This is a genomic window from Nocardioides sp. (genome assembly GCF_041393715.1).
Taxonomy (GTDB): Bacteria; Actinomycetota; Actinomycetes; order Propionibacteriales; family Nocardioidaceae; genus Nocardioides.
The window spans coordinates 1-55,362 of the sequence record NZ_JAWKJQ010000013.1 but is presented as its reverse complement, the minus strand read 5'-3'; the positions used below and the strand labels follow the sequence as shown (position 1 = coordinate 55,362).

Below are 55,362 nucleotides of genomic sequence, written 5' to 3'. Positions count from 1 at the left end.
GGCCACGGTGATCGTCTCGCGATGCTCGCTCACAGCTCCTCCTCCACGACGTCCTCGAGTCTCTTGGCCTGCATCAGCACCCCGACCGCGTCCTCCACGTCGACCTGGAACGCGATCCCCCGGCCGGGATGTCGGTCGAAGCCGCCGGCGTCCGCGATCGCCTCGAGGATGCGGCGGCTCAGATGCTGCTCCACCAGCAGCAGGATGACGTCACGACGCGCCTCGAGGTCGAGGCCGAAGAACGTCCGCTGCCGCTCGAGCCCCTCCCCCCGCGCCTGGTTGAGGACGGTCGACCCGGTCGCGCCCTCCCGCCGGGCGACCTGCAGCAGCGCGGTCGTGTCGGCGTCCTCGACGATGACGATGATCAGCTTGAAGTGCACCTAGACCTCCTCATGGTCCGGCTCGTGGTGAGCGTAGGACGCCGGGCGGCGTCCGCGGGAGCGCGCGGAACCGAGTCCGGCGTAGGCCATCACGGTCATCATCGGGACCATGCTGGCGAAGGCGATCAGGCCGAACCCGTCGACGAGGGGGCTGCGGCCCGGGATGGTGCTCGCCAGGCCGAGCCCGAGGGCCGCGACGAGCGGGACCGTCACGGTCGACGTGGTGACCCCGCCGGTGTCGAACGCGAGCGCCAGGATCGGGCGAGGAGCCCGCCAGGCCTGGACCAGCACCAGCAGGTAGCCGACGACGACGTACGCCGCCAGCGGGGTGCCGGTCACGATCCGGAAGCAGCCGAGCGCGATCCCGACGGCGACGCCCACCGCCACCGCGACCCGGAGGCCCCAGGCCCTGATCGTGCCGCCCGACACGTCCTGGGCCTTGAGCGAGACCGCGATCAGGGCAGGTTCGGCGATCGTGGTGGCGAACCCGATGGCGGCGCCGAAGGCGTAGACCCAGCCGTAGTCGGTCCAGCCGGCTCCCCCCTCGCCCGAGACCGAGTCGGTGAGCTGCTCGGCCATCAGCCGGCCGAGCGGGAACAGCGACTTGCCCAGGCCGGCCAGGAAGAGCGTCATGCCCAGCACGACCAGGACCAGCCCCGACGCGAGCTCGCGGGGTCGGGGCAGCGGCCGACGCAGCACCACCCGCGGGAAGAGCCCGAGGAGCACGACGATCGGGACCAGCCCCAGGACGGTGTCGTGGACGGACTCCCACAGCAGGCGGGCCAGGTCGCTCATGCCAGCGTCCCGTAGGCCATCACGAACACCATCGGCGTCAGCGACGCGAAGGCGATCAGCCCGAAGCCGTCGACCAGCGGGTTGCGTCCCTTGACCGCCGACGCCAGACCGACCCCCAGCGCGGTGACCAGCGGCACGGTCACCGTCGAGGTGGTGACGCCGCCGGAGTCGTAGGCGATCCCGACCACGTCGGCCGGCGCCACCAGGGTCATCAGCACCACCCCGACGTAGCCCGCCACGATCAGCCAGAGCACCGACCACCCCTTGATGATCCGGATCACCCCGACCACGATCGCCGTCCCGACCGAGAGGGCCACCGTCAGCCGCAGGCCGAGGGCGTAGCCGTGGCGGGCGGACTCGGTGGCCGCGATCAGGCCGTCGGCTGCGGCGACCGAGGCCGCCTCGTCGGCGATCGCGATCAGCGCCGGCTCCGCCACCGTGGTGCTGAAGCCGAGCGCGAAGGCGAACACGGTCAGCCAGAGCAGGCTTCCACGCCGAGCCAGGCCGGCGGCCATCAGCTCGCCGAGCGGGAACAGCGCGAGCTCCAGCCCGCGCAGGAAGAGCGCCAGACCCAGCACCACCAGCACGCTCCCGACCAGGATCGCGCCGAGCTCGGGCAGCGGTTGACGCAGCACCACCAGCTGGAAGAACGCCACCACCAGCACGATCGGAGCAACGTCGCGGAGTGCTCCGAGCAGGTCGCCGCCGAAGGTCGCGAGGGCACGAGGCACCCTGAGACGCGGCTCGGGACTGACCCCGGTGATCACCGATCCCCACCTCCGCGCCTGTGGGTCCGACGATAGTCACCCGGCAGGGGCTACCGGTCCGCGGCACACTGGTCCCATGACCCTCGCGCACGACCTGCTCACCGACGCCTTCGGACGTGTCCACGACGACCTGCCCACCGTGGTCTCGGGTCTGACCCGCGACCAGCTCCGCTGGCGGCCCGACGACGACGCGAACCCGGTCGGCTGGCTGGTGTGGCACCTCACCCGGGTGCAGGACGACCATCTCGCCGGTGTCGGCCAGGTGGAGCAGGCCTGGACCGGCCTGGGGTACGCCGACCGGTTCGGGCTGCCCTACCCCGTCGAGGCACACGGCTACGGGCACAGCTCGGAGGATGTCGCGGCCTTCGACGTGGCCGGGCCGGACCTGCTCGTCGACTACCACGACGCGGTGCACGGGCTCACCCTGCGCGTGCTCGACGGCCTCGACGACCCGGCGTACGAACGGATCGTCGACGCCCGCTGGGACCCGCCGGTGACCGCGGCCGTGCGGTTGGTCTCGGTCGTCAACGACATCACCCAGCACCTGGGTCAGGCGGCCTACCTGCGCGGGCTGCTCGAGCGTCGCGGCTGACGGAGCTGCGCCGCGCCGCCCATTGCCGGCGCGGGCCCCTGCCGGGCACGATGTGCCGGTGCGGGTCCACGTCAACAACATCACCTTCGACTGCGCCGATGCGAGAGCGCTCGGCCACTTCTGGTCGCACCTGACCGGGTGGAACCTCTACTACGACGACGACCCCGAGGTCGTGGTCGCGCCGTCCTACCCCTACTCCGGCACCGGGCTGCTGTTCATCCCCGTACCCGAGGGCAAGACCGCGAAGAACCGGGTGCACCTGGACCTGCAGCCCGAGGGCGTCACGCGCGACGAGGCCGTCGTCCAGGCGATGGCGCTCGGCGCGACCGTGGTCGCCGACCATCGACGCTCCGACGGCAGCGGGTGGGTGACGCTCGCCGACCCCGAGGGCAACGAGTTCTGCTTCGAGCGCGGCGAGCACGAGGGCGGCCCCCGCAAGCCGCGGGCGTTCCGGATCGGCTGAGGTTCGCGTCGGGTGGGCCGGCGGGGCAGCGGCCGGTCGACTGCTCCTCCGAGGAGCGAAAACGTTCATTCCGAGGCCGAAATCATCGATCTCGCTCCTCGGAGGAGCAGAACCCCCCACCCCCACACCCAGGGCCGGGGGCCGACCTCAGGCCTCCCAGGCGGCGAACTGGTCGAGGAACATCCCGCGGACCCGGGTGACCTGACGGTCGAGGCCCTTCGCGGTCCAGCGGGCGGTCGAGACCGGGGGCAGCACGGCCACCTGGACGACGCCCGGGGAGATCAGCATCGAGTGGGCCGGCATGATCGCGCCGGCGTTGCGGATCACGATCGGCACCATCGGCACCCGGGCCTGCAACGCGAGGTGGAAGGCACCCTTCTTGAAGGGCAGCAGCTTGGGGGTGGGCGAGCGGGTTCCCTCGGGGGCGATCACCAGCGACTTGCCGTCGCGCAGCGCGTCGACGGCCGGCGCGAGGGCGGCCCGGGCCTGGACCGCGTCGGTGCGGTCGATGTAGGCCACATCGGCCAGCCAGCCCATCGCGGCGAAGGCCGGGTCGCGCGACAGCTCCTTCTTGGCGACGCCCGTGAAGTCGCGGCGCAGCAGCGCGGCCAGGATCGCGACGTCCAGCTGGCTCTGGTGGTTGAAGACGAAGACCGCCGGTCGCGCCGCCCAGAGGTGCTCCGCGCCCTCCACCTCGAGCTCCACACCCGCCGCCGCCAGCGACAGCTCCGAGCCCACGGCGGCCGCGACCGTCAGCGCGGTGCCGCGGTCGCGGTTGAGCAGGCCCATGCCGAGGCCGGCCGCGACCCCGACGCCGAGTCCGGCGAACGACGCCGCGGAGCGGACGACGGTCAGCGGCGTGAGCCGCTGCACCCGGGTCAGCCGATGCACCGACCAGCCGCGCTCGGCCGCCGCCGCGGTCAGGCCGCCGTCCGGGTTGAGTGGCCGGGGCCGTCCGACGACCTCGAGATAGGGCACGTCCTCCGCCCCGTTGCCGTAGGCGTACGACGACCCGAGGTCGAGGCCGTGCTCCTCCGCGAACTCGCGCACCGCCTGGGCCTTGCCCGGCCCCCAGAGGATCGGACCGTCGACCCGGCCGGTGAGGATGCCGTCGTCGTCCTCGATCTCGGTGACCAGGATGTGCGGGATGTCGAGGTCGGCCGCGGCCGAGGCCGCCTGGAACCTCGTCGCCGACGACGCGAGCGCCACCGTGTGGCCGGCCTTGAGGTGGGCGGCCACCAACCGCCGGGCGTCGGGATAGACCTTCGGCGCGATCCGGGTGCGCCACATGTCGGCGGCGAACTGCTCCAGCTCGGCGACCTCGCGGCCGGCGAGCGCCTGCAGCGCCACCTCGACCAGCCGGGTGACGTCGTGGCCGCGGCTCTTCATGTTGAAGACCTCGACGAGGGTGCCGAGCAGCTCCGCCGGCCCGATCTGCCCGGTGGTCAGCCGCTCGCGGAAGTAGAGCGTGGCCGAGTAGCCGTCGATCAGGGTCCCGTCGAAGTCGAAGAAGGCCCCGACCTCGGGACCCTGTGGGCCCGACGCGATGTCGGCGAGCAGGTCGTCGATGTCGGCCACTCAGCGCTCCTTCAACGGTAGGTCGCGGGCACCCAGGCCGCCGAGCGCGGTGCGTCGGATGACGGCCACGGCACGCACCACATCGGCCAGCTCCGCGGCGAAGTCGGCCCGCTCCTTGCGCAGCTCGTCGCCGCCCGGGCCGAGCAGGCCGCGGTTGTCGGCGAGCTTGAGGCAGCCGCTCATCACGTCCTTGCTGATCGACTCGGGGCTGTGCAGGCGCTGCTGGAGCATCCGCTGCCGGGCGACGCCGAGGCACTCCGAGATCAGCGCGTCGGCGTCGACGGGGGCCGCCGGCTCCCGGTCCGCGAGCCGGTCGGCCACCACGGCGTAGGCCTCGAGGAACGGACCGATCACCCGGTGCGCGATCAGCACCCGGGAGTCGGCGAGTCCCTCGGTGACGTCGTCGAGGGTGCCCAGGCCCTCCTCCCAGTCGGGCTTGACCATCACCACCTCCGCACCCAGCGACTCGGAGAACTCACGCTTGGTGGGGAAGAAGAACTCGTACTTCAGCAGGTCGCGCAGCGCCAGCGAGTGGGTCCACATCGCCCGGGTCACGTTGGCCGCGCCCTCCTCGGCGGCCCGGACCGCGGCGACCTCGACGATGGCACGGTTGATGAAGTAGTGGGTGACGGTGTTGCGATAGAACGCCGCCTCGTGCTGCCGGTTCGGCGCGATCGCATAGACCGGCTCCAGCCCGCCGGCGTACTCCTCGACGACGCCCTCCCGGACCAGCGTCCGCAGCGCCCGCGACAGGCCGGCCGGGCGGGCCAGGTCGACGTCGGAGGTCAGCGGCAGTCCGCGGCGGCGCACCGACTCGACCAGCGGCTCGATGACGGTCAGCGTCTCGGCGAGCGTGAGCGCCCGACCGTCGTTGTCGAGGAGCCCGAAGGTGACCAGCGCCGACGGGGTGATCGGGGTCGCGTTGTTGATCCGGTGGGCGACCTCGAAGGCCACCCGGGGCACCACCTCGGTGGGGTCCGCCGACTCGGCGCGCTCCTTGGCCTCGTCGACGACCGACCGCAGCGACAACGGCGAGCCGAACCGCAGGTGGGCCCGGCCACGGAGGCGGGACTGGGCACGCGCGAAACTCACGACCCAGCGGAGGCTCTCGGGGGTCTTGGCTCCGCCCGACTCCTCATAGGACAGCGCCTCCACTTCGGCCTGCTGGTCATAGACGATCGCGACCGGCACCAGCAGCACGTCGTCGGCCCGGTCGCCGTTGGCGAGGAACGCGTCGACGAGGTAGCGGAGCACCCCCATCTTCGGAGGTCGCAGCTTGCCGGTGCGGGTGCGCCCGCCCTCGAAGTACCACTCGAGGTTGGCGTGCTGGCGCAGCAGGTAGCCGAAGTAGAGCCGCATCATCGCGGGATAGACGGGGTCGTTGCGGGTGGTGCGGCGGATGAAGATCAGCCCGCTGCGCCGCCCGAGCTCCGACAGCGGCCACATCGCGAGGTTGATGCCGCCCAGGATGTGGTTGGGCTCGAAGCCACGGGGCGCCAGGGCGGTGCGCAGCACCAGCGGGTCGAGGTAGGACCGGTGGTTGGGCAGGAACACCAGCGAGTGTCGCTGGCTGAGCCGGGCCAGCTCGGCGAGGCCCGTGGTGTCGGCATCGACGATGTAGGAGCGAGTGAGCCAGCGCCCCATCCGGTCCCAGGCCTGGGTGGCCTGGGGGCCGACCTCGGCCACCATCTCGTCGAGGCAGCCGCGCGCGTCGCGGCGCAGGTCCTCGGCCGTCCGCCCCGTGTCCTCGGCGAGCTGGGCGATGACCCGCCGGAACTCGCCGCTGGCCAGGATCGCGCGGACGGGGTCGCGTGGCTCGCTGCGCGTGCCGTCATCTCCCCACGGCTTCTTCAGGTCCACGGGCCTCACCCTAGGCAAGGTGGGAGTGGTTGGACAGGGCCGATCGGTCGCGACCCCCGGCGAGTACGTTGGAAGCAGGAGGGCATCATGCGCCGGATCGTGGTCGGGTACGACGGTTCCGAGAGCGCCACCGCCGCGTTGGAGTGGGCGGTCGACGAGGCTCGCAGACGACACGTCCCCGTGGAGGTCGTCACCGTCCATGACGACCTGCCGGCGGGCATGCCTCCCTGGCGGCAGCCCGAGCCGAGTCCAGACGCGGAGCGCCGGGCGGCCGAGATCGCCGACGGGACGCTGCACGACGTGACCCGGGAGCACGGCAGCCCCTCGGAACGGCTGGTGGCCGCGTGCACCACCGACGACCTGCTGGTCGTCGGCAGCCACGGTCACGGCAACCTGGTGGGCACCCTGACCGGTTCGGTGAGCCGGGCCTGCCTGCACGCCGCGCCCTGTCCGGTGGTCGTGGTCCGCCGACCGGCCAGCCCGGCCGGGCCGGTGGTGGTGGGCGTCGACGCCTCGCCGCCCGCGCGGCGGGCACTGAGCTTCGCCGCCGACGTCGCCGAGCGGCGCGGTGTGGCGCTCGAGGCCGTGCACGCCGCGGGCTGGGTGCCGGTCGCCGGCGAGATGGTGATGCCGACGCCCGAGGAGCTCACCGAGTGGGGTCAGCACCTGCTCCGTGCCGAGCTCGAGCGCGCCGGTGTCACCGCCGACGCGGTGGTCGATCCGGGGCACCCGAACGACGCCCTCGTGCGGGCCTCCGAGCACGCCGGTCTCCTCGTGGTGGGCTCGCGGGGTCGCAACCCGCTGACCGGGCTGCTGCTCGGCTCCACCAGCGGCCACTGCGCCGGCCGGGCGCACTGCCCGGTGGCGGTGGTCCGCTGAGCCTCGGGCGTCGGCGCGCTCAGCGCTCCGGCGGCTCGACGCCGAGCTCGGCCTCGTAGGACCTGGGGTCCTCGATCGGCTCGATGTGCACGGCCACCTCGCAGTGCTCGACGGCCTCGCACAGCGCGTGCTCGATGTCCTCGGACAGGTCGTGTCCCCGCTGGACCGACCACGCCCCCGGCACCAGGAGGTGCAGGGTGACGAAGCTGCGGTGCCCCGCCTCGCGGGTCCGGATGGCGTGGAAGCGGACCTCCTGGCCGGCGTACCTCTCGAGGACACCGTCGATGCGCTGCTGGGTGTCGGCGTCGAGCGCGCGGTCGAGCAGGCCGCTCACGGAGGAGGAGATCAGCTGCCAGCCGGTGCGCACGATGTTGAGGCCGACCAGCAGCGCGATGACCGGGTCGAGCCGCAGCCAGCCGGTCAGCGCGACCAGGAGGACCCCGACCAGGACCCCGCCGGAGGTCCAGACGTCGGTCATCAGGTGCTTGCCGTCGGCCTCGAGCGTGATCGAGCGCTCACGCCGGCCGACCCGGAGCAGCACCATTGCGACCGCCCCGTTGACGAGCGAGGCGACCACCGAGATGCCCAGCCCGATGCCGACGTTGTCCAGCTCCACCGGGGTGATCAGCCGTTGCACCGCGGTGACCACGATGTAGACGGCCGCCACGAAGATCATCACGCCCTCGACGACGGCCGAGAGGTACTCCGCCTTGGTGTGCCCGAAGTGGTGCCCGTCGTCGGGGGGCCGCGCGGCGACGGTGAGGGCCAGCAGCGCGACCACCGCGGCGACCAGGTTGACCACCGACTCCGCGGCGTCGGACAGCAGTCCGACCGAGTCGGTGACGAGGTACGCCGTGACCTTGAGCGTGATGGTGACGACAGCGGCCGCGATCGACAGCCACGCGAACCGCGTCAGGCTGTCACGGCGACCGTGGTCCGCACCCATGGAGCCACTGTGTCACGCGGCGGCGGCGCCCCGCGGGCCGCCTCAGCGCTCGACGTCCCCGCCCGGAGCCCCGAACATCTCCGGTGGCACCGCCTCCAGTCCCTTCACCCCGACGAGCAGCTCACGATCCAGGCGGGTGCCGGCGCGGATGACGGTCATGTGCCCACGGGGCTCCAGGATCACCAGCCCGATCTCGGCGAGCCGCGCGATCCCGCGCTGCCGGAGCTGGGACCAGAGATGGTCGGGCGTGATGCTGTACTGCCGCAGCGCCCGGTCGTCGACCTGCTCCCCCACCATCAGCACCACCGGCGAGCGGCCCCAGCGGCTGGTCCGCCGCAGCGCGAGCGCCCCGGCCCACTGGCCGAAGATCTGCTCGAGGACCAACAGCGTGCCGATCGCCACCAGCCCACCCATCAGCGTCGGCGAGTCACCGAGGGTGGCGCGGGCCGCGATGGCGCCGATCAGCGTCACCAGCGCCACGCCGACGGTGGAGGCGCCTGACCGCCAGCCGTCGGCCCCAGAACTTCAGTACGACGGCCAGGGCGGCGTAGAGCACGGCCGCGGAGATCATCACGCTGAAGACGCCGATCACAGTGATGCCGAGGTGGGCTTGCAGATCGTCCATGCCCCCGATGATGCCGCGTCCCGTCGCGGGCCTTGACCTCACGTGGGCTCGAGGAGGCACAGTGGGTGCCGTGGAAGCCGCCGACGTGGACGCCTACCTCGCGCGGATCTCCGCCTCGCGACCCGCGAGCCCCGACCTCGACGCGCTCACCGCGCTGATGGCCGCGCACCTGCGGTCGGTGCCGTTCGAGAACCTCGACATCCACCTGGGCCGACCGATCGAGCTGACCGAGGCGGCTGTCATCGACAAGCTGGTCGGGCAGCGCCGCGGCGGCTTCTGCTACGAGCTCAACGGCGGGTTCGCGGCGCTGCTGCGCGGCCTCGGCTACCCCGTGACCCTGCTGCAGGCGCGGGTGTACGGCGAGGCGTTGGGGCCGCCGTACGACCATCTGGCGCTGCGCGTCGACCTGGAGCGGCCCTACCTCGTCGACGTGGGGTTCGGCACCTTCGTCGAGGCACCGGTGCCGTTGGCGCCCGGCACCTGGGCCGATCCGGCGGGTGAGGTCGAGATCCTGTCGCGCGACCACGACGACCTCGAGGTGCGCCTCGACGGCCGACCGCAGTACCTCCTCGACCAGCGGCCGCGTGCGCTCGACGAGTTCCGGGCCACCAGCTGGTGGCAGCAGACCTGGCCGGGCTCGCACTTCCGGCAGGGCCCGGTGTGCTCGCTGCTCACCGACGACGGCCGGGTCACGCTGGCCGGTCGCACCCTGGTGCGTCATGTCGGCGGCGAGCGCGTGGAGACCGAGCTCGCCGACGCCGCCGCCGCACTGCTGACCTATCGGGAGGTCTTCGGGGTGGAGCTGGACGAGGAGCCTCGGCTCGCGGACACCTAGCGGGCCGCGCGCTGGGCGGGAGGCACCGCCTCGGCCAGGCGCGCGCGGATCGTCTCGGCGTCGGCGGCCCTGGCGGTCGCAGCGGCGAGCAGACCCGCGCCGCTGTGGTAGGGCTCGGTGTAGGCGGGGGTGTCGCGCTCGAAACGCCAGCCCTCGCCGAGCGGGCCGGCGTCGACGGCGTCGTAGCCCAACGCGTCGAGCAGCTCGGTCACCTGCTGCTTGGCTGTCGCGTCGTCGCCGGCGATCGGGAGGGCGCTCCGCTCGCCGTCACCGTGGGGCCGGGCGAGCACACCCAGGTGGCCCCAGAAGATGTTGTTGAAGGCGCGCACCACATGGGCGCCGCGGAGCTGGCGGGCGAGCATCTCGCTGGTGATCGCCGAGCCGTTGTCGAGCTCGTCGATGTCACCGTCGCGCTGGGGGTAGTAGTTGCCGGTGTCGACCACCGTCTTGCCGGCGAGCTCGGCCTTCGGGAGGTTGGTGATCGAGCGGAGCGGGATGCTGACGACGACCAGGTCGGCGTCGCGCGCGGCCTCGGCGGCGTAGGCCGCGCGGGCGTGCTCGCCGAGCTCGGCCACCAGCTCCTGCAGCGTGTCGGGCCCGCGGCTGTTGGCGACCACGACCTCGATCCCGGCGGCGGTGGCCAGCCTGGCGAGGGTGCCGCCGATGTGGCCGGCGCCGATGAGTCCGAGAGTGGTCATGCGCCTCACCGTAGTACGGCGACGCCAACCCGGTCAGGGTCGGTCGCGGAGGAACTGCCCGAAGTGGGGCACGGTGAAGGCCACGCTGCCACGCTCGGCGGCATAGACCAGGCCCTTCTTGATCAGCCCGTCGCGCGCGGGCGAGAGCGACTGCGGACGACGGCCGAGGTGGCGCGCGACCTCGGCGGTGGGGACCGGACCGTCGTCGCGCTCGCCGGCGAGGTCGGCCATGGCGGTCATGTAGTCGCGCTCGGCCGGCGTGGCCCGCTCGAAGCGGGCGCCGAAGAAGCCGACGGCCAGCTCGGCCTCGGCCGCCGGCGCCGCCTCGCGGACATCGGCGACCGTGATGGGCGAGGCCAGGGCGGCGTCCCAGGCGACCTTGCCGTAGGCCTGCACGAAGTAGGGGTAGCCGTCGGTCAGCCGGTAGAGCTCGTCGAGCGCCGCGGGCTCGAAGTCGACGCCCTCCTCGGCCGCCGGGACCCGCCAGGCGCGGTCGGCCATCTCCCGGGGCAGTCGGTCGACGGAGACGTAGCGGAACAGCCGCTCGGCATAGGACTTGGCGGACGCGAGGGCGGCCGGGAGGTGCGGCAGCCCGGCGCCCACGACGAGCACCGGCGTCGCCTGCTGGCTGAGCTCGTGGACGGCGCCGCAGACGGCGGCCAGCTCCGGAGCGCCGATGTCCTGCATCTCGTCGACATAGAGCGCGACGCCGACCCCGAGGTCGCCGGCCAGCGCGCCGACGTCGGTGAACAGCTCGACCAGATCCAGCTCGAGGTCGCCGGAGTCGGCGCGGCCCCTGGCAGCGGTGACGTCGACCGGTGGCGTCCATCGGATGCCCTTGCGGTCGGCCGGCCCGGCGCGCAGCGCGAACGCCTTGAGGACGCCGGCCACCTCGTCGACGCGGTCGGGGTCGCGGTGCCGATGGGCGACCTCGCGGACGGCCGCGTGCACGGCCTGGGCCACCGGCACCCGGATCGACTGGTCGGGCCGGGCCTCGATCTTGCCGGTGCCCCAGGCCCGGTGGACGGCCTGGGACCGCAGCGCGTTGAGCAGCACCGTCTTGCCGACCCCGCGCAGGCCGCTCAGGACCATGCTGCGCTCGGGCCGCCCCGCCGCCACCCGCTCCAGGGTCACCTCGAACTGGTCGAGCTCCCGATCGCGCCCCGCCAGCTCGGGCGGGCGCTGCCCCGCCCCGGGCGCGTAGGGGTTGCGGATCGGGTCCATGCTCGGACCGTATCCCGCTGTCTAGCGGATTTCTTAGATGAGGCGCGGCGGGTCGGCTCGGGGCGGAGACCGCGTGGGCCGGGGTCAGACGGAGGAGATCCGTCGGCGCCGGCTGGCGGCGTCGTACGCCGCGTCGAGGCCCTCGCGGAGCAGCTCGATGAAGTCGGGCACCTCGTCGACGGCGAGCCGGAACGACCCGACGCAGACGTTCTCACGCCACAGCGACAGCACCACGATGTCGGACTCGGCGTGCCAGGAGACCCGGAGCGCGCGACCGTCACCGCGGGCGTCGAAGAAGACCGACCCCGCCGCCGGAAGCGGACGCACGGGCTGCATCTGTCCATTCTGCGCCGTCGATGGTCGCCGTGTCACTGCTTCACCATGCTGAGTGGATGAGTGCGCACCTGGCACGACGAGCTCACCGTGCCAGGTGCGGCGTCGCCTACCCAGCATGGTGAAGCAACAACCCCGCAGCCCACCTACACTGACCCACGTGCCCGAGCTGCCCGAGGTGGAGGCGCTGGCCCTCGACCTCAAGACCCGCCTCGACGGCCGCGCGATCGTGCGCGTCGACGTGGCGGCGTTCAGCGCGCTGAAGACGTTCGACCCGCCGCTCTCGGCCCTGGAGGGCACCCTCGTCGAGGACGTCGGCCGGCACGGCAAGTTCCTCGACATCACCGCGTCCGGCCTGCACGTCGTGCTCCACCTGGCCCGCGCCGGCTGGGTCCGGTGGCGCGACGAGGTGCCGAGCCTGCCGGCCCGCCCCAACACCAAGTCGCCGCTGGCCGTGCGGGTGGTCCTCGACGACGGCAGCGGCCTCGACATCACCGAGGCCGGCACCAAGAAGAGCCTCGCCCTGTACGTCGTCCGCGACCCCGCCGACGTCGAGGGCATCGCCCGGCTCGGCCCCGACCCGCTGGACGAGTCGTTCACCCTCGAGACGCTGCGCCAGATCCTGACCGACGCCGGTCGCGCCCAGATCAAGGGCGTGCTGCGCCAGCAGAGCATCGTGGCGGGCATCGGCAACGCCTACTCCGACGAGATCCTGCACGCGGCGCGGATGTCGCCGTTCAAGCCGGCCAGCTCCCTCGACGACGCGGAGCTGCAGACGCTCCTCGACGCGATCCGGACCACCCTGGGCGACGCGGTCGAGCGCTCTCGCGGGCTGCACGCGGCCGACCTCAAGGCGGAGAAGAAGTCCCACCTCGCCGTCCACGCGCAGACCGGCAAGCCGTGCCCGGTCTGCGGCGACACGGTCCGCGAGGTGTCCTTCGCCGACTCCAGCCTGCAGTACTGCCCGACCTGTCAGACCGGCGGCAAGCCGCTCGCCGACCGCCGGATGAGCCGCCTGCTCAAGTGAGCCGGGGCGCGCGTCAGTGCGCCAGACCGCCCGGCACCACCGGCGGCTGCGACGACCAGGGGAAGTCGATCCACGCCTCGGTGCGCCGCCAGACATAGTCGGGCTTGATGACCGACTGCGGCTTCTCGTAGACCACCGCGACCCGCGCCTCCGACACGTGATCGGCGCAGAAGGCGCGCACCGCCTCCAACGTCCGCCCGGTGTCGGCGACGTCGTCGGCGATCAGCACCCGGAGGCCGGACAGGTCGACGGCAGCCGGGGTCGGCGGCAGCATGATCGGCATCTCGAGACGCTGGTCGACGCCGGTGTAGTACTCCACGTTGATCACCGACAGGTTCTTCACCGCCAGCGCGTAGCCCAGGCCCATCCCGAGACCCAGTCCGCCGCGGGCGATCGCGAGGATCATGTCGGGCGCGAAGCCGGAGTCGACGACCTGCTGCGCGAGGTCGCGGCAGGCGACGCCGAAGTCGTCGTAGGTCAGCACCTCTCGGTCGGCCACGCGCACCATCCTGCCGTACGCCGGCCGGCCCGGCCGCCCCCGCTCACTCCTCGGTGAACGCCCCCGGCAACGGCAGCGCCAGCAGCCCGGGCAGGGCGGCGAGGTAGTCGTCACGCGACATCTCGCTGACGCCGAGCGACGTCAGGTGCGGCGTCGCCCACTGCACGTCGACGAGCCGCCGGTCGGCGTACTCGTCGCGGAGCAGGTCGACCAGCGCCACCAGGGCGACCTTCGACGCGTCGCGCTCGCGGTGGAACATCGACTCCCCGGCGAACAGGCCACCGACCGCGACGCCGTACAGCCCCCCGACCAGCTCGCCGTTGACCCAGGTCTCCACCGAGTGCGCCCAGCCGAGGTGGTAGAGCCGACGGTAGGCCGCCCGCACGTCGTCGTCGATCCAGCCGCCGGGCCGGGTCGGGTCGCCACACGCCTCCAGCACCTGGTCGAAGGCGGTGTCGACGCGCACCAGGAACCGCCCGGTCGAGCGTCGCAGCGAGCGGCTGACCTTCAGGTCGGCGACCCGCAGCACCCCGCGTCGCACCGGACAGAACCAGTACGGCGGCTCGCCGGGGCCACCCGCCGGCATCGGGAACAGTCCCTGCCGATAGGCGGCCAGCAGGGTCCCGGGCTCGAGATCGGCGCCGACGGCGACCAGGTCGTCGGACTCGTCCCAGCGAGCCGGCGAGCCGAAGTCCCACGGGGTCGGCGACGGGAGAACGGGCACGGTCGTCAACCTAACCCGGCGCCCCACACCGCCGGGATCGGCCGATCGGGCAGCCCTCGGCGCCGCCCGACGCAGGGTGCCGGCTGGGCCACCGATCGTAGGATTCGCGCATGAGTGTCAAGAGCTCGGTGGCGAAGACCCTGGCGCCGTGGGCCACCGTGGCCGCGCCCCAGCTCACCCACTCCTTCGTCCGCGAGGCGCTGCACCGCGCCATCCACGGCGTCGGCCCGCTCCCGCCCGCGGCGGAGGCCGCCGAGAAGCAGCTCGCCGAGCAGCACGGCAACGTCGACGACGGCATCCACGAGGTGATCGAGAACCACGTCCGCTACGCCGGCGCCCAGGGCTTCGTCACCAACATCGGCGGGCTGGTCACCGCGACCGTGGCGATCCCGACCAACATCACCGGGCTGGCGCTGATCCAGTCGCGGATGGTGGCCGGCATCGCCCACCTGCGGGGCTACGACCTCGCCGACCCCCGGGTCAGGAACGCCGTCCTGGTCTGCATCCTCGGCGAGGACCGCGTCGACGACCTGGTCCGCGCGGCCAAGCTGCCCGCGCCGCCGATGGCGCTGGCCACGGCGCCCGCCCACGACCCCGACCTCGACAAGGTGATCTCCGCCGAGGTGGCCTCGGAGCTGATCACCAAGATCGCCGGCAAGCGGCTGGCGACCACCGCGGCCGCTCGCCGGATCCCGTTCGTGGGCGGCTTCGTCGGCATGGGCGCCGACGGGTTCTCGACCTGGCGGATCGGCCGCTACGCCGACCGCGAGCTGCTGCCCCGCGCGCGACGATAGAGCCTCAGCGCCCGGCGCCCCGCCCCGCTGGTCTCCAGCCGGTTGACGACCTTGCCGCGCAGGCCGACCCGGCTGCGGGCGTCGTGGAGCTCCCCCTCGAGCCGGTCCCGGTCCCGCCGCAGCGTGGCGTTCTCCACCAACAGCGCTCGGATCGCCTCGACGGCGGCGGCCGAGACCTGTCGCTCGCGCGGCTTGTCGGGGTCGGCGTACGACGCCGCCGGGGGGCCGACCAGCAGGTCGTCCAGGTCTCCGACGACGGCGTAGCCCCGCTCCCGGAGCTCGGCGACCCACGACTGCGCCAGCTCGGCGACCCAGTCGTGGATGTCCGGCGGCAGCGCGAGCCGGGGCGAGGAGGTGCGCTGGGCCAGGGTCTGGTGGGCCAACAGCTCGCGCACCAGGGGGCGGTAGTCGGCCGGCGGCACCACCTGGTTGGCGGACCGGTTGATCCGCCGGATCAGCGCGGTCTCGGGCACCCCCAGCGAGGGGTTGACCCGCTCGGTGCCGACGTCGAGGTCGAGGCCCGTCAGCCCGAACGCCTCGGCGAACCGGCGCCACAGCAGGTCGGCCTCGGACCCCGAGGGCGGCACGGTCACCAGGTGCACCCGCTCGGGCGGCAGGTCGGGCGCCCAGCGGGCGATGATGTCGGGGATCTCCTGGACGCTCCAGAACCAGCTGGGAATCCGGCCGCGGCGCTGCGGGTCGCGGATCATGTCGAGGAAGCGGGCGTAGGAGACGACGCTGCGGTGCTTGACGTTCTCCTGCCACTCGGCAGGGATCTGCCGGCCCAGGTCGCGCACCGACAGCACCAGGTGGAGCTCGATGTCACCGAAGGACTCGATCGCGCGGGCGGCCTGCGACCGCGAGGCGGCAGCCAGGATCTCGTGGCTGACGATGGTGGTGCCCGGCGTGCGGCGTACCCGCTCGGCGAGGGCGTCCCAGGCGCCCACCGCCTCGTGCTCCAGCCCTCCCCACGGCAGACGCATCAGGTCGAGCGCCGCCAGGAAGTGGGCATCGAAGCGGTGGGCCGGGTAGTGCAGGCCGTGCAGCACCAGGCGCCGCCGGTTGCGGAAGAGCACGTCCTGGAGGTGGGAGGTGCCGGTCTTGGGGGTGCCGACATGGAGCAGGACCCGCTTGCTCATCGGTCCGCCTCTCCGGTCGCCTTCCCCGTCGCGGCCCCCGTCTCGCCCAGCGCCCGGATCGCGAGGGCCAGCGCGCCGCTGCCCGTCGGGGCGACGCCGGGCAGCTCGGCCGGCAGCACCGCGTGCGGGTCTCCGGCGACAGCGTAGTCACCGCGGGTCAGTGCCTCGGCCATCCGCCGCGCGCGCCGGGTCACCCACTCGTCCCGTTCCTCGGGTACGCCGAGGCCGTCGCGGCCGTCGTCGAGGCCGCCGGGGAGGCGCACCAACCGCGGACGCAGCACGTCGCCGAGCAGTCGGGCCCGCCGGGCGGGGGTGACCATCAGGCCGAGCACCGGGGCCACCCGTCGGGCCAGCTCGGCGGCGTCGGCCGAGGGGCGCTCCGGCTCCCCGCCGCGCGGTCGCGGCTCCAGCTCCACGGTCACCCGCTCGACCCCGGACCGGCGGGCCCAGGTGTCGGCGACCCGGGCCAGGTCGACCCGAGGCGGCACCCGGCGGCGCTGCTCCAGACCGAGCAGCCAAGGCTCCCACCTCGGTGCACCCCCGGCGAAGCACCGGTCCACCCAGACGTCGGCGAGCAGTCGGCGCAGCGGACCCCCGGCGACCACCACCGGCGAGCGATGACCGACCGCGACACCGCGGGCCGACTGCGCGCGTTGCGCCACCTGGGCGGCGGCCGGGTCGCCGACGACGCGCACGCCGCGCCGCCAGGGGCGCGTCCGCGCCGTGGGCGGCGCGCCCGGCTCCACGCCGGCGAGGTCCTCGGCCAGCAGCGCGGTGGCCACGCGGAGCAGCTCGCCCGTGGGCAACCGGGCAGGGTCGACCGGTCGCGGACCGAACGCCGACTCGGTGGCCGCGCCGACCAGCTCCAGGTCGGGGCTCCCGCGGCCGGCCGCGCTCGCCTCGAGCACCCGATCGACCAGCCTCGCACTCGGCCGGCCGGTCTCGTTGAGCCGCCGGAGCAGCTCGAGCTGCTGGGCGCCGGGCAGCGCCCGCCCGGAGGCGACGTCGGCCCCGGCGTCGCCGCGCTCCCGCCAGACCTGCCACGGAGTGGAGCCTCCCGAGCGCAGGTGCGCCACCCAGCCCCAGGCGCGGCGGCGTCCGTCGTCGTCGTTCACGGTCGGTGGCCCGTCCCCACGCTCACGTCCTGCCCGCGCTCACGTCTTGCCCACGCTCACTTCTTGCGCAGCCGGTCGGCACCCTGCCGGACCAGGTTGCCGAGCTGTCGGTCGGGGTCGGGGCGTCGCGCCGCCTCCCGCGTCATCGCCTCCAGCGCGTCGAGCGCCGCCTCGAGCACCGGCTTGGCCCGGGCCCGGTCGGGGTTGCGCCACTTCTCGTCCTCCGGCGGGCGCACCGGTCGCAGGTCGTCGGGGTCGCCGATCACGTGCACGCCGCTGCCGGCGAGCCAGTCGATCCAGAGCTCGGCCTGCTCCTCGGCCCAGGCGAAGCGGCTCGGGGGCAGCCGCACCGGCACCGACTCGCGGTTGACCAGCTCGCGCTGCGCCAGCAGGTCGCGGATCAGCCGGTCGTAGGTCGCCTCGCGCCGGACCGCCCGGTCGAGCCGGGCGTTGAGCTGCCGGATCAGCTGGGTCTCCGCCACCCCCAGCGAGGGGTTGGCGCGCTCGCTGTCGAGCGGCGCCCACGACGGGTCGATGCCGAAGGCCTCGCAGAACCGCAGCCAGAGCAGCTCGCCGCGACCGCTGGACTGCCGCTTCGGCGGGACCGTCACCACATGGATCCGCTCGGGCGGCAGATGGTCGCCCCAGGTGCTGAGCACGCTGGGCAGGTCGAGCGCCCGGAAGAACCAGGGCTTGCCGGTCTCGACCTTGTTGAGGAACCTCCGGAACGACCACTTGCGGCCCTGCTTGATGCTCTCCTGCCAGGCGGCGGGCAGCTGCCGGGCGAGATCACGGGCGGAGTAGACGATGTGGACCTCGCTGCCCTCGAGGTCGTTCATCGCCTTGGCGACCTTGCTGGCGGGCGCGGGGGCGAGGATCTCGTGGCTGACGATGACGGTCCCGTCGAGCCGGCGTACCTTGCGGGTCAGCTGGGCCCAGGCCCCGGCCGCGTGCCCCTGGTCGCCGCCCCAGTCCTGGCCGAGCAGGTCGAGCGCGGCCCGGAAGTGGAACAGCGCCGGCTCGGTGAACCGCGAGCTGGTCGGCACGTGCACCCGATGGTCGGCCAGCCGGGCGGCGTTGAGGGACAGCCGGTCCTGCAGATAGGTGGTGCCGGTCTTGGGGGCACCGACGTGCAGGTGGACGACCCGGGTCATGCCTCGGATTGTGCCGTACGCCGACCGGCCGCCCTCTCGCCCCCGGGCCTCAGCCCGGCGCCGGTCCGCTGCTCTCGCGGACCACCAGCTCGGTGGGGAGCACGACCTCGACCGGCTCGACGGGTCGGTCGGCCTTGGCCGCGCGAAGCGAGGCGGTGAGGGCGCGGGCGGCTGAGGTGCCCTTGGCGTAGGCGTCCTGGCGCACGGTCGTCAGCTCCGGTCGCACCCGCGTGGCCAGCGGGTTGTCGTCGAACCCGACGACGGAGAGGTCGCCGGGCACGGTGAGACCGAGCTCCTCGGCGGCCCGCAGGCCACCGGCCGCGAGCACGTCGGAGTAGGCCAGGATGGCGGTCGGCCGGGCGTCGGACCCGAGCATCAGGCGGGCCTGCTCGGCCGCCACGCGGTCGCCGTACTGGTCGACGTGATGGACGACCACCGTGGCGCCGGCGGGCTCGAGCACATCGAGGAAGCCGGCCAGCCGGCGCCGGGAGACGTACTTCCACCCCTCGGCGTCGCGTCGAGGGTCGGCGAGCCGTCCGACCGTGCCGGGAGAGCCGCCCGAGATGAGGATGCCGACCCGCCGGTGCCCGAGGTCGACCACGTGCTGGGCGGCCAGCCGCGCGCCGTGGTAGTCGTCGATCCGGACGCTCGGGAAGGCCGGGTCGGGCTCCTGGTCGACCAGGACGAGCGGCAGACCGCGCTTGACGAGCCAGTCGCGGGCAGTGGAGTCGAGCGAGCACGAGAAGACCAGCACCCCGTCGACGGCCACGTCCCGCGCCGGGACGACTCCGTCGCGACCCTCGCTCGACAGCAGGGTCAGGGAGAGGCCCGTGGGCCTGAGCTCGTCGGCCACCGCCGCGAGGAAGTCGGTGGCCACCGCGTCGCGGAAGCCATAGGCCAGGTCGTCGGTCAGCAGCACGCCGACGGCACCCGTCGAGCCACGGACCAGGGCCCGCGCCGTGGGGTCGGGGCCGGTGTAGCCCAGCCGGTCGGCCGTGGCCAGGATCTTCTCCCGCATCGGGGCCGACAGCTGGTCGGGCCTGTTGAAGGCGTTGGAGACCGTCATCCGGCTGACCCCGACCTCGTCGGCGATCGTCTGCAGGGTCACCCGGGCCACGCTGGCGATGGTAGCGACGTGCGCCGCGGGACGTCGTACGCCGGTTGCCACGGCCACCGCCGCGAGCGGGTCGGGCTCAGGCATGCCGATGGTCGCCGCGCGGCTGTGGCGCGATGCCGTCGGCGGCCCGGTGGAGCGCGGCCGCCAGACCGGCGCGGAGCGGGCCGACCCGCGCGGGACGAGCCGACCCGTCGGCCTGCTCCGCCCGACGGGCGGGACGGTCCGGCATGGTCGGGTCGGTCCCGTGCGCGCCGACCAGGTGCTGGGTCATCAGCTGCTGGACGTTGAGGGCGGGGAGGTTCATGGTGGCTCCTTTCGGTGATCTGTATCGGTACAGTGCCGGAGGTTTCTGTATCGGTCAAGTTACCGATACAGAAGGGCGTGCTCCTTGCTCGGGACTGCCCTGGTGCGGCGCCCGGAGGCAAGCCCGCGCGGGACACGCCCCGGCTTGTCTCCTGGTGCGTACGACGCGCCTGGTGCGTCGTCCGCACCAGGAGACACGGGCGCCCGCAGCCACCCCCGCGACAGCAGGCGCGGCGTCAGACCGCCGACCCGCTCCGGGCGCGGACCACCGCCGACGGGCTGGGCCGGCCGAGCTGCTCGGCCATCCAGGCGCTGGTGGCCACCAACGCGTCGAGGTCGACCCCGTGCTCGATGCCCAGGCCGGTGAGCATCCAGACCAGGTCCTCGGTCGCGAGGTTGCCGGTGGCCGACTTGGCGTAGGGACAGCCGCCGAGGCCACCGGCGCTGGAGTCGAAGGTCGTGATGCCGCTCTGCAGCGCGGCGAGGGTGTTGGCCAGGGCCTGGCCGTAGGTGTCGTGGAAGTGCATCGCGAGCCGGTCGACGCCGACGCCGCGATCGCCGAAGGCGGAGACCAGGGCCTGCACGTGCCCGGCGGTGCCGACGCCGATGGTGTCGCCGATGCTGAGCTGGGCGGCGCCCAGGTCGAGCAGGCGGGTGCCGACGTCGACGACCTGGGCGAGCGGGACCTCGCCCTCCCAGGGGTCGCCGAAGCACATGGAGACGTAGGCCCGGACGTCGAGGCCGGCCTCGCGTGCCCGGCGGACGACCGGCTCGAACATCGCGAACTGCTCGTCGAGGCTCCGGTTGAGGTTGCGCTGCGCGAAGGTCTCGGTGGCGCTGCCGAAGATGGCGACGTGCCGACAGCCCAGCTCCAGCGCCCGGTCGAGGCCACGCTCGTTGGGCACCAGCACCGGCAGCTCGCGTGCCCGCTCGCCGAGGTCGTCGACCAGCCGGGTCATCAGGTCGGCCGCATCGGCCAGCTGCGGCACCCACCGAGGGTGCACGAACGACGTCGCCTCCACGACCGGCAGGCCGGCCGCGAGGAGTCGGCGGCAGAACCTGGCCTTGGTGTCTGTCGGGATCACCCCCGGCTCGTTCTGCAGCCCGTCGCGTGGGCCGACCTCATAGAGGGTGACCCGCTCCGGCAGCCCCGGGACGTCATACGAACCGGTGGTCATGGCGCTCCCTTCGGATGACGTTCCCGGGTCGAGCCGGGGACGTCATACGGTCCGGTCGTCCCGACGCGCGCTTCGTATGACGCCACGGCCGGCGTCACGGCTCGACCTCGAAGAGCACGACACCGAGCGCCACCTGGTCGCCGGCGGCCGCGCCGACGTGGGTCACGGTGCCGGCGAACGGCGCCCGCAGGGTGAGCTCCATCTTCATCGCCTCCATCATGCCCAGCGCAGCGCCCTCCTCGACCTGCTCACCCTCCGCGACGGTCACCGCGAGCACGGTGCCGGGCATCGGCGCCGCCACGCTCCCGTCGCCGGCGTGCGCAGCATGGTCGCCGAACGCGTCGGGGAGCTCGAAGACCCAGCGCTGTCCGCGGTGCACCAGCTCGACGGCCGGCACACCGACGGACCCCACGACGCGGTGCCGCTCCTCGTCGAGCGTGACGACGGCGTCGATGACGCCGTTCGGTCCGTCGTCGCGCTCCAGGACCCGCAGCGGGTGGCCGTCCACCGAGTCGGGTCCGACGAGCACCTCCGGGTCGAGACCGGCGACGATCGGCGCCGGCGGGCCCGCCGAGCGCCAGCCGTCGTGGCGGAACGGGCCGTCCCCTCGACCGCGGGCGTCGGCCGCGACCAGCCAGCCCGCGAGCAGGCGGGCGGCGGCGGGGTCCGGTGCGGCGGGTGGGTTGCGGTCCAGCCACGCGGTGTCGATGGTGGCCTCCGCGAAGGCGCTGCTCGCCACCAGCTCGCGCAGGAAGCCGACGTTGGTGGTCAGTCCGAGGACGGCCGTCTCGTCGAGCGCGGCGACCATGGCCCGCCGCGCGGACTCCCGGTCGGCGCCATGGACGACGACCTTGGCGAGCATCGGGTCGTACGCCGTGCTGACGACCTGGCCGCTCTCCAGCGCATGGTCGACCCGGACGCCGTCCGCCCAGCGCACCAGGCGGGCGGTGCCGGCCTGCGGGAGGAAGCCGGCGTAGGAGTCCTCGGCATAGACCCGCACCTCGATCGCGTGTCCACGGATCGTGAGGTCGTCCTGCGCGAACGACAGCGGCTCGCCCGTGGCGATCCGCAGCTGCTCGGCCACCAGGTCGATCCCACCCGCGATCGCCTCGGTCACGGGGTGCTCCACCTGCAGCCGGGTGTTCATCTCGAGGAAGTAGAAGTCGCCCGTCTCGTTGTCGAGCAGGAACTCCACGGTGCCGGCGTTGACGTAGCCCACCTGCCGCGCCAGCGCGACGGCCGCGTCGGTCATCCGGCGTCGCAGGTCGGGGGTGACGGTCGGGCCGGGGGCCTCCTCGACGACCTTCTGGTGTCGACGCTGGACCGAGCAGTCGCGCTCGAACAGGTGGACGGCTCCGCCCTGGGTGTCCGCCAGCACCTGGACCTCGAGGTGACGTCCGCGCTCGACGTACCGCTCGATGAGCAGGGTGTCGTCGCCGAAGGCGCTCCGGGCCTCGCGGCCCGCGGCCGCCATCGCGTCGGCGAGCTCGTCGGGTGCGCGCACGATCCGCATGCCCTTGCCGCCCCCGCCGGCCGCGGCCTTGACCAGGACGGGGAAGGCCATCTCGTCACCGACGGCGTACGCCGGCACGACGGGCACGCCGGCCGCGACCGCCACCTCGCGGGCCCGCGCCTTGTCGCCCATCTGCTCCATCACGGCGGCGCTCGGCCCGACCAGGGTGAGCCCGGCCTCCTCGACCGCGCGCGCGAAGGCGGCCCGCTCGGAGAGGAAGCCGTAGCCCGGGTGCACGTGCGTCGCGCCGGCCTCGACACCGGCGGCGACGACGGCCGCGATGTCGAGATAGCTCGGGACCGGGCGCGCCGCGTCGGCGAGCCGCACGTGCGGCGCCGCCGCGTCGAGGTCGGTGAACAGCGCGACGGTCCGCCAGCCCTCGCGACGGGCGGTGCGGATCACCCGGACCGCGATCTCGCCACGGTTGGCGACCAGCAGCGTTGGGGGGCGCTCGGCGGGGGCCACCGCGCTCACATCCGGAAGACGCCGTAGGACGGCGCCGGGGTCGGGGTGGTGGCGGCGACGGCGAGGCCCATGCCGAGCACCCGGCGGGTGTCGGCGGGGTCGATGATGCCGTCGTCCCAGAGGCGGGCGGTGGAGTAGTAGGGCGAGCCCTGCTGCTCGTACTGCTCGCGGATCGGCGCCTTGAACGCCTCCTCCTCGTCTGCCGACCACTGCTCACCACTTGCCTCGAGGCCGTCGCGGCGCACGGTCGCCAGCACCGAGGCGGCCTGCTCCCCGCCCATCACCGAGATCCGCGCGTTGGGCCACATCCAGAGGAAGCGCGGATCGTAGGCGCGCCCGCACATGCCGTAGTTGCCGGCGCCGAAGGAGCCGCCGATGACCACGGTGAACTTCGGTACCACCGAGCAGGCGACCGCGGTGACCAGCTTGGCTCCGTCGCGGGCGATGCCGCGGTTCTCGTACTCCTTGCCGACCATGAAGCCGGTGATGTTCTGCAGGAAGACCAGCGGGATGCCGCGCTGGTTGCAGAGCTCGATGAAGTGGGCACCCTTGAGGGCCGACTCGCTGAAGAGGATCCCGTTGTTGGCGACGATGCCGACCTCGTGCCCCCAGATCCGGGCGAACCCGCAGACCAGCGTCTCGCCGTAGAGCTTCTTGAACTCGTGCATCCGGCTGCCGTCGACGATCCGGCGGATCACGTCGCGGACGTCGTAGGGCGTTCGGGTGTCCGTCGGCACCACGTCGTAGAGGCTCTCGGGCGGCTCGTGGGGGGCGTCGATGGGTGCCGTTTGTGCACAAACGTCGCCATCTGGCGCCGAAACACTGCCGTTTGTGCTCAAACGTGGGGGTCCGGGCAGCGTCTCCACCACCGACCGCAGGATCCGCAGCGCGTGGGCGTCGTCGTCGGCGAGGTGGTCGACCACGCCGGAGGTGCGGGCGTGCACGTCGCCACCGCCGAGCTCCTCGGCCGTCACCACCTCACCGGTGGCCGCCTTCACCAGCGGCGGTCCACCCAGGAAGATGGTGCCCTGGTTGCGCACGATCACGCTCTCGTCGGACATCGCCGGGACGTAGGCCCCGCCGGCCGTGCACGAGCCCATCACGGCCGCCAGCTGCGGGATCTGCCGCGCCGACATGGTCGCCTGGTTGAAGAAGATCCGGCCGAAGTGCTCGCGATCGGGGAAGACCTCGTCCTGCATCGGCAGGAAGGCCCCGCCCGAGTCGACGAGGTAGAGACACGGCAGGGCGTTGTCGAGGGCGACCTGCTGGGCACGGAGGTGCTTCTTCACCGTCATCGGGTAGTAGGTCCCGCCCTTGACGGTGGCGTCGTTGGCGACCACCATCACCGGCCGGCCGGCCACCTGCCCGATCCCGGTCACGATGCCGGCCGACGGGACGGCGTACTCCCCGCCGTACAGGTCGTACGCCGCCAGGGCGCCGAGCTCGAGGAACGGGCTGCCGGGGTCCAGCAGCCGGTCGACGCGATCGCGCACCAGCAGCTTGCCGCGGCCGGTGTGCTTGGCGCGGGCGCTCGCGGAGCCACCTTGGCGGGCGACCGCCAGCCGGTCGCGCAGCTGCCCGACCAGGTCGTGCATCTCGCTCACCGCCACCTCCTCGCCAAGTTAATGATCGTTAACCTACCGGAACTCCACGCCCACCGCCACGTCGCCGACTAGTCCGTTCGGGCCATCCGCTCTCGGCCGTCAGGACTGTTCTGGACCATTCCACGGTGCCACCCCCATCCCGGTTGGCACCATCGGGAAGCGTGCGGCCACCTCCCCGAGGCCGCGAAGGGATCGGGACCGATGACGCGCCTCACCAGCATGATGCTCGCGGCCGTGGTGGCCTGCGGGCTGCTGCTCGGGCTGCCCGGAACCGCGCACGCGGCGATCCAGAAGCGCGGCAACCTCAAGGTCATGGTCACCCACGTGCAGCGCGGCGAGCTGGTCACGGTGCGCGGCTGGGTGCCACCGCGACACAGCCGGACCGTGGTGCTGCAGCGCAAGGTCAGCTGGGGCTGGGCCACCGTCGCGCGCGGCAAGACCACCGACCGGCGCGGGGCGTTCAAGCTCCAGTGGACCCCGGACCTCGCACCGCAGAAGGTGAAGCTGCGGGTGCTGGCGCCGCGCCGCAAGATCGGCGGCAAGGTCTACCACATGCTCAAGACGCCGACCCGTCGGCTGGTCGTGGACCCGGGCCCGCAGCCGGCGGTCGGCGACATGAGCCAGGTGACGATGGGCAACAACACCTCCGACCGGATCTCGCTGTCGGGCGACGGCAGGTGGGCGACGTTCGACTCCCTGGCCAAGGACCTGGTCGCCACCACGACCGAGGACGACCCCTACCAGGACGTCTACCTCGAGGATCGCAGCACCGGGGACACGCTGCGCATCACCAACGGTCGGGGCACCTCGACGGCGGCGGACATCAGCGCCGACGGACGATACGTGCTGTTCGACTCCTTCGCCTCCTCGCTCGTGCTCGGTGACACCAACCAGAACAGCGACGTCTTCGTCTACGACGCCGACACCCACGAGCTGGAGCGGCTCACCGACGGTGACCGCGGCTCCTACGCCGCCGGCATCTCCGACGACGGCCGCTACGTCGTGCTCTACTCCTTCGCCACCAACCTGGTGCCCGACGACACCAACGGGTCCCGCGACGTCTTCCTCTACGACCGCGACACCGACACCATCAAGCGCCTCACCAACGGCAGCTCCTCGGCGTTCGACCCGGCGATCTCCGCGGACGGGCAGTGGGTGTCGTTCTACTCCGGTGCGAGCAACCTGGTCGCCGGCGACACCAACCGCAACCGCGACGTGTTCCTCTACGAGGTCGCCACCGGCACCACCACCCGGATCACCGACGGCAACGGCGCGTCCTCGTCGTCGAGGAAGGCGCTGTCGGCCGACGGTCGCTACCTGACCTTCTGGTCGGAGGCCTCCAACCTGGTGGGCAACGACACCAACGCCGTGCAGGACGTGTTCGTCTATGACCGCGTGGCCGGCACCACCACCCGGATCACCGACGGCAACAACCACTCCTCGTTGCCCGCGATCTCCGACGACGGACAGCACGTGGCCTTCGAGTCCTACGCGACCAACCTCGCTCCGGGCACCGATAAGAACGACCAGCTGGACGCGTTCGTGTACGACGTCGCGACCGGCATCACGACCCGGCTCGGTGGCGCCACCGGCGCGACCTTCCACGCCAGCCTCTCGGCCGACGGCGGGGTCGTCGGGTTCACCTCGTCGGCCTCCGACCTGGCCGCGGGCGACACCAACGACCTGGCCGACGTCTTCGTCTGGGTCCGGCGCCCGGTCGCCGGCTGACCGGACTAGAGGTCCAGCTCGAGCCGTTCGCTGGTCGGCCGTGAGCAGCAGATCATCATCTGGTCCATCGCGGCCTGCTCCTTCTTGGTGAGCACCAGGTCGCGGTGGTCGACGGTGCCGGCGATCACCCTCGTCACGCACGAGCCACAGATGCCGTCGCGGCAGTCGTTCTCGATCTCGATGCCCAACGCCAGCGCGGTGTCGAGGATGTTGGTGTCGGGCTTGAGCCGCAGCGTGTGGCCCGACTTCGCCAGCACCAGCTCGAAGGTGTCGCCCTCCAGCGGCGACGGCGCCTCCTGGATCTCGACCCCGGCGCGCGAGAAGAGCTCGAAGCGCACCATGTCCTGCTCGGGACCGTAGGCCGCCTCCGCTGCCGCCTCGACGGCACGCAGCAGCGGTAGCGGACCACACACGTAGACCAGGCCGCCCTCGGGCACCGAGCGCACGATGGCGTCGAGGTCGGGTCGCCCGTCGACGTCCTCCGCGAGGAAGCTCACCTTGTCGCCCAGCCGGCCGAGCCGCTCACGGAAGGCCATCGAGTCGCCGGTGCGGCCGCCGTACGTCACGGAGTAGGGCTGGCCGGTGCGCTCGAGCTCCTCGGCGAAGGTCATGATCGGCGTGATCCCGATGCCGCCGGCGACCAGCGCGTGGAACGGCGCGGCCTCCAGGTTGAAGTGGTGCTTGGGCCGGGTCACCAGCAGTCGGCCGCCGACCCGCAGCTCGTCGTGCAGGTAGGACGACCCGCCCCGGGACTCCGGCTCGCGCAGCACCGCGATCTCGTAGGCCGACAGGTCGCTCGGGTCGCCGCACAGGGAGTACTGCCGGGTGGTGCCGTCGGGGACGTAGACGTCGATGTGCGCCCCCGGCCGCCACTCCGGCAGCGGCCGGTCGCTCTCGATCCGGGTCAGCCGGATCGACAGGACCCCCTCGGACTCCCATGTCATCTGCTGCACGCGCAGCTCGCGCTGTTCGACCACCGTTCCTCCTCGTGGGACCAGCATCCCGCGTGACCGCGACCACACGCACCACGTCCCGCAGAAAGGAACGCTTCGGCCCCTCAGTGGGGGGAAGCCCCGGGGTCAGCGGCGTAGACTGGAGTGGACTCGAGCCACGGGAGGTCATCATGGCTGGCAAGGGTTTCGGATCGGATCTGTGGAAGAACGTCTCGAGCGTCCGGGTGACGCGCCACGACGGGGTCAAGGCGCCGGTGCGCGCCGACGGCACCCACGGCATCGTGGCCGGGCAGGACGCGATCGCCCGTCGTGAGGGCGGCACCCGTCCCGAACGCGACTCGTCGCCGGGGTTGTGGAGCCGCTTCGTCACCACCCTGCGCGGCGCCTGACCCGGCGCAGCCGCGGGGCGGTCAGGCCTCGCACTCCCGGGTGCGCCGGTCGACGTACTCGCGCAGCGCCTCGTCGAGGCCGGCGTCGATGCCGGGGTCCTCGTAGGAGTCCAGCAGGCGGCGCCACTCACCGGCGGCGACCGCCGGCAGGTGGCGCGCGCCCTGCTTCTCCCAGGTCGGATGCGCCTGGGAGCGGAACAGCGGGCTCATGAACACGTCGGTGCGGAACCGCTCGAGGGTGTGCTCGTGGGCCAGGAAGAGCCCACCGGGGCCGAGCTCGGCGAGCGCGTCGAACGCGAGTGACTCCTCGTCGACGTCGAGCCCCCGGGCGAGCCACCCGAACATCCGGATCAGCTCGAGGTCGAGCATCAGCTCGTACGACGCCACCAGGCCGCCCTCGAGCCAGCCGGCCGCATGCACCGCCAGGTCGACGCCGGCCAGATGCGTCGCCCACAGCGACATCGTGGTCTCCGCGGCCGCCTGGGCGTCCAACGGGATGCCGGAGCAGAGCCCACCACCACCTCGCAGCGGCAGCCCGTAGCGCCGAGCCAGCTGCGCGCCGGCCAGGGTGGCGAGCACCGACTCGGGCAGGCCCAGCGACGGTCCGCCGGAGCGCATGTCCACGCCGGTGAAGAAGGTGCCCATCAGGCACGGCGTACCGGGGCGCACCAGCTGGGCCATCGCGACGCCCGACAGCACCTCGGCCGCCAGCACGGACAGACCGGCGGCCAGCGTCACCGGCGCGGAGGCCCCGGCCAGCAGGAAGGGCGTCACCGCGACCGGCTGGCCGTACTCCGCGCAGGCCGCCAGCTGCGTGACCATCAGTCCGTCCCACACCAGCGGGGAGTTGGGGTTGACCACCGCCAGCGTCATCGGGCGCTCGAGCAGCGCGTCCCGGCCGCCCGCCGCCAGCGCCGCCAGCTCGAAGCCGTCGCGCGCCTTCTCGCCGCTGGTGCCATAGACCATGAACGGCCGGTCGCTCCAGCGCAGGATCGAGTGGTCCATCGCGAGGTGTCGGCTGCTCGCCTCGCGGTCCTGCGCCTCGACGGTGCCGCTCTGCAGGACCGGCAGCAGGTCGCTGGCGTGGGCGAGCTTGACCAGCTCGACGTGGTCGGCCAGGGACCCGTCGCGGCGGCCGCGCTCCTCGTCGTGGGCGAACGGCGGCCCACCCACCGGCATCATGACGAGGCTGCCGTCGCCGATGGTCACCCGGCGCTCCGGGTTGCGGCCGGTGAGCGTGAACGACGCCGGCGCCAGCGCCAGCTGGGCCAGCACCCAGTCGGCGTCCCACCGCACCCGGGTGCCGTCGACGCGCTGACCGGCCCCGGCGAGACGCTCCAGCATCTCGTCGTCGTGCACCTCGGTGCCCACCTCGGCCAGCAGCCGCAGCGCCTGGGCGTGGATGCGGTCGAGGTCGTCGGGGCCGAGCGGCTCCAGCGGCAGCGCGCCGCCGGGCCTCACTCACCACCCCCGGGCAGCGGGCCGGTCTCGAGGCACATGGCGAGAGGCTAGCGCCCCCGCCGAGGGCCGCCGGCCAGGCCCTTCTGGCGGCGCGGCCGCGCCGCCATGCTGGACCCACTCGACCGACCCGGTCGAGCCGCCCTGTGAGGCCTTGCGACTCGGCACCGGACCTCGGCGACCGAGCGTCGGAAGGACACAGTCATGTGGGCCCAGCTGCAGACCCTGCGCCTCAAGGATGGCGTGCCGGGGTCCTGACCGGCTGCCGCCTCGACGGTGCGGCGACGACTCAGCCGGCGAAGGCCTCCGCCGTGGTGGTCACCCCGCCCTGGACGTCGGGCAGCCGGGTATAGCCCGCCTGCGCGTTGAGCACGGCGATGGACTGCTCGGGACTGAACTCCATGCCCCAGGGACGCATGTCCTCGGTGGTGTGGGCGTCAGCGACCAGGGTCACCGGGAAGCCGCGGTAGAGGGCGCCGTAGAACGTGCTGCGGATGCAGGCGTCGGTCTGCGCCCCGCAGAGCACCAGCGAGTCCACCCCCTTCCCGGAGAGCACCTCGCCGAGCTCGGTCTCGGCGAAGGAGTCCCCGAAGGTCTTCTCCACGATGGGCTCGCCGTCGGCGGGCACCAGCTCGGGCACGATCTGCCAGCCGTCCGTCCCGAGCACCAGCTCCTCCTCGGCATGGTGGCGGACCCACACGACGGGGACCGCGGTCGAGCGGGCACGTTCGACGAGCGTGGCGATGTTGGCGACGGTCTCGTCGCGGCGGATCGAGGCGTTCATGACATCGTTCTGGACATCGACGACAAGCAGGGCAGTAGTCATGTGACCACCCTAGGAGCCTTTCCGGACGATTCAGTTCCGCAAATCTCCGGCGCCGCTCGGGGGAGTCAGGGCAGGCCGAGCAGGCCCCGCAGCTCGGCGTACGCCGCCTCCGGGTCGCGCGGGTCGAGCGACACCGACCGGATGCCGAGCGCCTCGGCACCGCGGATGTTGACCGGCATGTCGTCGACGAAGACCATGTCGCCGAAGCCGACCCCGAGCCGCTCGGACATCAGCTCATAGAGCCGCGGATGCGGCTTGAGATGGCCCTCGATCGACCCGTCGACCAGCACGTCGACGTCGTCGAGCACGTGCATCTGGGCGACCCACTCGTCGGAGTGGAAGGCGTGCAGGTCGTTGGTGAGCACCCCGATCGGGTGTCCGGCCACCCGGGCGTCGTGGATCAGCTTCACCGCGCCCTCGCGGACCAGCCACGGCTGCGGCGGGTCATAGAGGTGGGCGATCATGTCCCGGATCGACCCACCGCCGCCGCCGAGCTCGCCCCACTCGGCGGCCCGGTGGTCCCAGTAGGTCCGCTCGGTGATCGCCCCGGTCAGCACCCCGACCCAGTCCGCGTCGGGCTGGTCGGGCGGGGCCATCGGGCCCCGCCCGTGCAACAGCCGGTACGCCGGCGCGTCCGGGCCCAGCTCCTCCACCAGCTCGAAGGGCGTGAGCAGCACCGGCCCGCCGAAGTCGAAGACCAGCGCAGGCAGGCTCGCCCCCACTAGTGCTCCGGCTCGAGGATCGTCGCCCGCTCGAACAGCACGACGTTGCCGGTCCACCGGCACCCCGGGCACCAGGTGAGGAAGACCCGCTCGTGACCGACCCACGACTCCGAGGTCAGCCCGTGGTCGAGCGACCCCCCGCACATCGGGCAGTGCCGCGGACGGTCGAGCAGGTGCCGCTCCGCATCCGGCGAGAACCACTCCGTCGGCGGCGGCAGCCGATGTGGGTCGGGCGGCAGGGACGGGTCGAACGGCGGCACGCTGCGGTCGTGCGTCTCCATCCAGCCCTGGCGCCCGAACGGCGTGGTGCCGGGCATCCGGTCGTCAGCCACCGGCACCAGCGCCCTCCCGCGCCGCCGCGGCGTCGTGGTGGAGCTTCATCAGCTCCTGCTGGATCGGCGAGTACTTCATCGAGCCGCCGGTGATCCACTGGTCGGTGAACGCGGTGCCCGCACCGAACTTGTTCTTCTCGCAGGGCAGGTGGATCACGTCGTGCTTCTCGCGGATCACGCCGGGCGGGTCCTCGCCGTCCTCGACGGCCTGCATGGCCTCCTTGAACATCTTCCGGAGCATCGCCACGCCCTGGTCGGACCGACCGAGGTGCTCCTGCGTGCGGTCGGTGATCGCACCCTGGGAGACCCACGCCATCACGTCCTGGCCCTCGACGTAGTTGGTGATGAAGTTGCCGTTGTCGTCCATCCACTCGTAGTCGTAGACGACCGGACGCTCCTGGTGCTCCCAGGTGCCACCCTCGGGGTGGTGCAGGGAGTAGAACAGCTTCCAGGTGGTGGTGTCGTCGATCGGCACCCGGATCTGCATCTGGTCGATCCACTGACCGCCCACGCGCATGCCGTAGGGGAACATCAGCGGGTGGCCGACGGCCCAGTCGTCGTCCTGCTCGGTGTGGCCCTCGAGCACGCGGCGCTTGATGATGCCCCACTCGAACTCGTCGAAGGCCACCTTCATGTGCTTCTTCTGGAAGGACTTGGGGGCCTCGAAGCCCTCCATCTTGCCGACGAAGTCGAAGTAGAAGCCGTGCAGCCACTCGACGTGGTGCGGGTCGACGGAGTTCTCCATGATCTGCAGCCAGTTGCACGGCAGGGTGGCCACCCCGACGTCGCGGATGCCGTCGAGCACATAGACGTCGAAGCGCGGCAGCTCCGGGGCGGGGCCGGGGCCCACGTAGACCCACACCATGCCGCCCATCGCCTCGGCACTGCCGGCGTGCGCCTGGATCTTGTCCTTGAACGTCGTGTTGTCCTGCTCGGCCGGCTGCTCGACGCACTGGCCGTCAAAGTCGAACTTCCAGCCGTGGTAGCCGCAGCGGATCCCGTCCTCGTGCACGACGCCGTAGGTCAGCGACGCCCGGCGGTGCGGGCAGAACTCGCCGATGATGCCGTACTTGCCCGACGGGGTCTTGTAGACGGTCCAGTCCTCGCCCAGCAGGCGCACCGACTTGGTGGGCCGCTCGTCGAAGTCCTGCTCGAACGCGATGGGGTACCAGTAGCGACGCAGCAGGTTGCCCATCCTGGTCCCGGGCCCGACCCGGGTCAGCTCTTCGTTCTGTTCGACGGTCAGCATCTGGCTGTCCCTCTCCTCTTCTGGTCTGGCCGCGGAGCGCGGGTTGTCGGGTGGTGGTGCCGTGGGCGGGGCGCCCGCTCGGGGCGAACGGGCGACCCGCCACCGGAGGTCATTCGATGACGGACACCTTGCCGGTGTTGCCGTCGACGCGGATCATCTGACCGGTCTTGATCTGCTTGGTGGCGAACGCCGTGCCGGTCACGGCCGGGAGGCCGTACTCGCGGCAGACGATGGCGGCGTGGCTCATCATGCCGCCGACGTCGGTGACGGTCGCCTTGATCTTGCCGAACACCGGCGCCCAGGAGGGGGCGGTGAGCGGCGCGACGAGGATCTCGCCGTCCTGGAGCTCGCCGATGCCGTCGGCGTTGAGGATCACCCGGGCCGGACCCTCGACGAGGCCCGGCGAGGCCGCGAAGCCCGAGAGCGAGCCGTCGCCGCCCTCGCCGTCGCCGGCCTGCAGCCAGGCCGACACCGAGTCGGACGTGATGCCCCAGAGCATCACGGTGAAGGGCTCGGTCACGACCTCCGGCGGGGCGCCCAGCGCCGGCGGCGGGCTCCACGCCTTGAGGGCGCTGAGCAGACCCCGGCGGCGCTCGAGCTCGCGGGGCCAGTAGCCCGGGCCTCGCGACGGCGCCCCGACCGACCAGCCGGCGTAGTAGTCGAAGAGCGCGTCGGCGACCTCGTAGCGCTTGAGCAGGAAGACGTCGTCGGCGCTGCTGAAGAAGCCGGCGTCGACGAGGACCTGACCGATCGCGCGCATCTTGCGCCAGATCACCGAGTGCGCCCAGTGCTCGACGTAGAAGTTGTGGTTCTCGACGTAGGGGAACACGGTCCGCGACAGGCCGAGCTTGCCGTCGAAGGCTGCCCGGTCCTCGTCGGAGTCCAGCAGGTCGCGGTACTCCGCCACCACCCGGTCGCGCTCGGCGTGCAGCGCCTCGACCGGACGATTGAGGTCGACGCCCTGCTTCACCTTGTCGATGTAGTCGGCGATGTAGCCGAACGGCACCTCGACGTTCTGGATCCAGATCTTGTCGGAGTGGTAGAAGCCGGACCCGGTGGAGAAGTTGAACCACGGCTCGCAGGCCTTGTCCCACTCGGCGATCCACGACTGGCCGGTGTCGTCGGCCTTGAGCAGCTGACAGGTCGTGTCGACGTCACGCGAGGCGAAGCGGTCGGCGATGCCGTCCTCGACCGCCTTGCGGGCCAGCCGCTTGAGCTCGTCGTCGGGCCGGAACAGGTCGACGTCGACGCCGGCCACCATCTTGGCGATCGCCAGGTCGGGGATGCTCGGCCAGGCCTGCTTGCAGAACCCGAAGAAGTCGAGGTACGCCGCGTAGCCGAGGTTGAGGAACTCGAAGTGGTACTGCCACACCTGGATCGCCTTGCTGAGCAGGTCGTGGTAGTTGGAGATCAGCCGGTGACCGGAGCCCACGCCGGCGCCGGAGGTGATGACCTCCATGTCCTCCATCTCCGGCAGCGGGCTGAAGTCGAGGTCGGTCATCTCCTGCACGAGCGTGCGCATCTTGACCAGCCAGTCGTCGTAGAGGCGGTCCCAGTTGCCGAAGTAGTAGCCGGCGCGCTCCATGAACAGCGGCACCCGCGACTCGATGTCCTCCGGCGGGGCGGGCACCGGCGAGAGGTAGACGTAGCCGTTGAGGATCCGGAAGTCCACGCCGTAGGCGGGCGGCACCATGTAGTGGCGGGTGTTGTACTGCCCCAGCCCGGTGATCGCGAGCTCGAAGAGCGAGGCGTCCCAGGGGCTCAGCACCTCCGGCCAGTGCACGCCGTCCTGGAACCAGAAGCCGCCGTCCTCGTAGTCGTGGCGCTCCTCACCGAACAGTGAGGAGTAGGTGTAGAGCTCTTGCCATCCATCGGCGCCGGACGGCGACTCGATGTCGAACGGGCTCGGGAAACGATCGGCCATGTGTCTGTCATCCTCCGGTGGAAGGCCCCGAGCGGGCTGCTCGGCGCTGTTGGGTGGTGCTGTGCTGCCGGTGTCCTCGACGGTGCTGACCCCGAGTCAGGACTCCGTTCCCCCTCGCTTGGCGTACAACGGGTTGACCAGCGTCGACACGATGCTGGACATCAGGTCGCTCTCGGCCTTGACCTCGTGCGACTTCTTGCTCCAGACCGTCTCCGGCCTGGCCTGCAGCAGGACGACGTCCTCGCCGGCCGGCAGGTCGTCGTCGACGGCCCACTCGATGTCCTGCGGGCAGCCGTAGTGCTTCTCGGCGGTGCGCGCCAGCTTGGCGATCGCGATGATCTCCTCGTCCGTCAGCGACGGCGCGTTGGCGGTCTCCTCGTCGAGGTCGACCAGCGAGACCGCGTCGTCGTGGAGCTGGTAGGCCTGCGCCTTCGGCGAGATGGTGCGCCGGTTGACGCACCACATCACCTTGTCGACGAGGAAGTTGTCGGGCGTCACTGCCCCGGAGACGACGCCCTCACCGAAGCCCCACGCGGAGTCGATGCAGATGCCCGAGCGGTCGCCGTTGGTCGGGTCGAGGGTGAAGGCCACCCCCGCCGACCGCGGCCGCACCATCTTCTGGACGGCGACCGCCATGTCGACGTTGTAGTGCTCGTAGCCCATCTCCTCGCGGTAGGCGATGGCCCGGTCGGTGTACATGCTGGCCCAGCAGGACTTGATCTTGTCGATCACCTCGTCGGCGCCGCGGACCCACAGGTAGGTGTCGTGCTCGCCGGCGAACGAGGCGTCCGGCGAGTCCTCGGCCGTCGCGGACGAGCGCACCGCCACCGGCAGGTCCTCGACCCCGCAGTAGGCCGACAGGGCGGCGTACTCGTCGCGGATCAGCTGCTCGCTGTCCGGCGCCAGGGGCCAGCCGGTGACGATGTCACGGCACTTCGCGGCCGCCGCGGCGAGCGCCGCCGAGTCGTCGACATCGGTGTCGGCGAGCAGGTCGTTGATCTCCTGCTGGGTCTCCGACAGGTCGCGCGCATGGGCGAACACCGCCGTGGTGACCGCGAAGCCGGGCGGCACCGGGAGCCCCGCCTGGCTCATGGTGCCCAGCGACGCGCACTTGCCGCCGACGATGGGCTGGTAGTGCTCGGTCAGCGTGTCGAACGTGATCACATGGGGAGCGTCACTCATCGCCGTCCTCCTCCGAGACGTCGAACCGGTGGTCGCTGCTCGGCGGCAGCGCCGTCAGGTCGGGGATCGAGATCTCCTGGACCCGGTTGCGATAGAGGACCAGGGCGGTGACCCCGCCGTCGATCAGGCGGATCCGGACGAACTCGGTGTTGAACGGCTCGCCCGGGTCATAGCCCATCACCGCCGTGGCGAACGCCCGGATCGGCCCCGAGTGGGTGGCCACCACGATCTGCCGGGCGTCGGTGTGCTTCTCGAGCTCCAGGATGCCCCGCCAGAACCGGCGTACGGCGGAGACCGGGGGCTCGAAGTAGAGCATCGGCATCGTCAGCCAGTGGGTGATCGGGTCGCCGCCGCCCTGCTGGATCCCCCAGAAGCGGTCCATCTCGACCAGCCAGCCCGGACGCTCGCCGAGGCCGATGCGTTCGTACTTCTCCGCCTCGCGGTGATAGATCCGGAAGGCCGAGGTGACGTCGCGCGGGCCGTCGGGGGTGGCCACCTCGAAGTTGCGGAAGTTGCGGTCGTCGTGGACCTCGGAGATGTCGGCGCCCTGGCGGCCGTAGAGCTCGACGTTGTCGAGCAGGCCCCGGCGCAGGTGCTCGGCGGTCTGCCGGGCCCGGTTGGTGGGCGCACACACCATCTGCACCTGCATGCCGGGCATCACCCGTCGAGCGATCTCCTGGCCGCGCCGGTGGGCCTGCCAGGCGCCCAGCGGGGTGAGCCCGGACTCCGAGGAGTAGCCCTGCGTCTCGCCGTGCCGGACCAGGTAGATGTCGGCCGCGACGGTCGCCATCTGGTCGCGACGCTCGGGGACGATCTCCTTGGTGCGGGTGACCTCGGCCCAGGCGCGCGTCGTGCTCAGGCTCTCGCCGTCGAAGCTGACCGTCTCACCGAGCCCGCTGCCGTCGGTCTGCCGCTCCCGGAAGCGACGCAGGTAGAGCGGCGTCTCGTCGTCACCGCCGGCCAGCGCCTCGGCGGGCCGCTGGGCGGCCCGGGCCGCCTGCCGCTGCTTGTGCCGCTGGAGGTACGCCGGCGCGTCGGGGCGCTCGGTGCGGGGCAGCACGGTCGGCGCCGACTGCTCCCCCTCCGCCAGGGTGGCTCCCGCCTGGCCGACCTCGTCGGTCAGCGGACCCTCGCCACTCATCACGTCGCTGCTCATGTGTGCACCGTCAGGAACTTCTGGTTGACGACGCCGTCGTAGTAGAACAGCGCCCGCCCCATCTCCGCCTCGGTCCAGGTGATCGGCTCGGAGTCGGGGTCGACCCAGTAGCCCCCGGTGAACATCTCGTTGCGGTTGCCCACGGGGTCGAAGAAGTAGAGGCACTGGCCGCGGGTGGCGCCGTGCCGCGTGGGGTTCGTCTCGATGTTGACGCCGTGGTAGGCGCAGACGTCGGCGGCGGTGCGCAGGTCGTTCCAGCCGTCGACCCACCAGGCGAAGTGGTGGAGGCCGCCGTTGGGCCCGGTGATCAGCGCGATGTCGTGGGAGGAGTGCGACACCTCCAGCCAGCTGGCGATCTGGTAGCCGTCGTCACCGACGACCTGCTCGGTGAGCCGGAAGTCGAGGTGCTCCTCGAGGAAGCGGGTGACGGTGTCGACCTCCTCGGCGGTGAGGAAGATGTGGTCGAGCCGTGGCGGCGCCATGCCGACCAGGCCCATCGGGCGCGGCGGCGGGTTGGTCTGCGGCAGCAGGTTGCCCACCTGCTGCATGCCGTGGACGAGCTCCATCTGCTGCCCGCTGGGCAGCTCGAAGCGGATGGACTCGCCGTGTCCCTTGGCCCACTCGTCGGCGCCGAAGCGCTTGACGGCGACACCGGCCGCCTCGAGCCGCTCCTGGTAGTGGTCGAGATCCTCACGGTCGGTCACCTTGAAGCCCAGGTGGTTGAGCCCGTGGGTCGGCTCGAGCGTCAGCACCAGGGAGTGGTGCTGGTGCTCGTCCCAGCACTTCAGGAAGACCCGGTTGGGTTCGCGCGCGGTCTCGACCAGGCCCACCACCTCGGAGTAGTAGGCCGTGGCCAGCTCGAGGTCGGGGACCCGGAGCTCGACGTGGGACAGTCGCAGAATCGTCATGTGTGCACCCTCATGAAGCGGTCGTTGAGCTCGCCCTCGTAGTAGAAGACGGCTCGGCCGATGTTGTCCTCGGTCCAGGTGAGGGTCGGGAAGTCGGGGTCGGGGCGGTAGCCGCCGGTGAAGACCTCGTTGCGGGTGCCGAGCGGGTCGAAGAAGTAGATCGTCGAGCCGCGGGTGACGCCGTGCCGGGTCGGCCCGACGTCGACCTGGATGCCGTTGTAGGCCAGCACGTCGGCGGCGTCGCGGACGTCGTCCCAGTCGTCGAGCCAGAACGCGAAGTGGTGCAGGCCGCCGTTGGGGCCGTGCACGACCGCGAGGTCGTGGGGGCTGTGCGAGCGCTCCATCCAGGTGCCGAGCTGGTGCCCGTTGCCGTCGAGCAGCTGCTCGGTGATCCGGAAGCCGAGGACGTCGCGGTAGAACTGCGTCGACTCGCCGACCTCCTCCGCGGTGACCAGCAGGTGGTCCATCCGCGGCGGGAGGATCAGGCTGGGCGGGCCGGGCACACCCTCGGCGGCGTAGGGCTCGGGGTTGACCTTGCCGCGCGAGCTCTCGACCTTCTCGATCTCGTGCACCAGCTCCATGGTGTGCCCGCTGGGGGTCTCGAAGCGGATGCTCTCGCCCTGGCCGAGGGCCTCGCCCCGGCTGATCCGCTGCACCGGCAGGCCGTAGCGGTTGATCTTGTTCTCGAGGTCGTCGAGGTCGTCCTCGTGGGCGACCTTGTAGGCCATCAGGTCGAACCCGACGCGCGGGGAGTAGCGCAGCCGCAGCGAGTGGTGGTCGTCCTCGTCCCAGCAGCGGAGGTAGACCGAGTCGGCGTCGCGGCCGCTGACGGTCATGCCCATCACGCCGGTGTAGTAGGCGGTGGTGAGGTCGAGGTCGGTGACCTGGATGTCGACGTGGGCCAGCCGCAGGATGCCGGCCGGGACACCGGGCTTGGGCATCCGGCGCTTGCCGTACTTCGCGGTGTCGGTCTCCAGCCGCGTGGTGCCGGCGGGCGTGCCCTCGGCCATGTCCGGCTCGGCCATCGCGTCCTTCATCGCCTGTGCGGCGGTGTGACCGTCGACGTACCCCGTGCTCATCGCTGCCCCTTCATGTCCCGAAACGGTAGGAGCAACGTTCCGCATGCGGGAAAGTGCGTACCCCTATGCGGGACACTAGTCCGTAGCCTGGGTCACATGACCGGAGACACAGTCGGCGCGGACGACGACTGGCCGGCCGCCGGGCCAGAGGCCATGCGCGACCGGCTGGCCGACTACGTCGGCGCCCTGCACCGCGCCTACCTCGGCCAGGCCGAGCTGCTGGCGCCGGCCGAGCGCGCGGCGATGCCGCTGGTCGGCGCCGCGCAGGTCACCGTGGCCGTCGCCGCCACGCGGGAGCTGCACCTGGTCGCGACGACCGACCCGCTGCCCCCGCCCCGTGGACCGGAGGTGGAGATCGGCGACCACGAGGCCGGCGTCTCCTGGACGGTGCGCTTCTTCGACGCCACGATCCTGCCCGAGCTGGGGCTGCTGGCCGCGGAGGACCCCCCGGCCGTACGCCGGGTGCTGGGCATCGCCGAGGTGGTCTACCACCTCTCGGTCTCGCCCGGAGGCGGCCTGAGCGGTCACCACGCGCAGCACGCCGGCGTCGCTCTCGCCAACCGGCATGCCGCCGCCGTCCGCGACGGGCAGGCGATCCGGCATGCGTTCCCGGGGCGCGAGGCGCTCGTCGACGAGTTCGTGGTCGCGGAGCGGGTCGGCCTGAGGCATGCCGCCCGCCTGCTCGCCGCCGAGATCGCCCCGTCGCTCTCGGCGGCGGAGCTGGCCGGGGACGCCGAGGAACTGCGGCGGGCTCTGCTGACCGCCGGGCGGAGCCGGCGATGACGCGCGTGCCCGGCAGCACCCAGACGCTGGCCAGCGTGGCCACCGCGGCGCGGGTGCTGCGTGAGTTCGGCAAGGGCGACACCCAGCTCGGCGTCAGCGAGCTCGCCCGGCGGATCGGCGTCGGCAAGAGCACCTCCCACCGCGTGGTGTGGACGCTCGTCCAGGAACAGCTGCTCGAGAAGGTCGAGGACACCGGCCTGTTCCGGCTGACCCCGACGATGCGCAACCTCGGGATCTCCGCGGAGACCGCGCTGTCGCTGCACCAGGCGGCCACCGGACCACTCGACCAGCTGCGGACGATCACCGACCACACCCTGCACGTCGCGATCCTCGACGGCACCGACGTGCTCTACGTCGAACGCCGCGAGAGCCCCACCACGATGGCGGTGTTCAGCCGGGTCGGCGGCCGCAACGCGGCGTACCTCACCTCCACGGGGAAGGTGCTCCTCGCCTACCTCGATGCCGACGAGCAGGAGCGGCTGCTCACCTCGATGCGGCTCACCCGCCGCACCGCCCACACCATCACCTCCAAGACGGCGCTGCGGGCCGAGCTGGACCAGGTGCGCCGGCAGGGCTACGGCGTCAACGTGCAGGAGTCGGAGGCCGGCATGGTCTCGCTCGCCGCCCCGATCCGCGGGCGCACCGGCCGGGTGGTCGCCGCGGTCTCGGTCGCGGGCCACATCAGCAACAACGACGCGGAGCCGATCCGGCGGTTGGCCCGGCCCGTGATGGAGACCGCGGGGCGGATCAGCCACAACCTCGGCTGGCGTCGTCCTGGCCACGGGATGGACTCCCGGTGAGCGCACCCGAGGAGTGGACGCGCATCTGCCTGGCGTCGGACGTGCCGGTCGAGACGCCGCTGGGCGTCGAGCTCCGCGGCGCGGACGAGACCGGCCGGGTGTGCGTGGTGCGGCTGCCCGACGGCGGCTTCCAGGCCATGCTCGACCGCTGCCCCCACCGCGACATCCGGCTGTCCGGCGGCGTCGTCCGCGACGGGCTGCTCACCTGCCCCGGCCACTTCTGGCGCTTCGACCTCAGCGACGGGCACCGCACCGACGAGCCCGCCCAGGTCTGCACGTTCCACCCCACCACCGTCGACGACGACGGCTGGGTGTGCGCTCGGCTCCCCGAGCCCGCCCCGGCCGTGGGGATGCGGGAGTGGCTGCTGCAGCAGGCCCGCCGGCGTGCCGACTGAGGCCGGCGGACCCGGGCGGGGTCGTGTGTCCCCTCCCGCGGGGACGACGACGGCTGGGACACACGACCCGGGCGGCGGGGCAGTGGGATGCTGGGGACATGGGTGACGCAGCCGGGGGTCACACCGGACACGGGCACGGGCCTCGGGGCGGGCACGACCACGGGCACGACCATGGCGGGCATGCCCACGACCAGGGCGTGCGCGGGGCGCTGAGATACCTCCGCCTGCTGCCGCGGCTGTGGCGCTCGGAGGTCAACGACGCCGTGGTGGCGCGGATCGCCCCGCGGCGCGGTGAGCGCGTCGTCGACATCGGGGCGGGGATGGGGGCCGGCGCGGTGGCGGCGGCGGTCACGGGCGCCACCGTCGTGGCGGTGGAGCCGACGCCGTTCATGCGGGGACTGCTGCGCTCCCGGTTGACCGCCGGCCGGCTGACCGGGTCGCTTCCGGGACGGTCGCGGCCGGGTCGCATCGAGCTCGCCGCCGGCGCGGCGGAGCACCTGCCGCTCGCCGACGGGTCGGTCGACGCGATCTGGGCGGTCAACACCCTGCACCACTGGAACGACCTGGAGCGCGGGGTGGCCGAGATCGGCCGGGTGCTGGCGCCCGGCGGCCGGGTGCTGCTGGTCGACGAGGTGTTCTCCGACCCCCGGCACCCGGAGTGCGAGCGGTTCGGAGGCGGGGGCGGCCACCACGACTTCCTGGAGGTGGAGGCACCCCGGCTCGCCGACCTGCTGCGGGCCGCCGGCCTCGAGGAGGTCGACGACGCGGTCGACGAGCTGGCCGGGCGGCCGGTGCTGGCGGTGTCGGGGCACGCGCCGGCAGGTGAACGCCGGATAACCTGACCCGGTGAGCCGACGTACCCAGATCCTCGCGACGGCGGCCGACCTGTTCGCCGCCCGCGGCTTCCACGGAGTCTCCGTGGCCGACCTGGGCGCCGCCTGCGGGATCTCCGGACCGGCGATCTACAAGCACTTCGTGGCCAAAGAGGCGATCCTCGCGGAGATGCTGGTCTCCATCAGCGAGGAGCTCCTCGCCGAGGGCGAACGACGGGTCGCCGGAGCCGCCGACCCACGGGCGGCGGTCGCCGCGCTGGTCGACTGGCACGTCGACTTCGCGCTCCGGCAGCGGTCGCTGATCGTGGTGCAGGACCGCGACTGGGAGTCGCTGCCCGACGACGCGCGCGAGAAGGTCCGCGACCTGCAGCGCCGCTACGTCGACCTGTGGGCCGACCAGCTGCGGGGGCTCGACCCGACGCTCACCCGTGACCGCTCCCGGGCGATGGCGCACGTGGCCTTCGGGCTGATCAACTCCACCCCCCACAGCGGGCTGCTGCCCGACGAGGAGATGCGCTCGGTCCTCACCCAGATGGCCGGCGCGGCGCTCCGCCTCAATCCCCCACGCGAGGCCTGATCCAGACCTAGAGTCGGACCATGCCTGTCGTCCGCCCCCGACGTCTCGTTCCGACCGCCATCACCTGGGCGGCCGGCGCGTTGGTCCTCGGTCTGGCGGTCGGCGCCGCGGGGCCGGCGGCAGCCGACGACTGGTCGCCGCCCACCGTCCTGGACGCCAGCGGCTCGACGTCCGCCGTCCTCACCACCGACGGCCTCGTCGTGGCCGGCTGGTCCTCGCAGCGGGGGGGCTCGACGAAGGCCTACGCCTCCGTCCACGAGAACGGCGGCTGGTCGAGCCCGCTGCCGCTGGGCGGTGCCGGCACCCAGTCCCGCCCCGACTTCGCGCGCAACGCCGACGGCTCCGTGACCGCGGTGTGGACCGAGAGCCACCCGCTGCGCGGCGCGGCCCGGGTGCTGACCTCGACCTATGCCGACGGCGACTGGTCGGTCCCGACCGAGATCTGGCAGGGGCGCGACGCGATGTCGCCGCGGATCGCTGCGAACGCCACCGGCGACCAGGTGGTCGCCTGGGTCGGCGGCCGCCCGGCCGCCGCGCGCACCGACGCCCGGCGCGCTTCGGGCTATGCCGTCCGGGTGATGCTGCGCCCGGCGGGGGGCACCTGGGGCCCGGCCACCCGCCTCGACGACGGCACCCGGACGGTCCGTGGCGCGTTCTCGGTCGGCATCGACGACGCCGGCCGCGCCCTGGTCGCCTGGGCCCAGGTGCAGGACGGGCCCGACCAGATCCTCGCCCGCCGCTTCGACGGAGCCGCGTGGACGCCCGAGCAGCGCGTCGGTCCCCTCGGGACCGGTGCCGGACAGGTCGTCGTCGCACCGGACGGACGCGCGGCCGCCGTCTCTGTCGCGCACACGGTCCGAGGGGACCGGGCGCGAGCCAGGCTGATGCGTGCCGACGGGACCTGGACCGGGGCGGTGGTCCTCGACCAGCGGGCCGGCGTGGTCCACAACGCCGACCCGTCGGTCTCACTGAGCCCCGACGGCTGGACGGCGGTCTTCACCGCCGGGCCGCGCACGATCGGGGTCCGCGAGCAGGTCGACGGTCGCTGGCAGCCCAGCGGTCGCCTGCACGCCACCCACGGCACCGCCTCCGGCCCCCGGCTGCTCGTCCGCTCCGGGGCCGGGGACCTGCTGGCCTGGACCGAGCCGTCCGCCGACGGGCCCAGCCTCCGCACCACCGTCCGCTCGGGCAACGGGTGGACCGCCGTCGACGACCTCGGGCCGAGCGATCTCGGCACGCTCGTGGCCGACAGCCTCGACGGCGGCGCGGTGCTGACCTGGGTGTCGCACGGCCGCACCAGCGCCGCGGTGTCCGGACCGTGACACCGCTGCGATCGCCCGGGTTCGCCACCGACCTGGCCCTGCTGCGCCTGTCCGGCGCGGAGTTCGAGGACCGCGACGACCATGTCGTGGTCCGCAGCCCCGCCAACCCGACGTACCACTGGGGCAACTGCGTCTATCTCCGTCGCGCTCCCGAGCGCGGCTCGCTGGGCGGTTGGCTCGACGTCTTCCGGGCCGCGCATCCGGACGCCGGGCACGTCGCGATCGGGATCGACGACCCGGACGCCGACCCCGACCCCGACGAAGCGGCCGGGCTCGGCCTCGAGATCGAGCGCGACATGGTGCTCACGGCCGCCGCGCTCCACTCGGGACCGGCACCGGAGGGCTACCGACTCGTCCGCGCCGAGGTCGACGACGACGCGCTGTGGGGTCGGCTCGTGGAGCTCGAGATGACCGACGGCATCGTCGGCACCCCCGAGTCGCACCGGGTGTTCGTCACCCGGCGGCTCGACGCCACGCGCGCCCTGGCCGCGGCCGGGCACGGCACCTGGTGCGCCGCCCTGACCTCCGACGACACCCCGGTGGCCTCGCTCGGGATCTACGCCGTCGGCGGCGGCCGCGCCCGCTACCAGTCCGTCCTCACCCATCCCGACCACCGCCGCCGCGGCCTGGCCGGGGCGCTGGTCCGCTTCGCCGGGGAGTACGCCGGCTCCGCGCTGGCCGCCCGCGAGCTGGTGATCGTCGCCGACGCCACCGGCCCGGCCATCGCCCTCTACCGACGGGCCGGCCTCGCCGACCACACCCCCCAGGTGTCGCTCTACCACCCCGGCTGACCCACCCGAGGCGTCGCAGACGGGGCGGTCAGGCGTCGCAGACGGCGGTCACCCGCGCTCGGACGCCTCCACGACGGGGACCCGGACCACGCCGCGCAGCGCCCGGTCGAGGTCGAGCAGCGTGGCCGCCGCGGCGACGGCGTCGAGGCGCTCCAGGACCTGCTCGCTTTCGAGCCGGTCCTGGTCGTAGGCGTGGCGCAGCCACCGCTGGGCCCACCCCCGCCACGCGTCGTCGACCGGCGCGCGCACCCCCGCGGCGACGGCGGCCGCCTCGCCGGGCAGCTCCGGGCCTGCGGGCCCGTCCTGGCCCGCGGCTTGGACCGCGGTCGGTCCCGCGGAGACCCGCTGGGCGGCGGAGGTCAGCGACACGGACGGCGGCTCCGGGTCGGGGAACACGCCGTACAGGAGGCCGGCGCCGGTGATGCGCCAGGTCGTCTCACCGGCGAGCTCGATCCGCGACGCCAGCCCGGCGGCCTCGGCCGACGCCAGCTCGACCCCCACCGCCGCCTCCGGCAGCCCGGTGTCGGCCGCCAGCTTGTCCTGGCTGGCCAGGCCCGAGCCGAGCGCGGCCAGGACCCGGCTCCGAGCGGATGACTCGTCCACGCCCACCTCCTGTGTGTCAGCGCATTGTCGCGCCCGTGGGGGCCCACCGCAGCCGAAACCGCGGGACCTCCGCCGCTTGTGAAATGGTTCGCAACCTCGAGGGCGCTTCCCTAGTCTGTGTCGGTGACCGACAATCCCACCCTGCCCGCCGGCGACCCCGGCGCGCCCCCCACCGCCACCCGCTCCGACGACAAGCTCGACCGCGGCGTCCTGGTCGTCGCCGGTGTCGTCGTCCTCGGCGCGATCATGTCGATCCTCGACATCACCGTGGTGACCATCGCGATGGAGAACTTCCGCGAGGTCTTCGACGCCACGCCCGCCGAGGTCGCCTGGACGATGACCGGCTACACCCTGGCTCTGGCCTCGGTGATCCCGCTGACCGGCTGGGCCGCCGACCGGTTCGGCACCAAGCGCCTCTACCTCCTCGCCGTCGCCCTGTTCACCGCAGGGTCGGTGCTCTGCGCCACCGCCACCTCGATCGAGATGCTGGTGCTGTTCCGGGTCCTCCAGGGCCTCGGCGGCGGCATGCTGATGCCGCTCGGCATGACGATCCTCACCCGCGCCGCGGGCCCGGACCGGGTCGGTCGGGTGATGGCCGTGCTCGGTGTGCCGATGCTGCTCGGCCCGATCTTCGGCCCGATCCTCGGCGGCTGGCTGATCCAGATCGCCAGCTGGCACTGGATCTTCCTGATCAACCTGCCGATCGGCATCGCGGCGCTGGTCTACGCCTACCTCGCCCTCCCGAAGGACTCCCCGCAGCCGTCGGAGACCTTCGACTGGATCGGCATGGTCCTGCTGTCCCCCGGCCTCGCGGCGTTCTTGTACGGCGTCAGCTCGATCCCCGAGCACGGCGGCATCGGCCACCGCGAGGTGCTGCTCCCGGCGGTCATCGGGCTGGTGCTGATCGTGGCCTTCGTCGCCCGGGCGATGTGGGACGAGATCGCGCACCCCCTGGTCGACCTGCACCTGCTGCAGAACAAGCAGATGGCGACCGCCGTCATCGCGATGTCGTTGTTCGCCGTGGCGTTCTTCGGCGCCAGCCTGCTCTTCGCGCAGTACTTCATCGCCGTCCGCGGCGAGGGCACGCTCAAGACCGGCTGGCTGCTCGCACCGCAGGGCTTCGGCGCGATGATCACGATGCCGATCGCCGGCGCGCTCGTCGACCGGATCGGGCCCGGCAAGATCGTGCTGACCGGCGTCACCCTGATCACCGCAGGCATGGCGGCGTTCACCCAGGTGAGCACCGACACGTCCTACACCCTGCTGCTCGGCGCGCTCTTCGTGATGGGGCTCGGCATGGGCGCGACGATGATGCCGATCATGACCTCGGCGCTGCAGACGCTGAGCGACCACAACATCGCGCGGGGCTCGACCCTGATGAACATCGTGCAGCAGGTCGCCGCCTCCATCGGCACGGCGCTGTTCTCGGTGCTCCTCACCAACGGCTACAAGCAGAGCCCCGAGCTCGGCCTGGTCACCGCCGTCAAGCAGGCCGGCGACGACCAGGAGGCGGTGGCGGCCATCCTCGCCAAGGCCGGAGCGACGGCCGAGCAGCTGCCGGCCCTCGGCGCCCAGGCGCTCTCCGACGCCGCCGACGCGTTCGCCTCGTCGTTCGTGGTGGCCACCATCCTGGTGGCCTGCGTGTTGATCCCGGCCGCGTTCCTGCCCCGCAGGCGCGTGCAGCGCGACACCAACCCGGAGCACATGGCCGCCGGCCACCTGCACTGACGCCCGGTCGGCCCGGCGGCGGCGCACCAGCCGCCGGGCCGACTCGTTGGTCACACTCCCCTCGCCCCTCTGGTGAAGGCCTGACGGCCGGACCAGAATGGAGAAGGACGAGGTGATCCTGATGGCCTCTGGGATCGGCGCACCATGGCGTCGCGGCTGAGCGAGCTGCTCGAACGCATCCGCCCTGCGGGAGCCCCCGGGGCGGCGGAGGACCACACCACCCGACGGGCGGCGGGAGCCGCGGAGGAGTTGGCCGCGCTGCGTGCGGTACTGGCGACCGCGGAGGCGGAGGCCGCCGAGATCGTCGCGAACGCGACCACGGGCGCCGCCGCGCTCGAGGCCCGGGCCGACGCCCGAGCGCAGCAGCTGCGGGACGCGACGGCGGACCGGGCGGCCACGGCGGCCGCCCGCGCCGCGGCCGAGGCAGCCGGCCCCGACCCCGAGCTGGCCGAGATCCGTCGCCGCGCCACGGAGCGGACCGACCTGCTGCGCTCCCACGCCGAGTCGCGGGTCCCCGAGCTCGTCGCACAGGTCGTGGACGATCTCTGGCTGCTGGCCGCGGCACCCGGACCCGGCGAGGTCGGCGACCGGTCATGAGCGCGGGCTGGGTCGCCGCCACCGTGCGCGGGGCCGCCCTGATGCGCGGCGGCCTCGGGACCGGCGGCGCCCTCGAGGTGGCCGGGCTGCCGGCCTGGGAGCCGGCGCTGGCACGGCTCGCGGACGTCGTACCGCACGGGATGCCGGAGGGCGCCGACCGGGCCGTCGCTCGCCGGGCGGCGATGGAGTCGTGGCTCTGGCAGCTGCGGGTGCTGGCCGGCTGGCTGCCACCATCGGGCGCGCCGCTCGCACGCCTGGCCGCCGCCCCCGCGGAGATCGCCGCGCTCGAGGAGCACCGAGCGGGGATGGAGCGGTCACCACGGGCGGGCTCCGCACACCCGCCCCTCGACCTGGGCTCCCTCGGGTCCGTCTGGCCGCGCGCGGCCGTCTCGTCGACGCCCGAGCAGCTGCGCACCCTGCTGGCGACGTCGGTCTGGGGAGACCCCGGCGGCACCACCGAGGCCGAGCTCGCCCTCGCGCTCCGGCTCGGCTTCGCCGGGCGGTTGCGGTCACTCGGCGGCACCCTGGCCCGACCGTGGGCGGCGGGCGTCGCCGCCCTGCTGACCACCCGCGAGCAGCTCGTCTTCGGACGGTCGGTCAACCCGGCCTCCGCCGGCCGGGCCGACCGGTTGCTGGGCCACGGCTGGCGCGAGCCCGAGTCGATGGAGGCGCTGGCGGCCCGGCTGCCCTCCGACGCCCGCTGGGTGCTCGACGGGATCGAGGACGTCGCCCAGCTGTGGCTCGGCGAGGTGGCGCTGGTACGCCGGGTGGCCCGCGACGCCGGCGCCGTGGTGGCAGCCGGGCGCCGCGACCGGGACAGCGTGGTGGCCCAGCTGGCGCTGCTCCTGGTGGACCTGTGGCTCGTCGAGGTGGCGATCGAGAGCGCCGGACGCGGCGACGCCGGACGGGAGGTGCTCGATGCCTTCGCGGCGTGACTGGTGGCCGCTGGCCATGCAGCGGGTGGCCGTGGTGGCGCCCGAGAGTCGCTGGCGGACGACGCTCGTCACCGTCGCCGACGCCGGCTGCTTCGAGCCGGACCCGCCCCTCGACCCGCAGCCGAACCCGCTCCGAGGGCTGCTCGACGGGGTCGACACCACCGACGTCCGCGCCGAGCTGTTGCCCGAGGACCCCGACGCTCGGACCCTCGTCGGGAGCGACCCGGCCGCACTGCTCGGCGAGGTCTCGCTGGCCGACCAGCAGCACGCGAGCGCCGAGGCCGGGGCGTGCCGCGTGCTGCCCGGCTGGGTCGGCGCCGCCGACCGGGCCACGCTCCAGGAGCGGGTGGCTCCCGTCGGCGTCAGCATCGTGGATCTCCCGTGACGTCCCGGGCTGATCCCGCCCACCGCCCACCAGGGCGGGCCGAGCTCGTCGATGCGACCACTCGTGGCGACGTACGCCACGGTCCCCTATCGCGACGTCGACCCGACCTGGTTCGCCGCGGTCAGCTATCTGTTCATGTTCGGGATGATGTTCGGCGACGTGGCCCACGGACTGGCCATCGTCGCCGTCGGCCTCGCCGCACGCTACGGCCACGGACGGCTCGGGCGGCTGCGGGCGGCCGCCCCGCTGCTGCTCGGCGCCGGGGCCTCCGCCACCGTCTTCGGCCTCCTGTACGGCGAGGCGTTCGGTCCCACCGGCCTGGTGCCCACGTGGTGGCTGCGCCCGCTCGAGGAGCCGGTGACGCTGCTGGTCGTGGGCGTCGCCGTCGGCGCCGTGCTGCTGTCGTTGACCACCGTGTTGTCGATCGTCAACCGGTGGCGTGAGCAGGGTGCCGCCCTGGCGTTCTTCGACGCCAGCGCCGTCCCGGGCGCCCTGCTCCTGCTCGCCGTCGGCAGCATCGTGCTGGCCTCCGCCACCGGCGCCTCCTGGGCGTGGGTCTCGGCCGCGCTGCTCGCTGCCGCTGGTCTGACGCTGGTCTTCGTCGGCCTGCTGGTGCGGGCCGGTGGCCACGGCGGCGCCATCGCCGAGGCCAGCGTCGAGCTGTTCGACACGGTGCTGCGCCTGGGTTCCAACCTCATCTCGTTCGCCCGGCTGGCCGCCTTCGGGCTCACCCACGCGGTGATCACCACGGTCGTCTGGCAGGGCAGCACGGTGCTGTGGGGCCGCGGTGGCTGGCTCCTCGGCGCGGCCGCCGTGCTCTTCCTGGTGGGCAACGTCGTCGCCATCGCCCTCGGCGCGTTGGTCGCGGCCGTCCAGGCGCTGCGCCTGGAGTACTACGAGATCTTCTCCCGGCTGTTCACCGACTACGGCCGGCCCTTCCTCCCCTGGCACATCCCCACCCGACGAACGGAGACACCATGAGCACGCGAACCGCGCAGCGGACCATCGCCGCCTCCGCGGCCGTGATCTTCCTGCTCGCACTGGCGGTCCTCACCCTGGTGGCGATCGACGCGCTCTCGGCCGCGGCCGCGCCCGCCGCCCCCGCCGCGACCGCGGCCGCCGCCACGACCTCGGCGAACAGCGGCCTGGCCTTCCTGGGGGCCGGCATCGCCGTCGGCGCCTCGGCCATCGGCGCCGGCATCGCCGTGGCGTACGCCGGCTCCGCGGCGCTGGCGACGATGAGCGAGCAGCCGGCGCTCTTCGGCAGAGCGATGGTCGTGGTCGGCCTCGCCGAGGGCGTCGCGATCTACGGCCTCATCGTGGCGGTGCTGATCCTGGGCAACGTGTGAGCGCGATGGGCCAGGTCCTCGCCCTCGGTGATGCTCACGAGCTCGCAGGTTTCGTGCTCGTCGGGGCCTCCGTGGTGCCTGCCCGCACCCCCGACGAGATCCGCGCGGCGTGGGCGAGGCTCGGCGGCGGGGTCTCGCTGCTGATCACGACGGAGGCCGCGGCGGCCGTCCTCGACGAGGAGCTGCGGCACCGCGACGACCTGCTCACGGCGGTGCTGCCATGACCGTCGTCGACACGCTCCACACCCAGCTCGCGCCGGTGCGGCGGGCGCTCGGCGAGGATGCCGAGCGGCGGGCCACCGAGCTCCTCGACGAGGCCCGCAGTCGCGCCGACGCCACGGTCGCGAAGGCACAGGCGGAGTCCGACCAGGTGGTCGCGCGGGCCCGGGCCCGAGCGGTCGCCACGGCCCAGGCACAGCGGGAGCAGGCGCGTGCCGCCGCCCGGCGCGAGGTCCACCGCGAGACCCTGACGGCCGAGTCCGCCGTCCAGCGCGAGATCGTCGCGGCCGTGGTCGCGGCGGCCGAGGAGATGGCCGGCGACCCGCGCTACCCGCGGCTGCTCGACGGGCTCGAGGCACGGGCCCGCGACCAGCTCGGACCGGACGCCGTGGTGGTCCGCGACCCGGGGAGCCGGCCCGGCGTGGTGGCGACCGCCGGTGGGCGGCGCGTCGACTACCGGCTGGCGGCGCTGGCTCGGCGAGCCCTGGAGGCACAGGGGGACCTGCTCGCCCGGGTCCTGGAGCCGGCGCCATGACCGGAACGACGACCAGCGCCACCGGCAGGGTCCGCCGGATCAGCGGGCCGGTCGTGCACCTGACCGGCCTCGACTCCCCGACCCGACTCGAGTTCGTCGAGGTCGGCCACGACCGGCTCCCGGGCGAGATCATCTCGCTCAGCAGCGACGAGGCGGTCGCCCAGGTCTACGAGCACACCGGCGGCCTCCGGGTCGGCGAACCCGCCGTGGCCACCGGGCGCCCGCTCAGCGTGAACCTGGCTCCCGGCCTCCTCGGCGGGATCTACGACGGCCTGCTGCGGCCACTCAGCGGCGCCCCCGACTTCCTCTCGCGGCGCCGCGAGTCCGGGACGACCCCGGTCGCACATGCCTTCGTGCCGCGGGTCGAGGCCGGTGCCGAGGTCACCCCGGGAGCGGTGATCGGCGAGATCACCGGAGCCGCCGTACCCCACCTGGTGCTGGTGCCGCCGGGCGTCGCCGGGCGCGTCGAGTCGGTGGCCGGCAGCGGCACCCATCTCGAGAGCGAGGAGCTCGCTCGGGTGGCCGGGCGCGCGATCCGCGCCGGCCACGACTGGCCCGTACGCCGGCCGCGGCCGGCCGACCGGCTGGCGGAGACGCGGCCGTTCCACACCGGCCAGCGGGCCATCGACCTGCTCGACCCGATCAGCGCCGGCAGCAGCGCGACGGTCATCGGCGGCTTCGGCGAGGGCAAGACGATGCTGCTGGAGCAGGTGGCCAAGTGGGGCGACGCGGACGTGATCGTCTACGTCGGCTGCGGCGAGCGCGGCAACGAGCTGGCCGACCTGATCGACGAGCTCGGGCAGCTCAGCGACCCCCGGACCGGGCGCGGCCTGATCGAGCGGACCCTGATCCTGGCGAACACCTCGAACATGCCGGTGATGGCGCGCGAGGCCAGCATCTACACCGCGATGACCGTCGCGGAGTACTACCGCGACATGGGCCTGCACGCGGTGATCATCGCCGACTCGACCTCGCGCTGGGCGGAGGCCCGTCGAGAGCTGTCGAGCCGCACCGGAGCGGTGCCGGCCGAGCACGGCTACCCGCCCGACCTCCCCGCTTCGTTGGCCGCGTTCTACCAGCGCGCCGGACGGGTCGCGACGGCCGGCGGCGGGACCGGCGCGGTCACCATCGTCACCTCGGTCTCGCCGCCCGGCGGCGACGTCACCGAGCCGGTCTCCGCGCACACCCAGCGCTTCGTCCAGGCGGTGTGGGCACTCGATCGCGAGCTGGCCTACGCCCGGCACTACCCCGCGGTCAGCTGGCAGCGCTCCTTCTCCCGCGACGTCGACGCGATCGCCCGGTGGTACGCCGCCCACGGCGACCCCGACTGGGGGGTGCGCCGGGGCCGGCTGCTCGCCCTGCTCGCCGAGTCCGACCGGCTTCGCGGCATCGCCGACCTGGTGGGCGCAGCGCGATGCCCGCGGAAGAGCGGATCACCATGCTGGGCGGAGCTCGCGCGCGCCGCCGTACTCCAGCAGAGCGCGCTCAGCGAGCACGACGCGACCTACGACCCCGGCGAAGCAGGCGGCACTCCTGCAGGCGACCCTCGACGTCTACGACGCGGGTCTGGCGCTGGTCCGCGCGGGTGCCCCCGCGACGCTCGTCGAGGGGTTCGACCTCACGCCGCTGCTGCGCGCCAAGGACGACCTGGGGTCCGACGACGCCGCGGGCGTGTCCCGGCTGGCCGACCGGCTGGTGGCCGACCTGGGGGAGCTGGCGCCATGAGCGACCACGTCACCGAGCTCACCTCGCCGGTCGCCGTCACCGGCGTCCGACGCGTCGAGGGCCCGTTGCTGTTTGTCACCACCCCGGGCCGGGTCGGCTGGGACGAGCTCGTCACGGTGCCGCTCGCCGACGGCACCACGCGCCACGGCACCGTCATCGACGTCGACGACGACGTGGCGGTGATCGAGGTCTTCGAGGGCACCGACGGGCTCGGCGTCGACGGAACCACCGTGGAGTTCACCGGCTCGCCGCTGGAGATCCCGGTCACCGACCGGTGGCTGGGTCGGGTCTGCAACGGGCGGGGCGAGCCGCTCGACGGCGGCCCCCCGGTCACGGCCTCTCGTCGCGCCGCGGTCTCGGGCCAGGTCCTGAACCCCGCGCGCCGCGAGGTGCCGCGCGACCCGGTGCGGACCGGGGTCACCGCGATCGACGGGCTCACCACGCTGGTCCGCGGCCAGAAGCTGCCGATCTTCTCCGTCGGCGGGCTTCCCCACCTCGAGCTGGCCATCCAGATCGCCGCGCACGCGACCGTGGAGGGCGCCGACTTCCGGGTGGTGTTCGCCGGCATGGGCGTGACGAACGCCGACGCCGAGCTGGTCCGGGCCGGGCTGGAGGAGCGCGTGCAGCGCGGCCAGGCCGCCCTGTTCGTCAACACCGCCGACGACCCGCCCATGGAGCGGGTGCTCACGCCGCGGCTCGCCCTGACCGTGGCGGAGCACCTGGCCTTCGAGCACGGGCACCACGTGCTGGTGATCCTGACCGACATGACGGCCTACTGCGACGCCGTACGCCAGCTGGCGTCGGCCCGCGGCGAGGTCCCGAGCAGACAGGGCTACCCGGGCTACCTGTTCAGCGACCTGGCCAGCATCTATGAGCGCTGCGGGCGGCTGCGCGACCGGGCCGGCTCCATCACCGAGCTCCCGGTGCTCACCATGCCCGCCGGCGACATCACCCACCCGGTGCCGGACCTGACCGGCTACATCACCGAGGGGCAGATCGTGCTGTCGCCCGACGTGCACGCGCGCGGCGTCTCCCCGCCGATCGACGTGCTCTCGTCGCTGTCCCGGCTGATGCGCCGCGGGACCGGGCCCGGCCGCACCCGCGAGGACCACCAAGCCATCGCCGCCCAGGTGCTGGCGCTGCTGGCGGAGGCCCGCCAGGCCGAGCAGCTCGCCTCGCTGATCGGGCTGGAGGCGCTGTCGGTGACCGAGCAGCGCTACCTCGACCTGGCCCGGCTGTTCGACACCGAGGTGCTCGACCAGCCGCCCGACGACCCTCGCGCCATCGACGACTCCCTGGACCGGCTGTGGCGGGTGGCCGCCGTGCTGCCGCCGCGGGAGCTGACGGTGGTCTCCGCCGACCAGCGCGCCGCACACCTGCGACCGACGGTGGCCGCGAGCGAGGCGAGCGGGGCCGAGCACGACGGAGCGGCGCCATGAGCAGCCCTCCTCGCACCCGGGCCGACCGGCTCCACCTGCTGCACCGTGTCGACACCGCGCGGCGCGCCGCCACCCTGCTGCGCAGCAAGGAGGAGGCCCTCGAGCGCGAGCAGGACCGGGTCGCCGGTCACCTCGCGCGGGCCACGAGCGACTGGGCGGCCGCTCTGGGCACGGCGACCTCGTTGCTCGCTCGGGCCCGGGCGCTGGGCGCCAGCGGCGAGCTCGACCGGTGGGTCCGCACCCTTCCGGCCACCGCCACCGCCGCACCCACCTGGCAGGTGTCGATGGGCGTGTCCTACCCCACGGCGGTGGCCTGCACGCCCGGCCCGCGACCCGACCTCACCACGACCGCGGCGCTCGGCCCGGCCGCCGACGCCTACGCCGCGGCGCTGTCCGCCGCCGCCACCGCCGCCGGCGCCGCCCTGGCCCAGCGTCGACTCGACCGGGAGCTCGCCGAGACCCGTCGGCGTCGGCGGGCCGTCGAGGACCGGCTCCTGCCGGAGCTGGAGGACACCTGCCGCCGCCTGGAGCTGCACCTGGACGAGCTGGACCGCGAGGAGGCGCAGCGGGTGCGCACCGCGGTCCGGATCCGGGAGGGGGGACGATGATCGGACGGATCCTGCTGGCCGTCGACGACTCGGCTCCGGCCTTCGCGGCCGCCGACCTGGCGATCGAGCTGGCGCAGACGCTGACCGCCGAGCTGCGCGCGGTCACCGTCGCCGAGGAGGGGCACCTGCCGGACCGCGTGCTGGGCGCGGTCGCCTCCCGGGCCCGCCGAGCGGGCGTCCGGGTCGAGACGGTGACGCTCGCCGACGGGATGCCACCCTTCGAGCTGACGCTGGCGGAGGCCGACCGGTGGGGTGCCGACCTGGTCGTGATGGGCCGCTCCGACCAGCGCCGCCTCGGGCCGGCGTACGTCGGCAGCCAGACCAGCCGCCTCCTGGAGTTCGCCGAGATCCCGGTGCTCGTGGTCCCCGGCCCGGCACCGGGCTGACCCGGCCGAGGTCCCGCCCGGTCAACCCCTGGTGAAGCCGGCACCGGTGAGGACGGGCACCACCGGGGAGGCGTCGAGCTCGGCGGCGAGGCGGACGTCTTCGGCGAAGCCTCCGTCGACCAGCTCCAGGCCGGACGCGCACGCCGGGAGCAGCTCGGGCAGCCGCCCGGCCACGGAGCGGTACGCCGACGCCGCGAGCTCCGCCTCCGGGCTGAACCCCGCCACGCCCCGCTCCGCCAGCCCGGCCAGCACCGCGCCGGCTCCCCAGAGGTCCTCGACCGCCGGCCGCAAGGAGCCGTCGGGCCAGCGTTCACCGGCGGCGACCACCGCGAGGCCCTCGCCGGCCCGAGGCGCCAGCCAGTCGGCCACCGCGGCGGCGTTGCGCAGGCAGGCGGCCACCACGCTCGCCCCGGAGTCGGCCAGTCCGAGCGAGATCGTCGACCCGTTGGGCGAGGGCAGCACCAGCCGCTCGACCCCGGCGAGTCCGACCAGGCTCGCCGGCGACAGGCTCGGGGTGCCCTGGGCGAGCACCGCGCGGCGGCCGCCGGCCAGGGCGGCGTCGTGCGCCGCGGCGTACTCCTCGGCGGAGGGGTCACGCCACCGATAGGGCAGCACCGTGGCCCCGCGCTCCACCGCCAGCGTCACCGACGTGGTGAAGGACAGCACGTCCACGACCACCGCCACCCCGCAGCCGGGAGCGATCGCGGCAGCGCCCACCGGTCCCCACTCGAGCCGGACGGTGTGGGCACGTTGCCGATGCGACGGGTGTGGGTCGGGCACCGGCCCACGCTAGCCGTCCGCGACGCCTCACCGCGCCGTCTGCGACGCCTCACCGCGCC

Annotated in this window: 60 protein-coding genes (1 of these 60 only partly in view); 26 read left to right on the top strand and 34 right to left on the bottom strand. The window is 73.1% G+C overall.

Going from position 1 to position 55,362, the window contains the following annotated elements; genetic code table 11:
* The 4 genes in view from R2740_RS17265 to R2740_RS17250 are tightly spaced (each overlapping or abutting the next) and all read right to left on the bottom strand, a layout consistent with a single transcriptional unit that may run on beyond the window.
* Positions 1-33, bottom strand: partial view of a CBS domain-containing protein gene (locus R2740_RS17265; protein ID WP_371303937.1) — the beginning only. The gene continues 375 nt to the left of window position 1, outside the view; only the first 33 of its 408 coding nucleotides appear in the window; its start codon is at positions 31-33; its stop codon lies beyond the left edge, outside the window.
* Positions 30-380: a P-II family nitrogen regulator gene (locus tag R2740_RS17260; RefSeq protein WP_371303936.1), complete on the bottom strand. Its 351-nt coding sequence runs from the start codon at positions 378-380 to the stop codon at positions 30-32. The genes R2740_RS17265 and R2740_RS17260 overlap by 4 nt, the downstream gene beginning before the upstream one ends.
* Entirely contained in the window at positions 381-1,175 is a 795-nt protein-coding gene (locus R2740_RS17255; protein ID WP_371303935.1) for a DUF1538 domain-containing protein, read from the bottom strand. It lies immediately after the preceding gene.
* Positions 1,172-1,906 (bottom strand): DUF1538 family protein, encoded by a 735-nt coding sequence (locus R2740_RS17250; protein WP_371303934.1) that lies wholly within the window; start codon positions 1,904-1,906, stop codon positions 1,172-1,174. Before R2740_RS17250 ends, R2740_RS17255 begins: the two co-directional genes overlap by 4 nt.
* 112 nt (positions 1,907-2,018) lie before the next feature.
* On the opposite strand from R2740_RS17250, the gene R2740_RS17245 reads away from it, so the two are divergent.
* The gene (locus tag R2740_RS17245; RefSeq protein ID WP_371303933.1) at positions 2,019-2,534 is read left to right on the top strand and encodes a DinB family protein; all 516 of its coding nucleotides are present in this window, start codon (positions 2,019-2,021) and stop codon (positions 2,532-2,534) included.
* Between the two features lie 58 nt (positions 2,535-2,592).
* Positions 2,593-2,997: a VOC family protein gene (locus R2740_RS17240; RefSeq protein ID WP_371303932.1), complete on the top strand. Its 405-nt coding sequence runs from the start codon at positions 2,593-2,595 to the stop codon at positions 2,995-2,997.
* Positions 2,998-3,144: 147 nt separating this feature from the next.
* Here R2740_RS17240 and R2740_RS17235 read toward each other — a convergent pair whose 3' ends face one another.
* Both R2740_RS17235 and R2740_RS17230 read right to left on the bottom strand, forming a co-directional pair.
* Positions 3,145-4,575: an HAD-IB family hydrolase gene (locus R2740_RS17235; RefSeq protein ID WP_371303931.1), complete on the bottom strand. Its 1,431-nt coding sequence runs from the start codon at positions 4,573-4,575 to the stop codon at positions 3,145-3,147.
* Positions 4,576-6,435 carry a 1-acyl-sn-glycerol-3-phosphate acyltransferase gene (locus tag R2740_RS17230; RefSeq protein WP_371303930.1) on the bottom strand — a complete coding sequence of 620 codons (1,860 nt, stop codon included), beginning with the start codon at positions 6,433-6,435 and terminating at the stop codon, positions 4,576-4,578.
* Between the two features lie 87 nt (positions 6,436-6,522).
* On the opposite strand from R2740_RS17230, the gene R2740_RS17225 reads away from it, so the two are divergent.
* Entirely contained in the window at positions 6,523-7,314 is a 792-nt protein-coding gene (locus R2740_RS17225) for a universal stress protein (RefSeq protein ID WP_371303929.1), read from the top strand.
* Between the two features lie 19 nt (positions 7,315-7,333).
* Here R2740_RS17225 and R2740_RS17220 read toward each other — a convergent pair whose 3' ends face one another.
* On the bottom strand, positions 7,334-8,260 hold the full coding sequence (locus tag R2740_RS17220) for a cation diffusion facilitator family transporter (RefSeq protein WP_371303928.1): 927 nt from the start codon (positions 8,258-8,260) through the stop codon (positions 7,334-7,336).
* A 42-nt stretch (positions 8,261-8,302) separates the two neighbouring features.
* Positions 8,303-8,740 carry a YetF domain-containing protein gene (locus R2740_RS17215; protein WP_371303927.1) on the bottom strand — a complete coding sequence of 146 codons (438 nt, stop codon included), beginning with the start codon at positions 8,738-8,740 and terminating at the stop codon, positions 8,303-8,305.
* Positions 8,741-8,955: 215 nt separating this feature from the next.
* On the opposite strand from R2740_RS17215, the gene R2740_RS17210 reads away from it, so the two are divergent.
* Positions 8,956-9,720: an arylamine N-acetyltransferase gene (locus R2740_RS17210; RefSeq protein ID WP_371303926.1), complete on the top strand. Its 765-nt coding sequence runs from the start codon at positions 8,956-8,958 to the stop codon at positions 9,718-9,720.
* Here R2740_RS17210 and R2740_RS17205 read toward each other — a convergent pair.
* The 3 genes from R2740_RS17205 to R2740_RS17195 form a co-directional block, all read right to left on the bottom strand.
* Positions 9,717-10,418, bottom strand: coding sequence for an NADPH-dependent F420 reductase (locus R2740_RS17205; RefSeq protein WP_371303925.1), 702 nt, complete (start codon positions 10,416-10,418; stop codon positions 9,717-9,719). The genes R2740_RS17210 and R2740_RS17205 overlap by 4 nt on opposite strands.
* A 33-nt stretch (positions 10,419-10,451) precedes the next feature.
* Entirely contained in the window at positions 10,452-11,642 is a 1,191-nt protein-coding gene (locus R2740_RS17200; protein ID WP_371303924.1) for an AAA family ATPase, read from the bottom strand.
* A gap of 84 nt (positions 11,643-11,726) precedes the next feature.
* Entirely contained in the window at positions 11,727-11,978 is a 252-nt protein-coding gene (locus R2740_RS17195) for a hypothetical protein (protein ID WP_371303923.1), read from the bottom strand.
* Between the two features lie 157 nt (positions 11,979-12,135).
* Here R2740_RS17195 and R2740_RS17190 point away from each other — a divergent pair, with 157 nt between their 5' ends.
* Entirely contained in the window at positions 12,136-13,002 is an 867-nt protein-coding gene (locus R2740_RS17190) for an Fpg/Nei family DNA glycosylase (protein ID WP_371303922.1), read from the top strand.
* A gap of 13 nt (positions 13,003-13,015) precedes the next feature.
* Here the strand turns inward: R2740_RS17190 and R2740_RS17185 are convergent, their stop codons facing one another.
* Positions 13,016-13,501 carry a phosphoribosyltransferase gene (locus tag R2740_RS17185; RefSeq protein ID WP_371303921.1) on the bottom strand — a complete coding sequence of 162 codons (486 nt, stop codon included), beginning with the start codon at positions 13,499-13,501 and terminating at the stop codon, positions 13,016-13,018.
* Between the two features lie 43 nt (positions 13,502-13,544).
* Entirely contained in the window at positions 13,545-14,225 is a 681-nt protein-coding gene (gene aat / locus R2740_RS17180; RefSeq protein ID WP_371303920.1) for a leucyl/phenylalanyl-tRNA--protein transferase, read from the bottom strand.
* A 110-nt stretch (positions 14,226-14,335) separates the two neighbouring features.
* Between aat and R2740_RS17175 the strand changes: the two genes are divergently transcribed.
* Entirely contained in the window at positions 14,336-15,019 is a 684-nt protein-coding gene (locus tag R2740_RS17175; protein ID WP_371303919.1) for an EcsC family protein, read from the top strand.
* On the opposite strand, the gene R2740_RS17170 is transcribed toward R2740_RS17175, so the two are convergent.
* The 8 genes from R2740_RS17170 to R2740_RS17135 form a co-directional block, all read right to left on the bottom strand.
* Complete coding sequence (locus R2740_RS17170; protein ID WP_371303918.1) at positions 14,980-16,158, bottom strand: hypothetical protein; 1,179 nt, start codon at positions 16,156-16,158, stop codon at positions 14,980-14,982. The two genes, R2740_RS17175 and R2740_RS17170, sit on opposite strands and share 40 nt — an antisense overlap.
* The gene (locus tag R2740_RS17165; protein WP_371303917.1) at positions 16,155-17,273 is read right to left on the bottom strand and encodes a hypothetical protein; all 1,119 of its coding nucleotides are present in this window, start codon (positions 17,271-17,273) and stop codon (positions 16,155-16,157) included. The genes R2740_RS17170 and R2740_RS17165 overlap by 4 nt, the downstream gene beginning before the upstream one ends.
* Before the next feature lie 56 nt (positions 17,274-17,329).
* Positions 17,330-18,427, bottom strand: a complete 1,098-nt coding sequence (locus tag R2740_RS17160) for a hypothetical protein (protein WP_371303916.1) — start codon at positions 18,425-18,427, stop codon at positions 17,330-17,332.
* A gap of 49 nt (positions 18,428-18,476) precedes the next feature.
* The gene (locus R2740_RS17155) at positions 18,477-19,544 is read right to left on the bottom strand and encodes a LacI family DNA-binding transcriptional regulator (protein WP_371303915.1); all 1,068 of its coding nucleotides are present in this window, start codon (positions 19,542-19,544) and stop codon (positions 18,477-18,479) included.
* Between the two features lie 76 nt (positions 19,545-19,620).
* Positions 19,621-19,848, bottom strand: coding sequence for a hypothetical protein (locus tag R2740_RS17150; protein ID WP_371303914.1), 228 nt, complete (start codon positions 19,846-19,848; stop codon positions 19,621-19,623).
* Between the two features lie 235 nt (positions 19,849-20,083).
* A complete protein-coding gene (locus R2740_RS17145; RefSeq protein WP_371303913.1) occupies positions 20,084-21,025 on the bottom strand; it encodes a hydroxymethylglutaryl-CoA lyase in 942 nt (313 codons plus the stop codon).
* Between the two features lie 94 nt (positions 21,026-21,119).
* Positions 21,120-23,003 (bottom strand): biotin carboxylase N-terminal domain-containing protein, encoded by a 1,884-nt coding sequence (locus R2740_RS17140; RefSeq protein WP_371303912.1) that lies wholly within the window; start codon positions 23,001-23,003, stop codon positions 21,120-21,122.
* Positions 23,004-23,008: 5 nt separating this feature from the next.
* Positions 23,009-24,598, bottom strand: coding sequence for a carboxyl transferase domain-containing protein (locus tag R2740_RS17135; protein ID WP_371303979.1), 1,590 nt, complete (start codon positions 24,596-24,598; stop codon positions 23,009-23,011).
* Between the two features lie 210 nt (positions 24,599-24,808).
* Between R2740_RS17135 and R2740_RS17130 the strand changes: the two genes are divergently transcribed.
* Entirely contained in the window at positions 24,809-26,335 is a 1,527-nt protein-coding gene (locus R2740_RS17130; protein ID WP_371303911.1) for a TolB family protein, read from the top strand.
* Positions 26,336-26,340: 5 nt separating this feature from the next.
* On the opposite strand, the gene R2740_RS17125 is transcribed toward R2740_RS17130, so the two are convergent.
* The gene (locus R2740_RS17125; RefSeq protein ID WP_371303910.1) at positions 26,341-27,312 is read right to left on the bottom strand and encodes a 2Fe-2S iron-sulfur cluster-binding protein; all 972 of its coding nucleotides are present in this window, start codon (positions 27,310-27,312) and stop codon (positions 26,341-26,343) included.
* Positions 27,313-27,458: 146 nt separating this feature from the next.
* Here R2740_RS17125 and R2740_RS17120 point away from each other — a divergent pair, with 146 nt between their 5' ends.
* Complete coding sequence (locus tag R2740_RS17120; RefSeq protein ID WP_371303909.1) at positions 27,459-27,677, top strand: hypothetical protein; 219 nt, start codon at positions 27,459-27,461, stop codon at positions 27,675-27,677.
* Positions 27,678-27,698: 21 nt separating this feature from the next.
* Here the strand turns inward: R2740_RS17120 and R2740_RS17115 are convergent, their stop codons facing one another.
* From R2740_RS17115 to R2740_RS17070, 10 genes are all read right to left on the bottom strand, one after another.
* Entirely contained in the window at positions 27,699-29,138 is a 1,440-nt protein-coding gene (locus tag R2740_RS17115) for a trimethylamine methyltransferase family protein (protein WP_371303908.1), read from the bottom strand.
* 286 nt (positions 29,139-29,424) lie between these two features.
* The gene (locus R2740_RS17110) at positions 29,425-29,961 is read right to left on the bottom strand and encodes a cysteine hydrolase family protein (RefSeq protein WP_371303907.1); all 537 of its coding nucleotides are present in this window, start codon (positions 29,959-29,961) and stop codon (positions 29,425-29,427) included.
* 65 nt (positions 29,962-30,026) lie between these two features.
* Positions 30,027-30,683: an HAD-IA family hydrolase gene (locus tag R2740_RS17105; RefSeq protein ID WP_371303906.1), complete on the bottom strand. Its 657-nt coding sequence runs from the start codon at positions 30,681-30,683 to the stop codon at positions 30,027-30,029.
* Complete coding sequence (locus tag R2740_RS17100; RefSeq protein WP_371303905.1) at positions 30,683-31,021, bottom strand: hypothetical protein; 339 nt, start codon at positions 31,019-31,021, stop codon at positions 30,683-30,685. Before R2740_RS17100 ends, R2740_RS17105 begins: the two co-directional genes overlap by 1 nt.
* On the bottom strand, positions 31,008-32,264 hold the full coding sequence (locus tag R2740_RS17095) for a Rieske 2Fe-2S domain-containing protein (protein ID WP_371303904.1): 1,257 nt from the start codon (positions 32,262-32,264) through the stop codon (positions 31,008-31,010). Before R2740_RS17095 ends, R2740_RS17100 begins: the two co-directional genes overlap by 14 nt.
* Positions 32,265-32,373: 109 nt before the next feature.
* A complete protein-coding gene (locus R2740_RS17090; RefSeq protein ID WP_371303903.1) occupies positions 32,374-34,188 on the bottom strand; it encodes a PEP-utilizing enzyme in 1,815 nt (604 codons plus the stop codon).
* Positions 34,189-34,284: 96 nt separating this feature from the next.
* Positions 34,285-35,370, bottom strand: a complete 1,086-nt coding sequence (locus R2740_RS17085; protein WP_371303902.1) for a PEP/pyruvate-binding domain-containing protein — start codon at positions 35,368-35,370, stop codon at positions 34,285-34,287.
* Entirely contained in the window at positions 35,363-36,526 is a 1,164-nt protein-coding gene (locus tag R2740_RS17080) for a histidine phosphatase family protein (RefSeq protein ID WP_371303901.1), read from the bottom strand. The genes R2740_RS17085 and R2740_RS17080 overlap by 8 nt, the downstream gene beginning before the upstream one ends.
* Positions 36,523-37,434: a catechol 2,3-dioxygenase gene (locus R2740_RS17075; protein ID WP_371303900.1), complete on the bottom strand. Its 912-nt coding sequence runs from the start codon at positions 37,432-37,434 to the stop codon at positions 36,523-36,525. The genes R2740_RS17080 and R2740_RS17075 overlap by 4 nt, the downstream gene beginning before the upstream one ends.
* Positions 37,431-38,513, bottom strand: coding sequence for a catechol 2,3-dioxygenase (locus tag R2740_RS17070; protein ID WP_371303899.1), 1,083 nt, complete (start codon positions 38,511-38,513; stop codon positions 37,431-37,433). Before R2740_RS17070 ends, R2740_RS17075 begins: the two co-directional genes overlap by 4 nt.
* A 96-nt stretch (positions 38,514-38,609) precedes the next feature.
* Between R2740_RS17070 and R2740_RS17065 the strand changes: the two genes are divergently transcribed.
* From R2740_RS17065 to R2740_RS17035, 7 genes are all read left to right on the top strand, one after another.
* Positions 38,610-39,296, top strand: a complete 687-nt coding sequence (locus tag R2740_RS17065) for a hypothetical protein (protein ID WP_371303898.1) — start codon at positions 38,610-38,612, stop codon at positions 39,294-39,296.
* Complete coding sequence (locus tag R2740_RS17060) at positions 39,293-40,096, top strand: IclR family transcriptional regulator (protein ID WP_371303897.1); 804 nt, start codon at positions 39,293-39,295, stop codon at positions 40,094-40,096. Before R2740_RS17065 ends, R2740_RS17060 begins: the two co-directional genes overlap by 4 nt.
* Positions 40,093-40,491 carry a Rieske (2Fe-2S) protein gene (locus R2740_RS17055; RefSeq protein WP_371303896.1) on the top strand — a complete coding sequence of 133 codons (399 nt, stop codon included), beginning with the start codon at positions 40,093-40,095 and terminating at the stop codon, positions 40,489-40,491. The genes R2740_RS17060 and R2740_RS17055 overlap by 4 nt, the downstream gene beginning before the upstream one ends.
* A 98-nt stretch (positions 40,492-40,589) precedes the next feature.
* Positions 40,590-41,333: a class I SAM-dependent methyltransferase gene (locus R2740_RS17050; RefSeq protein ID WP_371303895.1), complete on the top strand. Its 744-nt coding sequence runs from the start codon at positions 40,590-40,592 to the stop codon at positions 41,331-41,333.
* A gap of 4 nt (positions 41,334-41,337) precedes the next feature.
* A complete protein-coding gene (locus tag R2740_RS17045) occupies positions 41,338-41,901 on the top strand; it encodes a TetR/AcrR family transcriptional regulator (RefSeq protein WP_371303894.1) in 564 nt (187 codons plus the stop codon).
* A 20-nt stretch (positions 41,902-41,921) separates the two neighbouring features.
* The gene (locus R2740_RS17040; protein ID WP_371303893.1) at positions 41,922-43,223 is read left to right on the top strand and encodes a hypothetical protein; all 1,302 of its coding nucleotides are present in this window, start codon (positions 41,922-41,924) and stop codon (positions 43,221-43,223) included.
* On the top strand, positions 43,220-44,014 hold the full coding sequence (locus R2740_RS17035; RefSeq protein ID WP_371303892.1) for a GNAT family N-acetyltransferase: 795 nt from the start codon (positions 43,220-43,222) through the stop codon (positions 44,012-44,014). The genes R2740_RS17040 and R2740_RS17035 overlap by 4 nt, the downstream gene beginning before the upstream one ends.
* Positions 44,015-44,062: 48 nt before the next feature.
* Here the strand turns inward: R2740_RS17035 and R2740_RS17030 are convergent, their stop codons facing one another.
* Positions 44,063-44,617: a hypothetical protein gene (locus R2740_RS17030; protein ID WP_371303891.1), complete on the bottom strand. Its 555-nt coding sequence runs from the start codon at positions 44,615-44,617 to the stop codon at positions 44,063-44,065.
* A gap of 123 nt (positions 44,618-44,740) precedes the next feature.
* Between R2740_RS17030 and R2740_RS17025 the strand changes: the two genes are divergently transcribed.
* The 11 genes from R2740_RS17025 to R2740_RS16975 all read left to right on the top strand — a co-directional run bounded on the left by R2740_RS17025 (position 44,741) and on the right by R2740_RS16975 (position 54,523).
* Positions 44,741-46,345, top strand: coding sequence for a DHA2 family efflux MFS transporter permease subunit (locus R2740_RS17025; protein WP_371303890.1), 1,605 nt, complete (start codon positions 44,741-44,743; stop codon positions 46,343-46,345).
* Between the two features lie 144 nt (positions 46,346-46,489).
* Positions 46,490-46,942, top strand: a complete 453-nt coding sequence (locus tag R2740_RS17020; protein ID WP_371303889.1) for a hypothetical protein — start codon at positions 46,490-46,492, stop codon at positions 46,940-46,942.
* Positions 46,939-47,877, top strand: coding sequence for a hypothetical protein (locus R2740_RS17015; RefSeq protein ID WP_371303888.1), 939 nt, complete (start codon positions 46,939-46,941; stop codon positions 47,875-47,877). Before R2740_RS17020 ends, R2740_RS17015 begins: the two co-directional genes overlap by 4 nt.
* Positions 47,861-48,262: a hypothetical protein gene (locus R2740_RS17010; RefSeq protein ID WP_371303887.1), complete on the top strand. Its 402-nt coding sequence runs from the start codon at positions 47,861-47,863 to the stop codon at positions 48,260-48,262. The genes R2740_RS17015 and R2740_RS17010 overlap by 17 nt, the downstream gene beginning before the upstream one ends.
* A 51-nt stretch (positions 48,263-48,313) precedes the next feature.
* Positions 48,314-49,243: a V-type ATPase 116kDa subunit family protein gene (locus R2740_RS17005; RefSeq protein WP_371303886.1), complete on the top strand. Its 930-nt coding sequence runs from the start codon at positions 48,314-48,316 to the stop codon at positions 49,241-49,243.
* Entirely contained in the window at positions 49,240-49,611 is a 372-nt protein-coding gene (locus R2740_RS17000) for an ATP synthase subunit C (protein WP_371303885.1), read from the top strand. The genes R2740_RS17005 and R2740_RS17000 overlap by 4 nt, the downstream gene beginning before the upstream one ends.
* A gap of 5 nt (positions 49,612-49,616) precedes the next feature.
* Positions 49,617-49,835 (top strand): V-type ATP synthase subunit F, encoded by a 219-nt coding sequence (locus R2740_RS16995; protein WP_371303884.1) that lies wholly within the window; start codon positions 49,617-49,619, stop codon positions 49,833-49,835.
* Positions 49,832-50,365: a V-type ATP synthase subunit E family protein gene (locus R2740_RS16990; protein ID WP_371303883.1), complete on the top strand. Its 534-nt coding sequence runs from the start codon at positions 49,832-49,834 to the stop codon at positions 50,363-50,365. The genes R2740_RS16995 and R2740_RS16990 overlap by 4 nt, the downstream gene beginning before the upstream one ends.
* Positions 50,362-53,529: a V-type ATP synthase subunit B gene (locus R2740_RS16985; RefSeq protein WP_371303882.1), complete on the top strand. Its 3,168-nt coding sequence runs from the start codon at positions 50,362-50,364 to the stop codon at positions 53,527-53,529. Before R2740_RS16990 ends, R2740_RS16985 begins: the two co-directional genes overlap by 4 nt.
* On the top strand, positions 53,526-54,137 hold the full coding sequence (locus tag R2740_RS16980) for a V-type ATP synthase subunit D (RefSeq protein ID WP_371303881.1): 612 nt from the start codon (positions 53,526-53,528) through the stop codon (positions 54,135-54,137). The genes R2740_RS16985 and R2740_RS16980 overlap by 4 nt, the downstream gene beginning before the upstream one ends.
* Positions 54,134-54,523, top strand: a complete 390-nt coding sequence (locus R2740_RS16975) for a universal stress protein (protein WP_371303880.1) — start codon at positions 54,134-54,136, stop codon at positions 54,521-54,523. Before R2740_RS16980 ends, R2740_RS16975 begins: the two co-directional genes overlap by 4 nt.
* Before the next feature lie 21 nt (positions 54,524-54,544).
* Here R2740_RS16975 and R2740_RS16970 read toward each other — a convergent pair whose 3' ends face one another.
* Complete coding sequence (locus R2740_RS16970) at positions 54,545-55,303, bottom strand: 2-phosphosulfolactate phosphatase (protein WP_371303879.1); 759 nt, start codon at positions 55,301-55,303, stop codon at positions 54,545-54,547.
* Positions 55,304-55,362: the final 59 nt, after the last annotated feature.

Excerpts from the sequence above, each read along its gene's own strand:
- R2740_RS17110 (WP_371303907.1), bottom strand. The coding sequence starts at position 29,961 with ATGACTACTGCCCTGCTTGTCGTCGATGTCCAGAACGATGTCATGAAC.
- R2740_RS17060 (WP_371303897.1), top strand. The coding sequence starts at position 39,293 with ATGACGCGCGTGCCCGGCAGCACCCAGACGCTGGCCAGCGTGGCCACC.
- R2740_RS17005 (WP_371303886.1), top strand. The coding sequence starts at position 48,314 with ATGCGACCACTCGTGGCGACGTACGCCACGGTCCCCTATCGCGACGTC.
- R2740_RS17195 (WP_371303923.1), bottom strand. The coding sequence starts at position 11,978 with ATGCAGCCCGTGCGTCCGCTTCCGGCGGCGGGGTCGGTCTTCTTCGAC.
- R2740_RS17160 (WP_371303916.1), bottom strand. The coding sequence starts at position 18,427 with ATGACCCGGGTCGTCCACCTGCACGTCGGTGCCCCCAAGACCGGCACC.
- R2740_RS17220 (WP_371303928.1), bottom strand. The coding sequence starts at position 8,260 with ATGGGTGCGGACCACGGTCGCCGTGACAGCCTGACGCGGTTCGCGTGG.
- R2740_RS16995 (WP_371303884.1), top strand. The coding sequence starts at position 49,617 with ATGGGCCAGGTCCTCGCCCTCGGTGATGCTCACGAGCTCGCAGGTTTC.
- R2740_RS17000 (WP_371303885.1), top strand. The coding sequence starts at position 49,240 with ATGAGCACGCGAACCGCGCAGCGGACCATCGCCGCCTCCGCGGCCGTG.
- R2740_RS16980 (WP_371303881.1), top strand. The coding sequence starts at position 53,526 with ATGAGCAGCCCTCCTCGCACCCGGGCCGACCGGCTCCACCTGCTGCAC.
- R2740_RS17255 (WP_371303935.1), bottom strand. The coding sequence starts at position 1,175 with ATGAGCGACCTGGCCCGCCTGCTGTGGGAGTCCGTCCACGACACCGTC.
- R2740_RS17085 (WP_371303902.1), bottom strand. The coding sequence starts at position 35,370 with ATGAGTGACGCTCCCCATGTGATCACGTTCGACACGCTGACCGAGCAC.
- R2740_RS17080 (WP_371303901.1), bottom strand. The coding sequence starts at position 36,526 with ATGAGCAGCGACGTGATGAGTGGCGAGGGTCCGCTGACCGACGAGGTC.
- R2740_RS16975 (WP_371303880.1), top strand. The coding sequence starts at position 54,134 with ATGATCGGACGGATCCTGCTGGCCGTCGACGACTCGGCTCCGGCCTTC.
- R2740_RS17095 (WP_371303904.1), bottom strand. The coding sequence starts at position 32,264 with ATGCTGACCGTCGAACAGAACGAAGAGCTGACCCGGGTCGGGCCCGGG.
- R2740_RS17130 (WP_371303911.1), top strand. The coding sequence starts at position 24,809 with ATGACGCGCCTCACCAGCATGATGCTCGCGGCCGTGGTGGCCTGCGGG.
- R2740_RS17245 (WP_371303933.1), top strand. The coding sequence starts at position 2,019 with ATGACCCTCGCGCACGACCTGCTCACCGACGCCTTCGGACGTGTCCAC.
- R2740_RS17170 (WP_371303918.1), bottom strand. The coding sequence starts at position 16,158 with ATGAGCAAGCGGGTCCTGCTCCATGTCGGCACCCCCAAGACCGGCACC.
- R2740_RS17200 (WP_371303924.1), bottom strand. The coding sequence starts at position 11,642 with ATGGACCCGATCCGCAACCCCTACGCGCCCGGGGCGGGGCAGCGCCCG.
- R2740_RS16985 (WP_371303882.1), top strand. The coding sequence starts at position 50,362 with ATGACCGGAACGACGACCAGCGCCACCGGCAGGGTCCGCCGGATCAGC.
- R2740_RS16990 (WP_371303883.1), top strand. The coding sequence starts at position 49,832 with ATGACCGTCGTCGACACGCTCCACACCCAGCTCGCGCCGGTGCGGCGG.
- R2740_RS17090 (WP_371303903.1), bottom strand. The coding sequence starts at position 34,188 with ATGGCCGATCGTTTCCCGAGCCCGTTCGACATCGAGTCGCCGTCCGGC.
- R2740_RS17015 (WP_371303888.1), top strand. The coding sequence starts at position 46,939 with ATGAGCGCGGGCTGGGTCGCCGCCACCGTGCGCGGGGCCGCCCTGATG.
- R2740_RS17150 (WP_371303914.1), bottom strand. The coding sequence starts at position 19,848 with ATGAACCTCCCCGCCCTCAACGTCCAGCAGCTGATGACCCAGCACCTG.
- R2740_RS17070 (WP_371303899.1), bottom strand. The coding sequence starts at position 38,513 with ATGAGCACGGGGTACGTCGACGGTCACACCGCCGCACAGGCGATGAAG.
- R2740_RS17010 (WP_371303887.1), top strand. The coding sequence starts at position 47,861 with ATGCCTTCGCGGCGTGACTGGTGGCCGCTGGCCATGCAGCGGGTGGCC.
- R2740_RS17225 (WP_371303929.1), top strand. The coding sequence starts at position 6,523 with ATGCGCCGGATCGTGGTCGGGTACGACGGTTCCGAGAGCGCCACCGCC.
- R2740_RS17075 (WP_371303900.1), bottom strand. The coding sequence starts at position 37,434 with ATGACGATTCTGCGACTGTCCCACGTCGAGCTCCGGGTCCCCGACCTC.
- R2740_RS17120 (WP_371303909.1), top strand. The coding sequence starts at position 27,459 with ATGGCTGGCAAGGGTTTCGGATCGGATCTGTGGAAGAACGTCTCGAGC.
- R2740_RS17050 (WP_371303895.1), top strand. The coding sequence starts at position 40,590 with ATGGGTGACGCAGCCGGGGGTCACACCGGACACGGGCACGGGCCTCGG.
- R2740_RS17020 (WP_371303889.1), top strand. The coding sequence starts at position 46,490 with ATGGCGTCGCGGCTGAGCGAGCTGCTCGAACGCATCCGCCCTGCGGGA.
- R2740_RS17175 (WP_371303919.1), top strand. The coding sequence starts at position 14,336 with ATGAGTGTCAAGAGCTCGGTGGCGAAGACCCTGGCGCCGTGGGCCACC.
- R2740_RS17040 (WP_371303893.1), top strand. The coding sequence starts at position 41,922 with ATGCCTGTCGTCCGCCCCCGACGTCTCGTTCCGACCGCCATCACCTGG.
- R2740_RS17135 (WP_371303979.1), bottom strand. The coding sequence starts at position 24,598 with ATGCACGACCTGGTCGGGCAGCTGCGCGACCGGCTGGCGGTCGCCCGC.
- R2740_RS17205 (WP_371303925.1), bottom strand. The coding sequence starts at position 10,418 with ATGACCACTCTCGGACTCATCGGCGCCGGCCACATCGGCGGCACCCTC.
- R2740_RS17065 (WP_371303898.1), top strand. The coding sequence starts at position 38,610 with ATGACCGGAGACACAGTCGGCGCGGACGACGACTGGCCGGCCGCCGGG.
- R2740_RS17145 (WP_371303913.1), bottom strand. The coding sequence starts at position 21,025 with ATGACCACCGGTTCGTATGACGTCCCGGGGCTGCCGGAGCGGGTCACC.